Source organism: Paracoccus sp. NBH48, assembly GCF_015390265.1.
GTDB lineage: Bacteria > Pseudomonadota > Alphaproteobacteria > Rhodobacterales > Rhodobacteraceae > Paracoccus > Paracoccus marcusii.
In genome coordinates this window covers 1-54,756 of sequence record NZ_VUOJ01000008.1, presented here as the reverse complement: position 1 = coordinate 54,756, position 54,756 = coordinate 1, and the positions used below count along the sequence as shown (strand labels likewise).

Here is a 54,756-nt window from a genome sequence, read left to right as displayed (position 1 = left end):
CGGCCGGCTGGAGGGGGTGCGGGTTGCGGTCTTCGGGGGGCGGTCGCATTACTATGAATCCGGGCGGGCGGACGCGATGCGTCTGCCGCTGGAGGTGTTGGCCGCCTTGGGATGCGACAAGCTGATCCTGACCAACGCCGCCGGGTCGCTGCGCCCCGACATCCCGACCGGCGGGCTGATGCTGCTGAACGACCACATCGCGTTTGCCGGCACCAACCCACTGATCGGAGAGGCGACCGACGCGCGCTTCGTGCCCATGACCGACGCGCATGACGCTGCGATGCGTGCGGCCCTGCTGGCCGCGGCCGAGGCCGAGGGGGTGGAGATGCCCCAGGGTGTCTACTGCTGGTTCTCGGGGCCAAGCTTCGAGACCCCGGCCGAGATCCGCGCCGCCCGCGTGCTGGGCGCCGATGCGGTGGGCATGTCGACGGTGCCCGAGATCATCCTGGCACGGTTCTTGGGCCTCAGGACGGCGGCAATCTCGGTCGTCACCAACATGGGGGCGGGGCTGTCCGACGAATCGATCAGCCACGACCACACCAAGGCGATGGCCCCCCTGGGCGCCGCCAAGCTTGAAACCGTGCTGCGCCGTTTCCTGAAGGATCAGGCCAGGTAGCGGGCGAACCAGTCCAGCGTCCGCTGCCACGCCAGTTCCGCGGCCTCGGGGTCGTATCGCGGCGTCGAATCGTTGTGAAAGCCGTGGTTGGTGCCCGGATAGACATGCGCCTCATAGGTCTTGCCGGCCTCTTTCAGCGCGGCCTCGTAGGCGGGCCAGGTGGCGTTGATGTTCTCGTCGATCTCGGCGAACTGGAACAGCAGCGGCACCTCGATCTTGGGAACGTCCGCCACGGGGGCCTGCCGGCCATAGAACGGCACCGACGCGCCCAGTTCCGGATAGGCCACCGCCAGCGCGTTGCACACGCCCCCGCCATAGCAGAAGCCCACCGCGCCGACCTTGCCGGTCGACTGCTCATGCGCCATCAGATGTTCGGCCCCCGCAAAAAAATCGTTCATCAGCAGGGTCGGATCGACCTCGGCCTGCAGGGCGCGCCCCTCCTCGTCATTGCCGGGATAGCCGCCCTTGGAGGTCAGCCCGTCCGGCGCCAGCGCCAGATAGCCCGCCTTGGCCAGGCGCCGCGCGACGTCCTCGATATAGGGGTTCAGGCCGCGGTTCTCGTGGATCACCAGCACCGCGGGCCAGGGCCCCTCGCCCGCCGGGGCCACCTGATAGGCACGAACCTCGCCATGCCCCTCGGGCGACGGATAGGTCACGTATTCGGGCAGGATGTCGGGGTCGGTAAAGCTGACCTGCTGGGCCAGCGCATAGTTCGGCCGCAGCATGTTCAACAGCGCCAGCGCGGTGACGCCGCCGACCGCGAACTTGCCAGCCCGATCCAGGAACTGCCGCTTGGTGATGCGGCCGTGGGCATAGAAGTCGTACAGCTCCAGCAGTTCCTGCGGGAAATCCTTGGCACTCATCCGGGTCATCGCGCTCTCCTGACATGGGGTCGCGGTCAGACTAGGCCAGCCCGCCCCCCTGCCCGATCACAAATCGGCGACCGCCCTGCGCGCGGGGCCCGCATCCGCCGTCCGCGACGAACCGCCCGCGGTCATCCGGGCCAGCCCCGCCTCGACCAAGCCGGTGGCGGCGTCCAGGTCGGACAGGTCGTCCAGTGCGACGATCTGTCCGCGCCCGTCGTCATGACGCGACCGGTGCTTGTCATAGCGCGGGTCGTAATGATCGCGCAGCAACCCCTCGGACAGATGCTGCCACCGGCCCTGGGCCAGCGCCTGCCGCCAGCCCTCGACACGCTCGGCGGGGTGCAGGGGGGCCATCAGGTCCAAAATCGCGGCGACGCGCGCGGGATCGTCGACCATGTCGCGATAGGTCGCGGCGGTGAACGCCGCGCGCGCGGCGACCGGCACCTGCATCTGCAGGCGGGGCGCGGCGCAGATCGCCTGCCACATCGCCTTGGGGACAGTGATCTGGCCGATGCGGCTGCTCTCGGCCTCGACCAGCAGGGGGCGGGCGGGGTCCAGACGCTCCAGCGCGACGGCCAGGCGTCCTTCGAACATCTTCTGGCTGGGCTGGCCCTCGGGGTGGCCGCCGAACAGGCTGCCGCGATGGTTGGCCAGCCCCTCCAGGTCGATCACCTGATGGCCGCGCTGCGCCAGCCGCTGCAGGATCGCGGTCTTTGCGCTGCCCGTGTTGCCGTCCAGCACGATCACCGGAGCCGCGATCGGACCGTTCTGCACCCGGTCCACGACCAGCGACCGCCATGCCTTGTAGCCGCCCTGAACCCGCGCCACGCGCCAGCCGATCTGGCTCAGGATCGTGCCGAAGCTGCCCGAGCGCTGCCCACCGCGCCAGCAATAGACCAGCGGCTGCCACGCGCCGCCCCGATCGGCCAGCGGCCCCTGCAGGTGCCGCGCCGCATTGGCCGCGACCAGCGCCGCGCCCAGCTTGCGGGCGTCAAAGGGTGACACCTGCTTGTAGATCGTGCCCACGCGGGCGCGTTCCGCATCCGACAGGACCGGCAGGTTGATCGCTCCGGGCAGGTGATCCTCGGCGTATTCCGCCGGGGCGCGGACATCGATGATGTCGTCGAACCCGGCCAGAACCGGGTCCGCCGCGCTGGCAAGCGTCAGATCCAAGATCAGAAGACGTAGACGGGCGTGCCGATGCGCACCTGGTCGAACAGGCTCATCACGGCCTCGTTGCGCATGCGCAGACAGCCGTTGGAGACCGCCCGCCCGATCGATCCGGGATCGGTCGTGCCATGGATGCGGATGGCGGTGTCGTTGCCCCGGTCGTCATACAGGTACAGCGCCCGCGCCCCCAGGGGGTTCTGCGGACCGCCGGGCATGCCGTCGGCGTATTTCGCATAGGCGCCGGGGTTGCGTTCGATCATGTCGTCGGTCGGGCGCCAGCTGGGCCATTCGACCTTGCGGCCGATCGTGGCCTTGCCCTTCCAGACCAGTTCGGCCGTGCCGACGGCGACGCCGTAGCGGACCGCCTTGCCCGGTGCGACAACGTGATACAGGAAGAAATCGCGGCTGACGACGACGATGCTGCCGGTCTCGAAATCGTCCCGGATCTCGACCTCGATGGGGGCGTAGGGATCGACCGCCGCCTCCTGGGCGCCGGCCAGCGTCGGGGCCAGGGCGGGTGCGGCCAGCAGCAGGGCGGCCAGAGAGATCATCTGACGACGGTTCATGGCGCAGTTCCAATCGGTTTGCTTTTCCCCCGGATACAGTGAAACGCCCCCGGCCCGCAACTCACGAGGGCGTTCGGCCGCCTCGCGGCCTTGACCGCGCGTCCCCCGCGCCACATCTGTCACCCATGACCCAAGCCGCAGCCCCGATCCCCGCCGATGGCCTGCCCGTCACCCGCCTGGCCATCCGGGGCATGAGCTGCGCGGCCTGTTCGGGACGCGTGGGCCGCGTGCTGTCGGCCCGCCCCGACGTGGCGGATGCGCAGGTGAACCTGGCCACGCACCGCGCCCAGGTCAGCCACGATCCCGCCCTGACCCCGCAGGCCTTGGCGCAAATCGTGACGGATCTGGGCTATCCCGCGACCGTCATCGCCGACCGCGCCCCCCCACCCCCGGACGAGGCCCCGGCCCTGCGCCGTGCGGCCCTGACCGCCGCCGCCCTGACCCTGCCCGTCGCGGTGGTCGAGATGGGTGGCCATCTGGTCCCGGCCTTCCACCACTGGCTGCATACGCTGGTTCCCATGCGCGCGTTGTGGGTCGTGCAGATGATCCTGACGCTGGCGGTGCTGGCCGGACCGGGGCGGCGGTTCTTCGGCACGGGGCTTGCCGCCCTGCGCCGCGGCGCCCCCGAGATGAACAGCCTCGTGGCGCTTGGCGCGGGCACGGCCTTTGCCTTTTCCGCCGTCGTGACCCTGGCCCCCGGCCTGGTCCCCGCCGCCTCGCGCCAGGTATGGTTCGAGGCCGCGGCGGTGATCGTCACACTGATCCTGACCGGCCGCTGGCTGGAGGCGCGCGCCAAGGGCCAGGCCGGCGCCGCGATCCGCGCGCTGCTGGCCCTGACGCCCGATCACGCGACCGCGCTGCGCGACGGGCATCCGGTGCGTGTCGCGGTGGCCGACCTGCAGCCGGGCGATCTGGTGCAGCTGGCACCCGGCGAACGCATTGCGCTGGACGGCGTGTTGACCGAAGGCGCGGGCCATGTCGACGAATCCATGCTGACGGGCGAACCCGTCCCGGTGCTGCGCGCGCCCGGCGACACGGTGACCGGCGGCACGGTCAACGGCGCGGCCGCGTTGACCTATCGCGTCACGGCCACGGGGCCGGACACCGTGCTGTCGCGGATCGTGGCCCTGGTCGAAGAGGCGCAAGCCGCCCGCCTGCCGGTGCAGGCGCTGGTCGATCGGGTCACGCGGATCTTCGTTCCGGTGGTGATGGGCCTGGCGGTGCTGGCCTTTGCGCTGTGGCTGATCTTTGGCCCCGACCTTGCGCATGCGGTCGTGGCGGCGGTGTCGGTGCTGATCATCGCCTGCCCATGCGCGATGGGCCTGGCGGTGCCGATGTCGATCATGGTGGGCAGCGGGCGCGGCGCGGGGCTTGGCATCCTGTTCCGCCAGGGCGATGCCCTGCAGAAACTGGCGGGCGCGCGGGTGGTGGCCTTTGACAAGACCGGGACGCTGACGCAAGGCCGCCCCCGCGTGACGCAGATCTGGACCCACGGCATCGACCGCGACGCCGCCCTGCGCCTGACCGCCGCGGCCGAGGCCCGATCCGAACACCCCCTGGGCCGCGCGATCCTGGCCGAGGCAGGCGGCATGACGCTGCCCCCGGCGCAATCGGTGACCGCCCTGCCCGGACGCGGCCTGACCGCCACGGTCGAGGGGCGGTCGCTGCTGATCGGCAACGCCGCCGCGCTGCAGGCGGCGGGCATCGTGCCGGACGCCGCCCTGATCCGCCATGCCGATGCCGCATCGGCCGATGGCGCGACCCCGGTGCATCTGGCCGCCGACGGCCGCCACGTGGCGACATTCGCGCTGGCCGATCCCGAACGCCCCGAATCCGCCGCGGCCATCGCCGCCCTGCGCGAAATGGGCCTGCGGACCCAGATGCTGTCGGGCGACCTGCCCGCCACCGCGCAGGCCATGGGCGCGCGGCTTGGCATCGACCGGGCGCAAGGCGGGCTGACCCCCGACGACAAGCTGACGGCGATCCGCGCGATGGGACCGGGCAGCGTCTTCGTGGGCGACGGCATCAACGATGCGCCGGCGCTGGCCGCCGCCGACACGGGCATCGCCATCGGCACCGGGACCGACATCGCCATCGAGGCCGCCGATGCGGTGCTGATGGCGGGCGATCCGCAGGGCGTCGCCCGCGCGATCCGCCTGTCGCGCGCCGTGATGCGCAACATCCGCCAGAACCTGTTCTGGGCATTCGCCTACAATGCCGCGCTGATCCCGGTTGCCATGGGCGCGCTGGTGCCCTTTGGTGGGCCGCAACTGTCGCCCATGCTGGGGGCGGGCGCGATGGCGCTGTCCTCGGTCTTCGTGGTGACCAATGCCCTGCGCCTGAGGACTGCCGCATGACCTTGACCCGCCGCCACCTGCTGACCACCGCCGCCGCCGCCACAATGGTCCGCCCCGCCCAGGCACAGGCGCTGCCGCGCATCCTGTGCTTTGGCGACAGCCTGACCGCCGGTTTCGGCCTGGGCCCGACCGAGGGGCTGGTCCCGCAGCTGTCGGCCTGGCTGGCCGATGCGGGGCGCCCGGCGGACCTGATCGATGCGGGGCTGTCGGGGGACACCACCTATGGCGGCCGCGTGCGGATCGAGCTGTCGATGCGCCGCCACCGCCCCGATGCCGTCATGGTCGAGCTGGGCGGCAACGACATGCTGCGCCGCTGGCAGCCCGCAGATGCCGAGGCGAACCTGGACGCGATCCTGCAGACCGCGGGCAGCGGCGGGCGGCCTTTGCTGCTGGTCGGCATCCACGCCCCGGCGGGCCAGCCCGACTGGCGCCGTGCCTGGAGCGGGATCTGGCCGCGTTTGGCCGAACGCCACGGCGCCCTGCTGCTGCAGGATCTGTATGCGCCGCTGGCACAGGTGCCCGCGACCGACAGGGCGCCGCTGCTGCTGCGGGACGGGGTTCACCCGTCGGCGCAGGGGGTGGCGCTGATCGTCCGGCACCTGGGTCCGGTGGCCGCCCAGCTGGTCGAACGGGCGGCCTGAGGGGCCTCAGTGGCCCTGATGGTCGCCGTGGTCGTGATCGGCGGGGGCGGCATCCTCGCGCTGGTTGTCGACGACGACCTGCACCTCCTCGGTGCCGCAATCGCCGAAATCCATCGACAGGGTCAGCGTGTCGCCATCGGCCAGCGGTTCGGCCAGGCCCAGCATCATGATGTGGTCGCCGCCGCGGTTCAGGGCGTGGGTCTGACCGGCGGCGACGGCGATCCCGTCCTCGATCCGGGTCATCTTCATGACGCCGCCTTCCTCGACATGGGTGTGCAGCTCGACCCGCTCGGCCGCGTCGGACGACACGCCCTGCAGGGTGCAGGCGACCTGACGGTGGTTTTCCAGCTGCATGAAGACCGCGCCCACCTTGGGGTTGGTGCTGCGCGCATAGGCGTCGTTGGCGTGCATGCCGTCATGGGCAAGGGCGGCCACCGGGGACAGCACCGCGACGGCGGCTAGGATCGACAGTTTCATTCGGCAAGGTCCTTGGATGGGGCCGGGGCGCGAACAGGCCGCACCGCACGGGCCGGGGTTCCGGACATGCAAAAGCCCCGCCGGAACGGCAGGGCCATGCATCATCCGACGATCATCGGATCAGGCGGTCGCGGCAGCCGATTCGGCCTTGACCAGGTCGCGCTTGATCTTCTGGGCGCGGTCCGACAGCTCGGTGTCCTTGGCTTTGGCCAGGAAGGCGTCCAGGCCGCCACGGTGATCGACCGAACGCAGCGCCGCAGCCGAGATGCGCAGCGAGTAGCCGCGGCCCAGCTTTTCGGACAGCAGCGTGACCTCGTTCAGGTTCGGCAGGAACCGGCGACGGGTCTTGTTGTTGGCATGGCTGACATTGTTACCGCTCATCGGGCCTTTGCCGGTCAGTTCGCAGACGCGCGACATGGTGTGTTCCTTCGTCTCAGCTGTGCGGGCGGGGGGTCCGTCCCAATGTGAAAAGGCGCCGCGAGGCAGCGCCCGGAATTCCGTTCGCGGGTGGCTACCGCATGAGGGGCGCGTCGTCAAGCCTTGTCAGGTGATTCCATAGCCGCGCTCCAGCGCGATCAGGCGCTCCTTGCGCCACAGGCCGCCCGCATATCCGGTCATGGTGCCATCTGTGCCGATGACCCGGTGACAGGGCACGACCAGCGCCAGCCGGTTCGCCCCATTGGCCGCCGCGACAGCGCGGACGGCGGCGGGATGGCCGATGGCCGCGGCAAGCTGGGCATAGCTGCGCGTCCGGCCGGCGGGAATCGCCTGCAGTTCCTGCCAGACGCGGGTCTGGAACGGCGTGCCGCGCAGGCGCACCGGCAGATCCAGCCGCCCGTCGCTGCCCGCGAAGAACCGGGCCAGGGCGGCCTCGGCACGGTCGGTCACCGCGGTGCGGCCCAACCCGATCCGCCCCCCCGCCATCACCGACAGCCGCCGCAGCCCCTGGGGCAGCGCCTTGCGGTCGGTGAATTCCAGCAGGTGCAGGGCGTCGTCATCGGCGATGGCGATCATCCCGCCCAGGGGTGTATCGATCCAGTCCGCGCGCAGGTCCGCGGCCCCCCGCATCTGGTGCGGCGCATGCCCGAACAGGCGTGCAAAGGCCTGCCGGAACCCCGATGCCGAATCGAATCCCGCGTCCAGCTGTGCGTCGATCATCCTGCCTCCTTGCGTCAATGTGGTCAGACCCGCGCGCAGTCGTGCCGCGCGCGCCAGCTGCAGAAAGCTGGTGCCCAGATGCTGGCGGAACAGCCGCCGCACGGTCGAGGGGTCATGCCCCAGGGCGGTCAGGTCCGCCTCGGACCAGCGGCGGGCGGGGTCGGCGGCCAGCGCCGCGCCCAACGTGGCGACCAGCGGCGGCACCTGCCCTTCGGGACGGCAGCGCAGGCAGGGGCGGAACCCCGCGGCCCGCGCGGCGGCGGCATCCGCGAACCAGCGGCAGTTGTCGCGCCGCGGCTTGCGCGCCGGGCAGCTCAGCCGGCAAAAGATCCCGGTCGAGGTGACGCCGACCAGCGCACGCCCGTCATATCCCGGATCGCGCGCCAGCAGCGCGGCATACAGATCGTCATGGTCCGGCATCGCCCCCTCCTGTGCGGACCGGTCTAGCCGATTCGCGGACAGGGCGGGGCGCGTTTTCGGGCATTTCATCGCGGCTGCCGCAACCAGTCCAGCATCTGGCGCGCGGCCTCGACCGGGGGCAGCGCGCCTTGGGTGACACGGGCGCCCAGATCACTGATGCGCGCGCGGGCGTCCGGGGCGTCCAGCTGCGCCAGCAGCCCACCCTGCAGTTCGGCCATGAACCAGTCGCGCGCCTGTTCGGCCCGGATGCGGTCGAAATGACCGGCATCGCGGCGCCAGTCGGCCAGATGGCGCATGCAGGACCACGCCTCGGGCAGGCCCGCGCCGGTGGTCGCGCTGACCGGCATGGCCTTGGGAAAGCCGTCGGGATCCTGCGGCCGCTTGCGCAGCAGGCGCAGCGCGCCCGCGTAATCGGCCACCGTCCGGCGCGCGGGCGACAGCAGGTCGCCATCGGCCTTGTTCACCAGGATCAGGTCGGCCATCTCCATGATGCCGCGCTTGACCCCCTGCAATTCGTCGCCGCCCGCAGGCGCCAGCAGCAGGATGAACAGGTCCGACATCTGTGCGACCAGGGTTTCGGATTGGCCGACGCCCACCGTCTCGATCAGGACGACGTCATGGCCCGCGGCCTCGCACAGGCGGATCGCCTCGCGCGTGCGGCGGGCGACGCCGCCCAGATGGGCGCTGGACGGGCTGGGCCGGACATAGGCGCGCGGGTTGCGCGACAGAAGCTCCATCCGCGTCTTGTCCCCCAGGATCGAACCGCCCGACCGGGTCGAGGACGGATCGACCGCCAGCACCGCGACGCGCAGCCCCTGTTCGGTCAGCATCGTGCCGAACGCCTCGATGAAGGTCGACTTGCCCACCCCCGGCGTGCCTGACAGGCCGATCCGCAAGGCCGTGCTGTCGGGCAGCGCCGCGATCAGGCGGCCTGCGCGGTCGCGATGGTCGGGGCGGGTCGATTCCACCAGCGTGATCGCGCGCGACAGCGCCCGCCGATCGCCCCGCAGCAAGGGTGTCAGAAGATCGTCCGTCGTCATCGCCGCCTTGTCCCGCTTTGCGCGAGACACTGGACCAGCCACCGCCGGGGGGCAACCCCGTCGACCTTGTGCCATGGGCCGGCAGGGCGTAATCTGGCGCCATCCCGCGTGGAGGTCCCGTCATGCCCATCCTGTCCCGCCGCACCGTCCTGATGGGCGCCGCGGCCGTGATGCTGCCCCTGGGGGTGCGGGCCGCGCCGCCGTCGGGCTGGCGGCTGATGATGGTCGAATCGCCCGCCTGCCACCATTGCCGCGCCTGGCATGCGCAGATCGGGCCCGGCTATGCGGCCTCGGCCGCGGGGCGCGCCGCGCCGATCCTGCATGTGGACGTGGATGGCCCCTATCCTGACGGGCTGGCACTGGCGCGGCGACCCTGGATCACGCCCACCTTCGTGCTGCTGTCGGATGGATCCGAGGCAGGCCGGATCGAGGGTTATGTCGGCCAGCGCTATTTCTATCCCGTGCTGGAGGAGATGATGCGCGGTGCGGGACTGACACTGGGCGCGTGATATTCCCGCGGTGGCGGCGGGCCGGGCTTTCTGTCGCGGTCGGCATGCGCTAGTCAGGCACCCAGACAATTTGCGAAGGTGCCGCCATGCATGACATCCGTGCGATCCGTGACAATCCCGATGCCTTCGAGGCGGCGCTGAACCGCCGCGGGCTGACCGGCCTGACCGCGCAGATCCTGTCGCTGGACGAGGCCCGCCGCGGTCGCATCGCCGCCGCCGAGACCGCGCAGGCGGACCAGAACAAGGCCAGCAAGGACGTGGGCGCCGCCAAGGCGCGGGGCGACGACGCCGAGTTCGAGCGTCTGCGCGCGCTGGTCGCCACGACCAAGGCCGACATCGCCCGCATGCAGGCAGAGGCCGCCGATCTGGACGCGCAGCTGCGCGACCTGCTGCTGGGCATTCCGAACCTGCCGCTGGACCGTGTCCCCGAGGGCCGGGACGAGGACGACAATGTCGAGCTGCGCCGGTGTGGCACGCCTGCGGCCCTGGACTTTGCCCCGGTCGAGCATTTCCAGATCCCCGGCGTCGTGCCGGGCATGGATTTTCAGACCGGCGCCAAGCTGTCCGGCAGCCGCTTCGTCGTGCTGAAGGGGGCGGTCGCGCGCATCCATCGCGCGCTGGCACAGTTCATGGTCGACCTGCATGTCGACCAGCACGGGCTGGAGGAGACCTGGACCCCCGTCCTGGTGCTGGAACAGATGATGCTGGGCACCGGCCAGCTGCCCAAGTTCGGAGAGGACAGCTATCTGACCCGCGAAGGGTACTGGCTGATCCCCACATCCGAGGTGACGCTGACCAACACGGTCAACGGCGACCTGCTGGACCAGGCCGCCCTGCCCCGCCGCATGGTCGCCCACAGCCAGTGCTTCCGATCCGAGGCAGGCAGCGCGGGCCGCGACACCACCGGCATGCTGCGCCAGCACCAGTTCGAGAAGGTCGAGATGGTGTCGATCACCGATGCCGAAACGGGTCTGGCCGAACATGACCGCATGACCCGCTGCGCCGAGGCCGTGCTGGAGGCGCTGGAACTGCCCTATCGCACGATGATCCTGTGCACCGGCGACATGGGCGCGGGCGCGCGCATCACCCACGACCTGGAGGTCTGGCTGCCGGGCCAGGACCGCTATCGCGAGATCAGCAGCGTCAGCTATTGCGGCGACTATCAGGGACGGCGGATGAACGCGCGCTATCGCCCGGCGGGCGGGGGCAAGCCGGAATTCGTGCACACCCTGAACGGGTCCGGCCTGGCCGTCGGGCGCGCGCTGATCGCGGTGCTGGAAAACGGCCAGCAGGCCGACGGATCGGTCCGCCTGCCTGCGGTCCTGCACCCCTATCTGAAGGGCGCGACCACGCTGACCGCCCAGGGATCGCTGGCCTGACACCCCGATTGCGGACGGCGCGAAACTGCCGCAGGCCGGCGCGCGTTGGCCTGCATGACACGGATCGGTTCAGTCTTGCATCTGGTGGTCGCCGCGATCTTCGTGATCTGCGGCGTGATCTTCGCGATGCAGCCCGATGCGCGCATCATCACGGACGCGGCGCGTCTGGCGGCGCCGCTGCTGCCGCCCGTCGCGCCGACCAGCATCGCCATTCCCCACCTGTACCTGAACCCCGACAACCTGTTGATGTGGATGCTGCTGATCGCCGTCTGGATGATGGTGATGCTGGATGCGGTCGGGCAGTGGATCGACCCGTCTGATGACGAGCCGATCCGTGCGGGCCGACCGCGCGTGTGGCCGATGCTGCTGGGGGCGCTGATCCTGGCATCGGTCTGGCCGCTGCTGATCGACAATCCGGGAGTGCTGACCCTAGCCTCTGTTGCCGGGGCCATCGCCGCGACGGTGGGCGCCCGGCGCGCGGCGGGTCGGCACCGCCCCGCGATCGGCTTTCTGGCCGGATGGGCCACCGCCCTGGCCTCGGCCGCGCTGGCGGAACTGACCGCCGTGCAGTTCGGCCTGTCCGCGCAGATCGTGTCGGCCGTGGCGATCCTGCCCGCCGCGGCCCTCGGCATGGCCGCGCAGATGTGGATCGGCCCAAGCGTGGGCTATTCCGTGGCGCTGATCTGGGCATTCTGCGGGCTGGCCATCTCGACCATGGGCAGTGATCCGATGATCGCGCTGGCCGCGATCATCGGGATCAGCGCGATGGCCACGGTGCTGATCCGCGCGGCCAGCTGAGCCGGGTCAGCTGCCCTTGGGTTTCTGGCGGTGCTTGTGCTTGGACAGCGCGCCAGACTGCACGATCTTGGTGGCCTTGGCCTTGTAGGGGTTCTCGCCGCCCTGATCGCGGAAGAACAGGCGGATCGGCGTGCCGGGCATGTCGAAATCGGTCCGCAGTCCGTTGATCAGATACCGCTGATAGCTGGTGGGGATCTGGTCGGTATGGGTCGATTTCACGATGAACGCAGGCGGACGCGTCTTGACCTGCGTCATGTAGCGCAGGCGGATGCGGCGACCGCCGGGGGCCGGGGGCGGATGGCTTTCGGTCATCGCGCCCAGCCACTGGTTCAGGCGGGCGGTCGGCACGCGGCGGTTCCAGACCTCGTGCGCCTTGATGACGGCGTTGTGCAGGCGGTCCAGCCCCTTGCCGGTCTTGGCCGACACGGTGATCAGCGGCGCGCCACGCAACTGCGGCAGCAGCTTTTCGAAACTGGCGCGCATCTCGTTCAGCTTGTGGGACTTGTCGTCCTCGGTGTCCCACTTGTTGACGGCAATGACGACGGCGCGACCCTCGGTCTCGGCGAAATCGGCGATGCGCAGATCCTGGGTCTCGAAGGGGATCTCGACGTCCAGCAGGACGACGACGACCTCGGCGAAACGCACGGCCCGCAGGCCGTCGGCCACCGACAGCTTCTCCAGCTTCTCGGTCACGCGGGCGCGCTTGCGCATGCCGGCCGTGTCGAAGATGCGCATGGGCGTGCCCATGAAGTTCGTGGTCACGCTGATCGAATCGCGGGTGATCCCGGCCTCGGGGCCGGTCAGCAGGCGGTCCTGTCCCAGGATCTTGTTGATCAGCGTCGACTTGCCCGCATTGGGGCGGCCGATCACGGCAATCTGCAGGGGACGGGCCTCGGACGGGCGCCAGTCCTCGGAACCCTCGCCCGATTCGGCGTCCTCCTCGGACAGGTCCAGGTCGGTCACGGCCTCGATCGGGGCGGGACGCTCGGCCTCGATCCGGTCGGCCAGGGGCATCAGCACGCCGTAAAGGTCGTCCATCCCCTCGCCATGCTCGGCCGAGATGCGCAGGGGCTCGCCCAGGCCCAGGGCATAGGCCTCCATGGCCCCCGCCTCTCCGGCGCGGCCCTCGGACTTGTTGGCGGCGACGATGACGTGCTTGGCGCGGCGGCGCAGGATCTCGGCGAAATACTCGTCGGCCGCGGTGATGCCGATGCGCGCGTCGACGACGAACAGGCAGATGTCGGCCTCGTCAACGGCGCGTTCGGTCAGGCGGCGCATTCGCCCCTGCAGGCTGTCATCCTCGGCCATCTCCAGGCCCGCGCTGTCGATCACGACAAAGCGCAGGTCGCCAAGGCGGCCCGCGCCCTCGCGGATGTCGCGGGTCACGCCGGGCTGGTCATCGACCAGCGCAAGTTTCTTGCCAACCAGACGGTTGAACAGGGTGGACTTGCCCACATTGGGCCGCCCGACGATCGCAAGGGTGAATGTCATCTGAACGCATGCAACTGGCCGTTGCGCGCAACGACGTAAAGGGTTTGACCGGCGACCACCGGGGCCGATGCCGCCCCACCGGGGATCGCCACCTGACCGACCAGCGCGCCGGAGGCGGGATCGAAGCTGCGCAACATGCCATCGCTGGAGGCGATATGCAACCGCCCCCCGGCCAGCACTGGACCGTAATGCGCGTGGACCGCATCCTGACGCCGCACGCGCTGCGTGGTGTAATACGGCAGGGGCTGGCGCCAGACGACGCCGCCCGTCGCCGCATCCAGCCGGACCAGCTGGGCCTGGTCGTTCACGGCAAAGACCGACCCGCCCGCGACGACGACCGGGCTGTTGGCGCCCTCGTCCGCGGTCCAGTCGTTCAGGCCGGTCGACAGTTCGACCGCGCTGATGCGCCCGGAAGAGGTGCCCGAATAGACGCGCCCGCCCGCGATCACCGGATCTCCGGTCACGTCACGGACCACCGCGATGGCGCGTCCGGGACGGGTGCCCGCGATCTGCGACGTCCAGTTGGTCAGGCCCGACTGGCGGTCCACCGCCACGATCTGCCCCGACGAGAACGGGAACACCACCGTGTCGCCCTGTACGGCCGGGACCGACACGCCCATGACGCCCGACCCCGACGGCGTGCCTGCCGCCTGCCACAGCACGCGCCCATCGCTGGCGCGCACGGCCCAGCCCACGGCGTTCCGGGCCGCGACATAGACCACGCCGTCCTGCACGGCCGGGCCGCCGCCGATCGAGGCCTCGACCCGCTGGCGCCACAGCACGGCGCCGCTGGCCGCGTCCAGCGCGACCAGTTCGCCGAAACCGGTGGTGACGAAGACTCGCCCGCCCTCATAGGCCAGACCGCCGCCCGAGGCGCTGTCGACATTCTCCAGCGCGGGCGTCACGTCGGTGGACCAGGCGCGCCCGCCGTTCAGCGCGGTCGCAGTGACGCGGGCGCGGCTGTCCAGGGTAAAGACCCGGCCCGCCGCCACGACGGGGTCGGCGGTGATGCGGTGACGACGGGTTTCACCCTGGCCGATGGATGCGGACCACAGGGCCGTGCCGCCCGCGCCCAGGGCCAGATGGCCCGGCGCATGGGCGGCGTTGCCGCCGCGATGGGTCCATTCGCCGTTGGTGACCGGGGCGGACAGGGACAGCGCGGTGCCGGTGATGCCCGCCGCACCCTCGACCGCGGGACCGTCGGCCGAGATGACGGCCAGGGGGTCCAGGCGCTCTCCGGGCAGGATGATTTCGCGGTCGCCGCAGCCGGCAAGTCCCAGTCCGGCGGCCATCGCCAAGGTCAGTCGCAGCATGGCGGTCATCCCTGTCTCTCAGTCCGTTATTCGGTCGGTTCGGGCGTCTCGCCCAGGGCGATCATCATCTCGGACAGGCGACGACGCAAGGCCTCGGTCAGGCCGTCCTTGTCCTGGATCTGGCGGATCAGGGTGATCGCATCCTCGGGGCGCCCGGCACCGATCAGGGCCACGGCCTTCTGTTCCAGTGCCAGCAGCTCGAACGGCGCACCGGCGCGCGACAGGCGGGTCAGGATGGCGTCGCGTTCGGCCGCATCCATCTGCGCGCCCTGTGCCATCACCAGCTTCAGCTGCGCCAGCTCTCCCAGCACGCTGTCGGGCTGGGCATCGGCCACGCCCTGCAGCGCCTGTGCGCGGGCATCGGGATCGGTCTGCGCGCCCGCGGCCAGCAGCCCGGTCAGCGCCTGCCGCCCGGCCGAACCGCGCGGATCGACGGCCAGAACGGCGGCGGGGTCGTTCTCGGCCTCGGCCGCCAGGATCGCATCGCCCCAGGCCTGCGCCGCGGCGCGGTCCTGGGCGGCGCTGTATTCGCGCCACGCGGTGAAGCCGACCACCGCCACGATCACCAGTACCACGATCCAGCCGTAACGGCGCATCGCCCCGTACAGGCGGTCGCGCCGCAGCTCTTCGGTGACTTCGTCGATGAAGGTGTCGCTCTGGTTGGCCATGCCCGCCCTGCCGATCTGTCCTGTGTTCCCGTGGTCTTATACCGCGATGGGCGGAAATGCCAATGCCGGCGCGGGCGCCACGCAAAAGGCCCGCCACAAGGGGCGGGCCTTTCGATCGATGCGTCCGACCTCACATGCGCGAGGCGACGTTCTCCCAGTTCACCAGCTTGTCCAGGAAGTTTTCCAGGTACTTGGGGCGCGCGTTGCGGAAGTCGATGTAGTAGCTGTGCTCCCACACGTCGCAACCCAGCAGCGCCGTCTGACCGGTGCACAGCGGGTTCACACCGTTTTCGGTCTTGGTGATCTCCAGCTTGCCGTCGGCATTCTTGACCAGCCAGACCCAGCCCGACCCGAACTGGCCGACGCCGGCCTCGGCGAACTTCTTCTTGAACTCCTCGACCGAACCGAAGCTGTCCTTGATCGCGGCTTCCAGGTTGGCGGGCATCGGGCCGGGGTTCGGGCCCATCATCTCCCAGAACTGGGCGTGGTTCCAATGCTGGCTGGCATTGTTGAAGATGCCGTTCTGCGCCACGGCGCCCTTCTGGTAGGTGCCCTTGACGATATCCTCCAGCGACTTGCCTTCCCACTCGGTCCCCGCCACCAGCTCGTTCAGCTTGGTGACATAGGCGTTGTGGTGCTTGTCGTGGTGATACTCCAGCGTCTCGCGCGACATGCCGCCGGCTTCCAGGGCATCATGCGAATAGGGAAGATCGGGAAGGGTGAAGGCCATTTTGCGGTCCTTTCGAAAGGGTTGGTTCGGCTCGGCGCGAACGGTCGCGCATTCGGGGGACCAACGCAAGGGGTGGACCGGGGTTCCGATCCCCCCTTGCGCCAAGGTGGTCAGCGCGGCGCCAGCTGGCTGCCCGGCATGGCCGCATTGGTCAGGATCAGCGACAGGTAATCCGCCGTCGAGCGAAAGCCGATCACGCGGAACCCGCCGTCCACCCGCCAGAAGGCCGCGGCGGTCTGCGCCATGCGCGTGCGGCGCAAGACGCCCGACGGCAGGGCCGCGGCATCGACCGGGGCCAATTTTGCGATCACGTCCGCGGCATGGGGGCCCGTCACGTCAAAGACCGCACGGGCATCCGACACGTCGGCCACCAGCCCGTGTTCACCCGTCAGCGCCTGCGTCAGGTCCGACAGCGCGCCGGAAAGGTCCGATGCGGGCAGGATCAGCAACAGCTCGTCCGGCGACATCCACGCCAGGGTGCGGCTGCCGTCGGTCACGGTGCCGGTCGCGTCGGGGATCGCCAGGCCCGCGGCCTCGGCCAGGGCGTCGCCCGCGCGGTCCAGATCGGCCCGGATGGTGATCATGCCCAAACCCGCGACGGGGGTGATGGTAGCCAGCGCTTCAGCCATTCTGACGGCTTCCTTCCTTGTCGTAGAAGACCGGATCGACGATCCGCGCCTGCATCACCGCACCGTCCGGCATCGGAAAATCCAGGACCTGCCCCATGCGGGCCGGACCGTGGCGGACCAGGCCCATCGCGATGGGCTTGTCCAGCGTCGGCGAGTGATAGCTGGAGGTGACGCGCCCCTGGGTCTTGCGCTGGCCGTTGCCGTTCGTGCCGTCCGCCACCGCATAGGCGCCGTCGGGTATGACCTTGCCGGACAGGCTCTCCAGCCCCACCAGCTTCCAGCGGGTGCCGTCGGTCATGTGGCTGCGGCGTTGGGCGCGCTTGCCGATATAGTCGGCCTTCTTTTTGGATATCGCCCAGTCCAGCCCCAGATCCTGCGGGATGATGGTGCCGTCGGTCTCGTCCCCGATCATGATGAAGCCCTTTTCGGCGCGCATCACATGCATGGCCTCGGTCCCGTAGGGGGTGATGCCAAGGTCGCGGCCGACCTCGTGCAGCCGCTCCCACAGCTCCAGACCGCGATTGGCAGGCACCGCGATCTCATAGCTGAGCTCACCCGAGAAGCTGATGCGGAAGATGCGGGCGGGGATGCCGGCGATGTCGCCTTCGGCCCATTGCATGAAGGGCAGCGCCTCGGCCGACAGATCGATGCTGCCCGGCAGGCGTTCCAGCAGGGCGCGGGCCTTGGGTCCGGCCACGGCGATCTGGGCAAACTGTTCGGTCAGGTTGGCGGTATAGACCTTCCAGTCCCACCATTCGCATTGCAGCCAGTCCTCCATGTGCCCATGGATGCGGTCCGCGCCGCCGGTGGTCGTATGGCACAGCCAGCTGTCGTCGGACAGGCGCGCAACGACCCCGTCATCCATCAGGAAGCCGTTCTCGTTGCACATCAGGCCATAGCGGCATTTGCCGACCGGCAGGGTGGACATCATGTTGGTGTACAGCATGTCCAGGAACCGCCCCGCATCGGGCCCCTTGACGATGATCTTGCCCAGGGTCGAGGCGTCCAGCGTGCCGACGCCCGCCCGCACCGCCAGGATCTCGCGGTTGACGGCGGCGTGGCGATCCTCGGTCGCGCGGGGATAGGCATAGGGGCGACGCCAGTGGCCCACCGGCTCCCAGCTGGCGCCGTTGCGGTCGTGCCAGGCGTGGATCGGCGTCTTGCGCAGCGGCTGGAAGGCCTCGTCCTTGGCCTCGGCCGCGATGGTGGCCAGGGTCAGCGGCGTGTAGGGCGGGCGGAACGTGGTGGTGCCGGTCGCCTGGATGGGCTGGTTCAGCGCGTTGGACAGCACCGCCAGGCCGTTGATGTTGGACAGCTTGCCTTGGTCGGTCGCCATGCCAAGCGTGGTATAGCGTTTGGTGTGCTCGACGCTGGCATAGCCCTCCTGGGCGGCCAGTTCAACATCGGTGACCTTCACGTCGTTCTGGAAATCCAGCCACATCTTGGCGCGCAGCTTGTAGGGCGCGCGGGCGGGCATGACCCAGACGGGCATGGTCGCACCCGCAGGGCTTTCCAAGTCGCCGGCGCAGTGCAGATCGCCATTGGCGGCCCCCGCGACGGTCACGTTGCCCTGCCCGTCCGCACCCAGGGGCGGGCGGTCGGGGTCGGGGCGGAACATCGATTGCGCCTCGTCCCAGGTCAGCTTGCCGCCGCAATGCGAATAGAGATGCACGACCGGCGACCAGCCGCCCGACATGGCCACCACGTCACAATCGACAGTCTGGCGCGGCGCGCCGTCGCCTTGGTGGTCACACAGCACCACTCCCTCGACATGCTTGCCCCCCTTGACCTTGGCGACGGCCGTGCCGGTCAGGACAGTGATGCCCGCAGCCCGCGCGGCTTGGGGCAGCGCCCCGTCGGCGGTGGGTCGGGCATCGACGATGGCCGGCACCTCCAGCCCCGCGGCATGGGCCGTCAGGGCGGTGCGATAGGCGTCGTCGTTGTTCGTGACCACGACGATGCGCCGCCCCGGTGCCACGGCGTAATCGGTGATGAAATCGCGGACGGCGCTGGCCAGCATCACGCCCGGCACGTCGTTGCAGGCAAAGGACAAGGGACGCTCCAGCGCGCCGGTCGCGGCGATCACCCGGCCCGCCCGGATACGCCACAGGCGCTGGCGGGGGATGCCCTGGTTCGGGTCGTGATCGGCCAGCGATTCCCGCGCGATCAGATAGCCGTGGTCGTAAAGGCCGGTGGCCATGGTGTTGCGGCGCAGCGTGACGGTGTCACGGCCTTGCAGGTCGGCCAGCAGCGCGTCGATGGCGGCCTGTCCGCCGTCGTGGTCGGTGGGCGTGCGCCCGCCCCAATGGGCGCCCTGTTCCAGAACCAGCACCGTGCCGCCCGCCTCGGCCGCATCGCGTGCGGCGGTCAGGCCTGCGATGCCGCCGCCGACCACGACCGTGTCGGCAAAGCCGTAGGCCTGTTCATAGCGGTCGGGATCGGGATCGGTCGGCGCCCGGCCCAGGCCCGCGCTGCGGCGGATGATCGGTTCGAACAGGTGCTTCCAGAAGGGGCGCGGATGGATGAAGGTCTTGTAGTAGAAGCCCGCCGGAAAGACAGGCGACAGCCAGTTGTTCACCGCGCCCACATCGGCATCCAGGCTGGGCCAGCAGTTCTGGCTGCGCGTGACCATGCCGTGCGTCAGGGGCGTGGTGGTGGCGCGCTGGTTCGGTTCGAACCGGCCACCCTGGCCCAGGCCCAGCAGCGCGTTCGGCTCCTCGGCGCCCGAGGCCAGGGGACCGCGTGGGCGGTGATACTTGAAGGACCGGCCCATCAGCATCTGGCCGTTGGCCAGAAGCGCCGAGGCGATGGTGTCGCCGGTCAGCCCGCGCAGGTGGCGGCCGTCAAAGCGGAACGGCACCTGCCAGGCACGGTCGATGCGGCGGCCACCGGCGGGCAGTCGGAAGGGGGGCGTGTGGGTCATTCGGCGATGCCTTCGGCGGGGGTCCAGTCGGGTGTCCAGTCGGGGCGGACCTTGCGGATCGCCTCCACAATCTGGGCAGGGGGATGGGGCGTCTGCGCCCTATAGGTTCCGAACACCTGCAGCGTGGCGGTGCAGCGCGCGGCCAGGAACCACTTGCCGCAGCCATAGGCGTGGCGCCAGCGTTCGAAATGCACGCCCTTGGCGTTCTTGCGCGCGAACAGGTAGCTTTCGAACTCCTCGTCGGTGCCGTTCGGGCCGATGCGGGCCAGGTGCGCCTCTCCGCCGGGATGCAGTTCGGTTTCCTCGGCGTTCACACCGCAATAGGGACAGGTCAGGATCAGCATCGGGCTTCCTTGGGGTGCGAGAGTTGCGGATGCGAAAAGGCACCGCAGCGGCGCAGGCCGGCGGTGCCGTCTGTCCGACATGCCGTCGGACGCAGGCCGGGGGCTGACCGCCCCCGGACCCCCGTGGTCGCGCAGGACGGCCGGGCCGTCCCGCGCGTCAGGGCATCAGTTGGCCGGAGCCGGGGTTGCCGGTTCGGCAGGGGCGTCGACGGCCGCGGGGCTGTCGGTTTCGACAGAGACGGCAGGGGCGTCGGCCGCAGGTTCGGCCGCTGGCGTGTCGACGCTGATGTTGGTCGTGTCGCCTTCGACCGGGTCGGTCGTGGCAACGCCGGTCGGTTCGCCTGACATGAAGAAGAACAGCAGTGCAACGACGACGACGATGCCGCCGACGATGAAGTAGAGGCCATTGTTGTTGCGGTCAGCCATGATGAACCCTTTCGGTCGGACCTGTCATGGCAAGGCAATTCGCGGATGGCGTCCGGGGTTCCGTCGCGGGAAAACATCGGCGCGCCCTCGCCTAATGCGCGACGCCGGCGGCGACCGATTCGTCGATGAACCGGCCCTCGCGGAACCGGTTCAGCCCGAAATCGGCGGCCAGCGGACCCGGCGTTCCCTTGGCGACCAGCTCGGCCATCGCCCAGCCGGAACCGGGGATCGCCTTGAACCCGCCGGTGCCCCACCCGCAGTTCACGAAGATGCCGCCCACCGGGGTCGACGACAGGATCGGGGACCGGTCGCCGGTCATGTCGACGATGCCGCCCCATTGGCGCAGCATCTTCAGGCGGCTGATCATGGGGAAGGTCTCGATCAGGGCGCGGACGGTTTCCTCGACATGCTGCCAAGAGCCGCGCTGGGTAAAGTTGTTGAACCCGTCGGTGCCGCCGCCGATCACCATCTCTCCCTTGTCGGATTGCGACATGTAGCCGTGGACGGTGTTGGCCATCACGACCACGTCCATGCAGGGCTTGATCGGTTCGCTGACCAGCGCCTGCAGCGCGACGCTTTCGATGGGCAGGCGGAACCCGGCCATGGCCGCCAGCTGGCTGGAATGGCCCGCGACCACGATCGCCAGCTTGTCGCAGCCGATGCGCCCCTTGGAGGTGTTGACGGCGCGGACCTGGCCGCCCTCGGTCTCGACCCCGGTCACCTCGCAGTTCTGGATGATGTGCATGCCCATGTCGGAACAGGCCCGCGCATAGCCCCAGGCCACCGCGTCATGGCGCGCAGTTCCGCCGCGGGCCTGATAGAGGCCGCCCAGCACCGGATAGCGCGGCCCGTCCAGGTTGATGATCGGCACCTTGGCCTTCAGCTGCTGGGGGTCCAGCCATTCGGTCTGAACGCCCTGCAGGTTGTTGGCATAGACGGTGCGCTTGTAGCCGCGGATCTCGTGCTCGGTCTGGGCCAGCATGATCAGCCCGCGCGGGCTGAACATGATGTTGTAGTTCAGGTCCTGGGACAGGGTTTCGTACAGGCTGCGCGACTTCTCATAGATCGCCGCCGATGGGTCCTGCAGATAGTTTGATCGGATGATGGTCGTGTTGCGACCCGTGTTGCCGCCGCCCAGCCAGCCCTTCTCGATCACCGCGACGTCGGTGATGCCGAAGTTCTTGCCCAAGTAATAGGCCGTCGCCAGCCCGTGCCCGCCCGCACCGACCACGATCACCTTGTAGCGCGATTTCGGTTCCGGGCTGGCCCAGGCCCGCGTCCAGCCCTTGTGCTGACGCAGCGCCTCGCGGGCGATGGCAAAGACGGAATAGCGTCGGGCGCGGGGGGCTTCGGGCATGGTGCCTCTCAGGAAACGGGTTGCCTGCACCATGGCTGCGGCGGGCCCGACCCTCAAGGCGGCTTGCGGCAGATCGCGGCGAAATGCGACATGCGACATTCGGACAGCCCTGTCGCAGCGCGCTTTCGGTCCGCCGCCATCCGCGCTAGGAACGGGGCCAACCGGAGGTGACGCATGTTCTGGATCCTGGCTGCCGCCCTGACGGCCATCACGGCCCTTGCCATCCTGTCGCCCCTGCGGCGGGGCCGCGGGGGCGCCGCCCCTGCCGCGGCCTACGACCTGCGCGTCTATCGCGACCAACTGGCCGAGGTCGAACGCGACCTGGACCGCGGCGTAATCGGCCCCGACGACGCGCAGCGCCTGCGCGCCGAGATCGGGCGCAAGGTGCTGGACGCCGACCGTCGCGCCGCGCTGTCGGCCCCTGCCACGCGCGGCGGCCGCGCGCTCTGGCCCGCGGTCGCGCTGGTCGCGATGCTGGCCGGTGCCGTGGCGCTGTATCTGCGCGAGGGGGTGCCGGGCGCCCCCGACATGCCGCTGGCCGAACGCTTTGCCGCCGCCGACGCCGCCTATCGCGACCGCCCCACCCAGGCCGAGGCCGAGGCGGCGGCCCCCGCCCGTCCCGCGCCCGACCTGTCGCAGGCCGATCCCGAATACCTGGCGATGATCGACCAGCTGCGCGACGCCGTCGGGCGCAACCCGGACGACCAGCAGGGTCTTGCGCTGCTGGCCAGCAACGAGATGCGCCTCGGCAACCTGGCCGCCGCCCGCGCGGCCCAGCAGCGGCTGGTCGACCTGCGCGGCGATCAGGCCGATGCCGTCCAGCTGATGCAGCTGGCCACGCTGATGGTCGATGCCGCAGGCGGCGTCGTCACCCCCGAGGCCGAGGCCGTCCTGCGGCGCGCCCTGACGCTGGACCCCACGCAGCCGCAGGCCCGCTATCTGCAGGGGGTCCTGCTGATCCAGAACGGCCGCCCCGATCGGGCCTTTCCGCTGTGGCGCGGCCTGCTGGACGAGGGCCCCGAGGGTGCGCCCTGGATCGCCCCGATCCGCGCCGCGATCCAGGATCTGGCCTGGCTGGCTGGCGATGACGAATACCGCGCGCCGGCACCCCCCGCCGCGGACCTGCCCGGCCCCGATGCCGACGCCCTGGCCGCGGCCGAGGACCTGTCCCCCGAGGATCGTGCCCGCATGATCCAGGACATGGTCGACCGCCTGCAGCAGCGCTTGGCGACGGAGGGCGGCTCTCCCGAGGAATGGGCGCGGCTGATCGCGGCGCTGGCGATGCTGGACCAGCGCGACCAGGCGACCGCGATCCTGACCGAGGCCCGCCAGCGTTTCGGCAGCGCCCCCGACGCCCTGGCCCCGATCGAACGGGCCGCGACCGATGCGGGGCTGGACGGATGATCCACGAGGACATGACCGATTTCGCCGCCGCCCTGCCCCGCTTCGGCGCGCTGGCCGGGCTGGACCTGGGCACCAAGACCATCGGCGTCGCCGTCAGCGACGGCATGCGGGGCGTGGCGTCCCCCATCACCACGATCCGCCGGACCAAGTTCACCCAGGATGCGCAGGCGCTGCTGACGCTGATCGCGGACCGGGGGCTGGCCGGGCTGGTCTTGGGCCTGCCGCGCAACATGGACGGCTCCGAAGGGCCGCGCGCCCAGGCCACCCGCGCCTTCGCGCGCAACATGACCCGGCTGACCGACCTGCCCATCGCCTACTGGGACGAACGCCTGTCCACGGTCGCCGCCGAACGCGCCCTCCTTGAGGGCGACACCTCGCGCAAGCGCCGGGCCGAAGTCATCGACCAGGTCGCCGCGGGCTACATCCTGCAGGGTGCCTTGGACCGCCTGCGCCACATCGCGACCCATGGATAAGGGCGCGACCGCCGCGCGGCAGCGCGGCCATGGGCCAAGCGGCAGCGTCCGGGCCGGGCTTCGCACGGCCCGTCCCCCGCGACCCGAACCCTGCTCCGCGCATCAGAAAGACAGCCGCCGATGATCGAAAGCCCCTGCATCAAGCTGTGCCGCATCGACGCGGACCGCAACCTGTGTCTCGGCTGCCACCGAACCCTGGCCGAGATCGCGGCCTGGGGCCGCATGACCCCCGATGCCCGCGCCCGCATAATGGCCGTTCTGCCCGCGCGTCAGGACGCCTCGGACATGCCCCGCCGCGGGTCATAGGCGTTCTCGCGCCGCCATTCCTCGAAGAACGCCGCCAGCTTGGCGTCCACCTTGGCCGGCATGGCGATGCGCAGCTCGACATGCTGGTCGCCGCCGTTCACGCCGCGCCCCCGCAGCCGCAGCCGCTGCCCCGAGGTCGCGCCCCGCGGGATGGTCAGGTTGACGGGCCCGTCGATGGTCGGCGCCGCGACCTTGCCGCCCAGCACCGCCTCGTCCAGGCTGATCGGCAGGATCAGGTGGATGTCGTCTCCGTCGCGCGTGAACTGGGGATGCTCCGCGACCCGAACCTCAAGATAGGCGTCGCCGGGCTCTCCGCGGCCGATGCCGGGTTCGCCCTTGCCGCGCAGGCGGATCACCTGGCCATCGCGCACGCCCTTGGGGATGGTGACCTCTAGCGTGCCGCCCTGCGGCAGGGTGATGCGGTTGCGCCCGCCGCGGACCGCGGTCAGGAAATCCACCTGCAGCGCCAGCCGCAGGTCCTGGCCGCGCATGTCGGACGCGCGCCCGCCGCCGAACCCGCCAAAGCCCCCGAAGCCGCCAAAACCGCCGCCGCCCCGCGGAGAGGCGCGCTGTCCGAACAGGTCCGCGAAGACATCCGACAGGTCCGGATCGCCGCCATGGCCGGGCGCGTCGCCAAACGGGTTGCCGCCCGCCCCCGGACGACCCTGCCAGCGGGGTGCCTGTTCCTGGCCCTGGGCATTGATCTCGCCCGCGTCAAAGCGGCGGCGCTGGTCGGCATCCTTCAGCAGGTCATAAGCCGCCGAGGCCGCCGCGAACCGCTTGGCGGCAGCCGGATCCTGGTTCAGGTCCGGGTGATCGGTCTTCGCGATGCGCCGATAGGCCTTCTTGATCTCATCGGCACTGGCGCTTCGCGACACGCCGAGTGCTGCATAGGGATCGCCTGCCATGCCTGGTCCTTCGTGTTCATCCGTCCTGTCGGTAAGATAGAGACGGTCGGGTTCACATCAATAGGGCAGCGGGTGGGCGCGGTGCAGGCGCTCGATCCCGCGACGCAGCTCGTCAGGCAGATCGCGGTCCAGTCCCGCGATCAGATGGCGCAGCTGATCCATCGTCGTGGCACCGATGATCGGCACCACCTTGAAGGGGCGCGTCAGTTGCCACGCGATGACCATGTGCACCACGTCCCAGCCATGCTCCGCAGCCAGGCGGCCATAGGCCTCGGCCGCGGCCACGCCGCGGTCGGTCTTGCGCCCACCCAGGTTGCCCTGCCCGCCGGTGGCCTTGTCGACCGCCGCGCGGCTGCCCTCGGGCATCGCGCCCGAGGCGTATTTCCCGGTCAGCAGACCCGCCGCCAGCGGCGAATAGGACAGCAGCGTGACGTCCTCGTTCACCGCGACCTCGGCCAGATCGGTGTCGTAGAGACGATAAAGCGGCGAATACTCGTTCTGGATCGCGGCCATCCGCGGCCCGCCGATCTCATCGGCCACGTCGCACCACCGCGTCAGGCCCCAGGCCGATTCGTTCGACAGGCCCACGGCGCGGATCTTGCCCGCATCGACCGCATCCGACAGCGCGCCCAGCACGTCGCGCATATGCGCCAGCGTCTGCGCCTTGTCCTGGCCCGACGGATCAAAGGCCCAGTTCTGCCGGAACCCATAGGATCCGCGCACCGGCCAGTGCAGCTGATAAAGGTCGATCCGGTCCGTCTGCAGCCGGCGCAGCGAGGCGTCGATGCAGGCCGTGACCGTCGCCCCGTCGAACGGCGCCCCGTCGCGGACCATCTGGCTGGGTCCGGTGATCTTGGTCGCGATCTCGACCCGGTCGCGGTTGCCGGTCCGCGCCAGCCAACGCCCGATGATCTCCTCGGACAGGCCGACCGTCTCGCGGCGGACGGGGTTCACGGGATACATCTCGGCGCAGTCAATGAAGGTCATCGCGACCTCCAGGGCGGCATCCATCTGCGCATGGGCCTCCGCCTCGGCGGTCTGGTTGCCGAAGGTCATCGTCCCCAGGCAGATCCGGCTGACCTCGACCGCGCTGCCGCCCAGTTTCACACGTTCCATCGGACCACTTCCCTGTTTGCGATTTCGGGCGCAGGCTAGCGATCCCCCCGCCGGGCGCAAGCCCGCGTCGGACATGAAAAAAAGGACACCCCCGAAGGGGCATCCTGACATGACTGAAATGAGGGCATAGCGCCCGCTAACCGTCCCGACAGGCACGACGTGCGCAAGACATCGCATAAGGGCAAATGACCCCGCGGGACTATAGCCCCGTAAGGCTATGTTGCCCCGCTGCAACGACAGTCAGGAAAGCCCCCCTTGCCGTACCCGCCGGCTGCTCTTAAATGGGCGAACAAATCTGTTCACCCCGTGTCGTTTTCGCTGTTCCAGGTGTCTTCCGGATGTCCGTGCACGCCCTTGCCCAGATCGACGATGCCCTGTCGGTGCTGGCACCCCGCGGCTTCACCCTGGGGTTGCATATCCGCTATTCGCGCCCGGTCAGGCGCGTGTCGACCTATCCCTCGCAGTGGATCCAGACCTATACCCGCTGCAATCTGGGCGTCGGCGACCCGATGGTCATGTGGTGCGTCCTGAACGAGGGCCAGATCCGGTGGAGCGCCCTGACCCGCCTGCTGCCCGATCCGCTGAACGTGATGGGCCAGGCGCGCGATCACGGCCTGACCTATGGCGCGGCGCTGTCCTACGGCCCGGCCGAATCGCGGTCCTATATCGGGGCGTCCCATGGCGAGCGCGAGTTCACGGATGCCGAGATCGCCAGCATGGCCGACCTGCTGAAACGCGCGCATGACATGGTCGATCGCACCGCCTCGCTCCGCCCGATCCTGGTCGACGCGCTGGAGGCGATCGCCTGCGGCATGACCTATGACCAGGCCTGCGAAGCGCTTGGCATCTCGCGCACCGCGCTGCGCTATCGGCTGCGCATGGCGCGCACCGCCCTGGGGGTCGAGGACAACCCCCATGCGATCCGCAAGGCCATCGATGCGGGGCTGCTGAACGGGATCAGCGTGTCCGGGCTCAGCAAGGGGCTGCCCACCGGGCCCGACCAGGACTAGGCCGACTTGCGCCGGCGCCATTTCAGCCGCTTTGGCCAGTGCCAGCGACGGATCAGGCCCTTGCGCTTGCCCAAAGGCTCAAAGATCTTGTCGGGCCCTTCCGGGTCCAGGATCTCGTTCTCGGCCAGCCAGGCCTCGAAGCCGCTCAGTTCGGGGATCTCGTAGGGGATCAGGGTGCGGCCCTGCCCCTGCGTGCCGCGATTGGCATCGATCATCGCGATCAGGCTGCCATGTTCCTTGATGCCCTGCGTGACCTGATCGGGCGTCATCGCCAGATGTTCCGCCAGCAGGTCGTCGCGCAGCGCGGTGATCGTGGCGCGCGTCGCCTCGGCACCCGGACGTTCGGCGGCCAGCATCACGTCGCATTCCGTGTCCAGCCGCATCGAGCGGTTGTTGAAGTTCGACGACCCGACCCGCAGATAGGTGTCGTCGACGATCGTCACCTTGGCATGGACATAGATCTCGGCACCCGCATCCGTCACCGGGTGATAAATGCGCAGCCGGTCGCGATGGTCCAGCTTGCGCAGCGCCTCGACCAGCTGGGCGCGGGCGGTGTCCATAGCCATCGGCTCCAGCCAGCCTTGGGCGCTGACCGGGTTGATGATGACGATCTCGGGGGGATCGTCCTCGGCTAGGCGCTTGGCGATGGCCTGGGCGATGCGGCGGGATGCGAAATACTGGCTTTCGGCATAGATGACCCGTTTCGCCCGCGCGATCAGGTCCAGATACATCTGCTCGACCTCGTAGGCCGGCTGGACGTCGGGAATGTCCGGACGGGTCCGCGCGATGGCCAGCGCCACGTCGCGGAACGTGGGCTTGATCGCGTCGGGCCAGCATCCCGACGCGTCGCTGACCGCCGACAGCTCCTCGCCGCAGGCGATGCGCCAGCGGTCGCGGGCCAGATCGCCCATCGCCCGCGCGGCGGGTCCGTCAAAGGCGCTGGTCGCGTCGTGCCAAGGCTTCATCAGCTTGCCGCTGGCGCTGGTGCGGCGCGGATCGTCGTCCTTGTGTTCGCGCGTGTCCCACCGGCCCTCGGTCATGTCGATGCCGCCGCAGAAGGCCAGGCAGTCGTCGATGACGACGATCTTGTGGTGATGCGAACTGGCCAGCGGGTGCTTGCCGTCCAGGCGCAGCGTGATGCGCGGATGCATCTTCCAGCGCAGGATCGTCAACAGCGTGCTGCCCCGGAACATCGCCTTGAAGGCACCGGTGTCCCACCGCAGCAGGCGCACGTGCAGCGTGGGGCGGCGGCGGGCCAGCCACATCACGAAATCGCCCAAGGCCGGGGGGCCGCCGTCCGCGGCGTCGCCCAGGTGGATGCGGGCGTCGAAGTCCCAACCGATCATCAGGATCGAGTGGCGCGCCTGCAGCATGGCCTGGCGCACGGCACGGAAATATTCGTCGGCGTCGGCGATGAACGCGAACCGCCCCGATTGTTCGACCCGCCAGCAGTTCCATCCCGGACGGGCCAGCCGATCACTCGAAGCATCCATGTTGTCCCGCCGTCCCTTTTGCTGCTGCCCCGCCATGCGGCGCGTCAGCGCAACACGAAGGGCGACCTTCGGTTCCATTAAGGAAGTGTTTGCCGCACGATCAAGGTCGACCGTGCGGCAGCGATCCGACCCTAGCCGAACAGCGCGTTGCAGATCAACAGAATGGCCAGCGACGATCCCCAGGCCAGCGTGGTCGGCACCGACCACAGCAGCATCTGGTGCTTGGCCTGCTTGACGCCCAGCATCCGGTTGATGACCCAGAAGTAGCTGTCGTTGAAATAGCCGAAGACCATCGACCCGATGGCCGCGGCCTGGGCGGCAAAGACCATGTTCACGTCCGGCATGTTCATCAGGATCGGCGCCGAGATCGACGCGCCCGTGATCATCGCGACCGTACCCGAACCCTGGATCAGGCGCACCAGAGAGCTGATCACGAATGGGATCAGCACCGCCGGGATGGCAAGACCGGCCACCGCCTGGCCGATCACGTCGCCCGCGCCCGAATCGCGCAGGACCGAACCCAGGGCCCCGCCCGCACCGGTCACCAGCAGGATGATGCCCGCGCTTTCGACGCCCTGCTCCATGTAGCCCAGCACCTCGTCGCGCGGACGGCCGGGCAGCAGGGTATAGATCGACACCAGAAGGCCGATGGCCACCGCGATCACCGGGTTGCCGAAGAAGGACATCGCCTGCACCAGCAGGTTCGTCTCCAGCGCCGGGTCGCCCGAGGTGCGCACGACCGCCGTGGCGATGGTGTTCAGGAAGATCAGCACGATCGGCAGCAGCAGCGGCAGCACCGACAGGCCCAGGGACGGCAGGACCTTCTGGCGGTCGTCCACGGCCTCCTCGAACTGACGATAGGCGGCCGAGAGGTCCTCGCCGGTGTCGGTCTGGATCATCCGCTCGATCCGGGGGCCCATGGCGCGGGCATAGAAGACGATGACCGCCATGCCGGGGATCGTGAAGACGATGCCCCACAGGATCATCAGCCCCAGATCGACGCCATAGATGCCCGCGACGCCCAGGGGGCCGGGGGTCGGCGGCACGGCATGGTGGGTCAGCATCAGCCCGCCCGCCAGCGCGATGCCAAGCGTCAGCACCGACTTGCCCGAGGACCGCGCCAGCGCCTTGACCAGCGGCGACAGGATCACGAAGGCGCTGTCGCAGAAGATCGGGATCGACACGATATAGCCCGTCAGGACCATCGCCCAGTCCTCGCGCTTCTTCCCGACCCACCGGATCAGCGAATAGGCCATCTGCTCGGCCGCGCCCGACACCTCCAGGATGCGGCCCATCATCACGCCGAAGCCGATGACCAGGCCGATGGTGGACAGCGTGCGGCCGAAACCGGTGGTGATCGAATTGATCACCTCGGCGGGCATCATGCCGCCGATCAGGCCCGACACGGACGCGGCGATGACCAGCGCGATGATCGCGTGGACCTTGGTCTTCACGACCAGGAAGATCAGCAGGAAGATGGCAAAGCCAAGTCCTGCGATCAGCTGGAACTCCATTCCGGGTTCAGCCATGGGTTACTCCTCCACTGCGCCCGGCATGGGGCGCCTCCAGTTGAAAACGCTCAGCGATCGGCCAGGAACTGGCGCAGGATCGCGTCGAAATCGGTATCCGCGCCAAAGCCCAGTCCGCGCGCGCGGGTCACGTCGAAGGCGCCGGGCCAGCTGCAGACGATGGCCTCGACGCGCGGATCGCGGGTCAGGGCCACGCGGGCGCGGGCCTCGACGCCCACCAGCCGCTCAAGGCTGTCCAGCATCTGGGCCGGGGTCGCGGTGATGCCCGGCAGGTCCATGACGCGGTTGATGCCCAGATCGGCGGCGGGAATGCGGCCCGCGCGGACCAGGTTCGTGACCGCCACGCCGGGCGAACTGATCCACAGCCGCGTGTCCAGCGGCACCGGGCATTCCGACGCCTGCCCCGCAACCGGTTCGCGGATGATCCCCGACACAAAGCTGGAGGCCGCCGAATTGGGCGCGCCGGGGCGCACGCAGATCGTGGGCAGGCGCACGGTCAGCCCGTCGACGAAGCCCTTGCGGCTGTATTCGCTGACCAGCAGTTCGCCGATGGCCTTGCCGCAGCCGTATGAGGATTGCGGCATCAGGGCCATGGTCGGCGGCACGATCTGCGGCATCTCTCCGCCAAAGACGGCCAGCGAGCTGGTGAAGACGAAGCGCGGCGCGCGGTCCAGCTTGCGGCAGGCCTCCAGCAGCAGGCGCGTGGCGTCGACATTGATGTGCAGGCCGGTGTCGAAATCCTCCTCGGACTGGCCCGACAGCACGGCGGCCAGGTGATAGACCGTGTTGGCCCCACCTGACAGCGCGCGGGCTACGGCATCCGCGTCGTCGATGGAGCCGACCAGGCTCTCCACCCGCGCGTCATCGACCGGGCAGGCCACGCGGTCCAGCGACACGATGCGGTCCGCGCCGTCCTCCAGTAGGGCCGCGATCAGGCGCGCGCCCAGAAAACCGGCGCCGCCGGTCACGATGATGGTCATAGGCTCTCTCCCTTCAGGTCGGGGGCCAGGATCACCTGCACCCCCATCTCGCGCAGGGCGTCCGCCGCGCCTGCGTCGATGCCCGCATCGGTCACGACCGTGTCGAAAACCGAGACGGGCAGGATGTTCATCGCCGCCACCGCGCCGTATTTTGTCGAATCCGACACCAGCACGGCGCGCCGCGCGCGATCGACCGCGACGCGCTTGACCGGGCCCTTGGCCTCGGAGGGCGAACTCAGCCCCGCCACTGTCCAGGACGAGGTCGAGATGAAGGCGATGTCATAGTTGAACCGCGCCAGCGCCTCGGAGGCCGCCCCGCCCACGCAGGACTGGTTCGCGCGTTCGACCAGCCCGCCGCTGTGATAAAGCGTGCAGTCCGAATGCGTGGACAGCCAGGCGCAGATGACGAAGTCGTTCGTGACCACCGTCAGCCCCCGCCGCCCGGCGATCTGGCGCGCCAGTTCCAACAGCGTCGTGCCCGCGTCCAGATAGATCACCATGCCGTCGCGGACCAGATCGGCCGCCGCCTGCCCCACCGCGCGCTTGGCCCCGGTGTTCATCGCGGCCTTCTGCAGATGCGGCAGCTCCTGCGCCAACCTCCGCGACAGGCGCACGCCGCCGGTGACCGAGGACACGCGCCCCGCCTCCTCCAGCGCCTGGATGTCGCGGCGCACGGTCATGTGCGACACGCCCAGGCGGTCCACCAGGTCGGCGATGCTGACGATGTCGCGTTCGGCCAGGCAGGACAGGATGAACTGCTGGCGTTCGGCCGGGATCATGGCACCGCGCGCAGATAGGGCGCGGCCCAGCCCAGACCGTCCTCGGTCCGGCCGCGCGGGTTGTATTCGCAACCCAAGGGCCCCTCGAACCCGGTCCGGTCGAAGGCCGCGAAGATCTCGGCATAGTTCAGCTCGCCCGTGTCGGGTTCGTGCCGGTCGGGAACGCCCGCGATCTGGACATGGCCATAGGCGCCCTTCAACCGCTCGATCCGGCGGATGATGTCGCCGTCCATGATCTGGGTGTGATAGACGTCGAACTGCAGCAGCACGTTGCGACGGCCCAGGCGTTCGATCAGGGCCAGCGTCGGGTCCTGATGGGCGATGAAGTATCCCGGCACGTCGCGGCTGTTCAACGGCTCGATGCTGATGAACAGGCCGGCCGCCGCGGCCATGTCGGCGGCCTCGCGCAGGTTTTCGGTCCAGACCGCCTCGCAGGCGGCGCGGTCGGGTTCATCGGCGGTGATCCCGGACATCACGTGGATGCGCGGACAACCCAGGCCCGTGGCATAGGTGATCGCCTGCTCCACGCTGGCGCGGAACTCGGTTCGCTTTCCTGGACGCGCGGCAAAGCCCCTCTCTCCCGCCGCCCAATCGCCCGCGGGCGCGTTGATCAGCGACAGACGCAACCCGTTGCGGTCCAGCCGGGTCTTCACCACCTCGATGGGGTGGTCATAGGGAAACAGGAACTCGACCGTGTCGAAGCCCGCGGCGCCTGCCCGGTCGAACCGGTCCAGAAAGGGCGCGTCGGTGAACAGCATCGAAAGGTTCGCGGCAATGCGGGTCATGTCAGTATCCTCCGCCCAGTTCGGCGATCTCGGCCTCAGTCAGGTAATGCAGCTTTTCGCCGCGCAGGATGAACTGCAGCTTGGCGGTCTCCTCCAGCTCCTCGGCGTTGTTCACGGCATCGTCGATGTCGCGGCCCAGCACGACGACCCCATGGGAGGCCAGCAGGAAGGCCTGCGCGCTGCTGCCATGCGCGGCGGCGGCCAGATCCAGCCCGATCTGCGGCGATCCGGGGCGGGAATAGGGGATCACCGGCATGTGGCCGATGCGCATGACGTAATAGGGGGTGAAGGGCCGAATCGCATTGTCGCGGGGCAGCCCCTCCAGGCAGGACAGCGCCGTCAGATAGGTCGAATGCAGATGCACGATCGCCCCCGCCTGCGGCCGCACATCGTACAGCGCGCGGTGGAACGCGAATTCCTTGGAGGGCTTCGGGCCCGGCAGCGGTTCGCCATCCGCGCCGATCACCGACAGCGCATCGGCCGACAGGCGGCCCAGGCTGCTGCCCGTGGGGGTCACGGTAAAGCCGCCATCGGGATTGCGGACCGACACGTTCCCCGCCCCGCCCACGGAATAGCCGCGCTCGAACAGGCTGCGGCACAGCATCACCATGCGGTCGGCGGCGCTCATGCGGGGACCTCCTGCGCGTCGGTGAAGAAGGTCTCGGCCCCGAAATTGCCCGACTTCAGCGCCAGCGACAGCGGCTTGTCCACGGCGCGGACCCAAGGCACGCCGGGCGCGATCTGCGGCCCGATGGCAAAGCCCGTGACCTTCAGCGCCTGCGTGACTGACCCCGAGGTCTCTCCTCCCGCGACGATGAAGCGGGTGATGCCGCCCTGCGCCAGACGCGCGGCGGCGGCGGCGAAGGTGCGTTCGACCGCCTCGGAGGCGGCGGCGCCGTGCTGTCCCTGGATCTCGCGCAGGCGGGCCGGGTCGGCGGTCGCGGTGATCATCGGGGCGCGGCCCTGCGGCTGCACCAGCACCCATTCGGCCAGTTCGGCGCCATAGGCCTCGGCATCCGCCAGGCAGCGGTCCACATCCACGTCCAGCGTCGGGGCCAGCGCGCGATAGGCCGCGACCTGCCGGTTCGTCATCACCGAGCACGACCCCGAGATTACCACCGCAGGCCCCGCCAGCGGCGCGCCCGCGTCCTGCGCCTGCGCATCGGCCCCGCCGGACACCGCCCGCGCGATGCCGTATCCCAGCCCCGACCCGCCGGTGACCAGCGCCATGTCCGCCACGGCCTGCCCAAGGGTCGCCAGATGCGCGTCGCTGATCGTGTCCAGCACGACGTAGCGGACCCCATCGGCCCGCAGCGCGGCGATGCGGTCGCGCACGGCCTGCGGCCCCTGATCGACGGTCGCCGCATCGACCAGCCCGCAGCGGCCCTGCGCCTGCCCCTCCATCAGCCGGATCAGGCTGCTGTCGCGCATGGGCGTGATCGGGTGATCGCGCATGCCTGAATCTTGCAGCAGGTCCTGCCCCACGAACAGATGGCCCAGATAGACCGAGCGCCCGTTCACCGGCAGCGCCGGGCAGATCACCGTGATGTCGGTGCTCAGGGCCGCCATCAGCGCATCGGCCACCGGGCCGATATTGCCCTCGGCCGTCGAATCGAAGGTCGAGCAGTATTTCTGATAGATCTGCGCGCAGCCCCGCGCCCTGAGCCAGTCCAGCGCGGCCAGGCTGTCGGCCACGGCCTCCGCCGCCGGGTTCGACCGGCTTTTGAGCGAGATCACCACCGCATCGGCATCGACCTGCGCATCGGCATCGGGCACGCCGATCATCTGCGTGGTGGTCAGCCCGCCCGCGACCAGGAAACCGGCGATATCGGTCGCGCCGGTGAAATCATCCGCGATGACGCCGATCTTCATGCCTTCCCCTCCGGCAGGGTGATGCCCGAGAAGGTCTTGATCACCGCGCTGTCATCCTCGCGCCCGTGGCCCATGTTGGAGGCCTGCTGGAACATCGCGAAGGCAGTCGAGGCCAGGGGCAGCGGAAAGCCCAGGGCGCGCCCGGTTTTCCGTGACCAGCCCCAGATCCTTGACGAAGATGTCCACGGCCGAGGTCGGGGTGTAGTCGCCATCGACCACATGCTTCATCCGGTTCTCGAACATCCAGGAATTGCCGGCGGCGTTGGTCACAACGTCATACATCGTGTCCAGCGGGATGCCCGCGCGGGCGGCCAGGGCCATCGCCTCGGCGCCAACGGCGATGTGCACGCCTGCCAGCAGCTGATGAATGACCTTGACCGTGGCACCCTGCCCGATATCCGGACCGATGCGATAGGTCTTGGCGGCCACCGCCTCCAGCACCGGGGCCAGCGCGTCGAAAGCCGCATCCGGCCCCGAGGCCATCACGGTCATCGCCCCCTGCGCGGCCTTGGCGGCCCCGCCCGACACCGGCGCGTCCAGCATCAGGATGCCGCGCGCTGCCAGATCGGCGCCCAGGGCGCGTGCATCATCGGCCGATTGGGTGCAGCTGACCATGATCGCGCCGCCGGGTGCGATGCGGTCGGCCACGCCCCCCTGCCCCAAGATCACCTGACGCGCCTGCGCACCGTTCACGACCAGCACGATCACCGCGTCGAAATCGCCGCCGAGGCCCGCGACGCCATCCGCCACGCCCTCGGCCCCCTGGGCCGCAAAGGCGTCACGGCGCCCCGCATCCAGGTCGATGCCGCTGGTGGCCAGTCCGGCACGCAGGCAGGACAGCGCCGCCCCCATGCCCATGGACCCAAGGCCTACGACGCATACTCGATAGCGGGACGGGACGGACATCTGTGCTTCTCCCTGATCAGATTGGGATGCACTCAGTCACAAACATGCGCGCAATGCAACAATTTATCTCAATAAATCACGTTTTTTAACATCCCTGCTCGTCGTTGCGGTGATAGTTTTTTTCCGTTCCCACAGATTTCACGGCCGAACGGCCACCGGACGGATTTACACCGCCGCGCGCCCGGCGTTCTGTCGGCAGCGGATCGCAACACCGGAGGGGACGACATGGCGACATCACTGGTACTGGAACGCAAGGGTCAGCTGGCGCTGCGCGACATCGCGCTGGATCAGGACCTGTCGCCCACCGACGTGCGCATCGCGGTCCATACGGTCGGCATCTGCGGGTCGGACGTGCATTACTATACCCACGGCAAGATCGGCCCCTTCGTGGTCGAGCAGCCGATGGTCCTGGGCCACGAGGCATCGGGCACCGTGGTCGAGGTCGGCGCCCAGGTCACGCACCTGAAGCCCGGCGACAGGGTCTGCATGGAGCCCGGCATTCCCAATGCGACCTCGCGCGCGGCCAAGCTGGGCATCTACAACGTCGATCCGGCGGTGCGGTTCTGGGCCACCCCGCCCGTGCATGGCTGCCTGACGCCGCAGGTCGTGCATCCGGCGGCCTATACCTACCGGCTGCCCGATCAGGTCTCCTTCGCGCAGGGCGCGATGGTCGAGCCCTTTGCCATCGGCATGCAGGCCGCGTTGCGGGCGCGTATCCAGCCGGGCGACATCGGCCTGGTCACCGGCGCCGGGCCCATCGGCATGATGACCGCGCTGGCGGCGCTGGCCGGCGGCTGCGCCAAGGTGCTGGTCGCGGACCTGGCCCAGCCCAAGCTGGACATCATCGGCGCCTATCCGGGCATCGAGACCGTCAACATCCGCACCACCCCCGCAGCCCAGGCGATCGCCGAGGCCACCGATGGATGGGGCGCGGACGTCGTCTTCGAATGTTCCGGGGCGGCCCCCGCGATCCTGGGCCTGCCGGCGCTGGCGCGTCCGGGCGGCACGGTCGTGCTGGTCGGCATGCCGGTCGATCCGGTGCCGATCGACATCGTCGGCCTGCAGGCCAAGGAGCTGCGCATCGAGACGGTGTTCCGCTATGCCAACGTCTATGACCGCGCGATATCGCTGATCGCGGCGGGCAAGGTCGACCTGTCGCCGCTGATCTCGGCCACGATCCCGTTCGCGGACAGCATCGCCGCCTTCGACCGCGCGGTCGAGGCGCGCGACACCGACGTCAAGATCCAGATCCGCATGCCGGACTGAAACGCGCCTGAAAAGTATGACCGCCGCCCCGGCGTTTTGGAATGGCTGCAGCCTTGGGTTGCAGCCATTTCCCATCAGGCAAGGCGGCCCTGGCGCAGCCATGCTGCATGGCAGCATTTTCATACCGCGGTTCCTGTCCCGCTGACATGATGATTTTTCGGCGCCCGGTGTCAAAAAAGTATCTGAAGATTCGCCGTGCCGTCGTGGCCGCGTCCCGACCACCCGTGCTAGCAAAGGTCCAGCGCCTTGGAGGGCCGGCATCGCAGCAGCGGGCCGTGCTGGCGCGGAGAGGGGGAACGCGATGCAGCCAGATCTGGAACTGGTCCATATCCGCAAGGGTGAATCCTTTGCCGCGTGGCAGCACGGCTATCCCTTCCGCACGGTCCGCTGGCACTTCCATCCGGAATACGAGATCCATCTGGTCGTCGCGACCTCGGGCAAGTTCTATATCGGCGACCATGTCGGCGAATTCGGGCCGGGCCAGCTGATCATGACCGGACCGAACCTGCCCCAGAACTGGATCAGCGACATCCGCCCCGGACAGATCGTGCCCTGCCGCACCAAGGTCATCCAGTTCCCCGAAAGCTTCATCGAGGCCGCCCGCGGGGCATTCCCCGAGCTGGAATCCGCCCGGCACCTGCTGGAGCGCAGCCGCCGGGGCCTGCTGTTCGACGACGACACCTCGCGTGCGGTGATGCCGCTGATGGGCAAGCTGATCGACGCGCGCGGCGTGCGCCGGCTGGGGCTGTTCTTCCAGATCCTGGACCTGCTGGCGACGGCGCCCAAGGCGCAGACGCTGGCCAGCCTGAGCTTTGTCATGGACATGCAGCGGGCCGAGGAATCGGACATGAACCGCGCCTTGGGCCATCTGCGGGAAAACCTGCTGGACGCGGTCAGCGAAACGGAACTGGCCGACCTGACCGGACAGAGCCAAAGCGCGTTCTCGCGGTCGTTCAAGCGCCATACCGGGACCACGCTGGTCCGCTATCGCAACCAGATGCGGATCGACCTGGCCTGTCACATGCTGCTGTCGGACCCCGACGCCAAGGTCGCCGATATCTGCTTTGACGTGGGCTTTTCGAACCTGTCGAACTTCAACCGCCATTTCCTCAAGCTGAAGAAGATGTCGCCGTCGGAATTCCGCGCGACCTTCGCCGCCAACCAGACGATCCGCATGGCCAGCTGAACCCGCCACACCACCCCATACCCTGCGCGACGCGGTTCCCCATGCGGGCCGCGACCGGAGGGGGACTGCCGACTGCACATCGAAGGGAGGACTATGATGAACACCTTGCTCAAGACCGTATCCGCCGCCGCGCTGGGCTTTGTCGCCTCGGCCGGCCTTGCCGCCGCCCAGGACGACACGCTGAAGATCGGCATGACGTTCCAGGAGATGAACAACCCCTATTTCGTGTCCATGCAAGAGGCCCTGAACGAGGCCGCCGCCCAGATCGGCGCCGAGGTCATCGTGACCGACGCGGGCCATGACGTGGCCAAGCAGATCTCGGACGTCGAGGACATGCTGCAGCAGGGCATCGACATCCTGCTGCTGAACCCCACCGACAGCGCGGGCGTCGAATCGGCGGTGCGCATGGCCAAGGACCAGGGCGTGATCGTGGTCGCGGTCGACGCCAACGCCAACGGCCCGGTCGACACCTTCGTGGGCTCCAAGAACCGCGACGCGGGCTATCAGTCCTGCGCCTATCTGGCCGAGGCCCTGGGCGGCCAGGGAGAGGTCGCCATCCTAGACGGCATCCCGGTCGTGCCGATCCTGCAGCGCGTCGAGGGCTGCAAGGAGGCCCTGGCCGAGCACGAGGGCATCACCCTGGTCGACACCCAGAACGGCCGCCAGGACCGGTCCGTCGCCCTGGGCGTGGTCGAGAACATGATCCAGTCGCACCAGAATCTAGCCGGCATCTTCTCGGTCAACGACGGCGGTGCGATGGGTGCGCTGGCCGCGATCCAGGGGTCGGGCCGCGACATCAAGCTGACCTCGGTCGACGGCGCCCCCGAGGCGGTCAAGGCCATCGCCGACGGCGGCCCGTTCATCCAGACCACCGCGCAGTTCCCGCGCGACCAGGTCCGCGTGGGCCTGGGCATGGCGCTGGCCCAGTACTGGGGCGCGCGCGTGGTACCGACCGAGGTGCCGATCGACGTGCGCACGGTCGATGCCGAGAACGCGGCCGACTTCAGCTGGTGACGGACCCGGCCGCGCCCCCGACGGGGCGCGGCCGAACGAAAGGGGGCAAGATGCTGGAACTCAGGGGAATACGCAAAAGCTTTGGCCGGATCGAGGTCCTGCATGGCGTGGACCTGCATGTCCGCGCCGGAGAAGTGCACGCCCTTCTGGGCGAGAACGGCGCCGGGAAATCGACGCTGATGAAGATCGTCAGCGGCATCATCCAGCCCTCGGACGGCCAGATCCTGATCGATGGAGAGCCGCGCAGCTTTGCCACCTATGACGCGGCAATCGCGGCGGGCGTCGGCATCGTGTTCCAGGAATTCAGCCTGATCCCCGGCCCTGACCGCGGTCGAGAACATGTTCCTGGCCCGCGAGATGCGCGGCCCCCTGGGCCTTCTGGACCGCAAGGCGATGCGGGTCCGCGCGCAGGCGATCCTGCGGCGGCTTGAGGTCGACCTGCCGCTGGACGTGCCCATCGCGCGCCTGTCGGTCGCCGAACAGCAGTTTGTCGAGATCGCCAAGGCGCTGTCGCTGGACGCCCGCATCCTGGTCCTGGACGAACCCACCGCGACCCTGACCCCGTCCGAGACGGAACACCTGTTCAAGGTCATGCGCGAACTGCGCGCCGCCGGGGTGGCCATCGTCTTCATCTCTCACCACCTGGACGAAATATTCGAGATCTGCGACCGCATCACCGTGCTGCGCGACGGCGAATATGTCGGCAGCACCGATGTCGCCGACGTTACCATCGACCGCCTGGTCGAGATGATGGTCGGCCGCCGCATCGAGAACAGCTTTCCCCCCAAGCCCGCCCGCGACCCCGCGGCCCCCGTCGTGCTGGAGGCGGTCGAGGTGCAGCTGCGTCGCGGCGGCCCGGTGTCGTCCTTTCAGCTGCGCGCCGGAGAGATCCTGGGCTTTGCCGGGCTGGTCGGATCGGGGCGCACCGAGACCGTCCTGTCGATCCTGGGCGAATATCCCGCCGCGCGCTGCAAGATCCGCGTGGACGGCGCCGAGGCGCGCCTGCGCGACCCGGCCGACGGGCTGGCCCGCGGTATCGGCCTTCTGCCCGAAAGCCGCAAGGAACAGGGCTGATCACGGCCTTTTCCATCCTGCAGAACGTGTCGGTGAACAACTACGGCAAATATCGCCAGGCCCATTGGTTCATCGACTTCAAGAAGGAACTGGCCTCGACCCGGGCCGCGATGGAGCAGGTGCGCGTCAAGGCCCAGGGCCCCCGCGCCCGCGTCGACACCCTGTCGGGCGGCAACCAGCAGAAGGTCGTCATCGCCCGCTGGCTGAACCACCAGATGCGGGTGCTGATCTTCGACGAACCCACGCGCGGCATCGATGTCGGCGCAAAGGCCGAAATCTATCAGCTGATGCGCCGGTTCACGGCGCAGGGATACGCCATCATCATGATCTCGTCAGAATTGCCGGAAGTCATCGGCATGGCCGACCGGGTCTGCGTCTTCCGCTCTGGCGGGATCGTCGCGACGGTCGAGGGGGACGCGATCACCTCGGAAGGGATCATGACACATGCAACCACGGGAAAGGTCCACCATGTCGCATGACGCAAACACCGCCAGGCACCGCGCCTTTGACTGGCTGCTGCATTCGCCGCTGGCGCTGCCCCTGGTCGGGCTGATCGTGGTGTCGGTGCTGATGGCCTTCGCCAGCGACAACTTCTTCACCGTGAACAACATCCTGAACGTGCTGCGGCAGGTGTCGGTCGTGGGCATCCTGGCGGTGGGCATGACCTTCGTCATCCTGACCGGCGGGATCGACCTGTCGGTGGGCGCGGTCATGGCGTTGGCCGGCACGGTCGCGGCCGGGATCATGGTCAACATGGGCCTGCCCGGCGGGGGTGGGCATCGCCGCCGCCCTGCTGGTCGGGCTGGGGCTGGGGCTGTTCAACGGCGTGCTGGTGGCCTGGGGCAAGATGCCCGCAATCATCGTGACCCTGGCCACGATGGGCATCGCCCGCGGGCTGGGCCTGATCTATTCGGGCGGCTATCCGATCAGCGGGCTGCCGGGCTGGGTGTCCTGGTTCGGCGTGGGCCGGGTGGGCATCATGCCCGTGCCGGTGATCATCATGATCGTCGTCTATGCACTGGCCTGGCTGCTGCTGCAGCGCACGCCCTTCGGCCGCCACGTCTATGCCATCGGCGGCAACGAGACCGCCGCCCGCCTGTCCGGCGTGCGCACCCGGCTGGTCAAGCTGGCGGTCTATGCCATCTCGGGGCTGACCGCGTCGCTGGCCGCCATCGTGCTGACCGGCCGCCTGATGAGCGGCCAGCCCAACGCCGGGGTGGGATTCGAGCTGGACGCCATCGCCGCGGTCGTCCTGGGCGGCACGGCCATCGCCGGTGGGCGCGGGCTGATCCTGGGCACGCTGATCGGCGCGGTGCTGCTGGGCATCCTGAACAACGGCCTGAACCTGGTGGGCATCAACCCCTACATGCAGGACGTGATCAAGGGCCTGATCATCCTTCTGGCGATCTATATCGGGCGGGAATGGCGCTGATGGACCGGTACCTGATCGGCATCGACGTCGGCACCGGATCGGCGCGGGCGGGCGTGTTCGACGCCACGGGCGCCGCGCTTGGCACCGGGAAATGCGACATCGCCATGCACCGCCCCGACGGGGTGATCGCCGAACAGTCCAGCGCGCAGGTCTGGGACGCGGTCTGCGCCGCGACCCGCGCCGCGGTGGCCCAGGCCGGGATCGACGCGGCCCGCGTGGCAGGCATCGGGTTCGACGCCACCTGTTCGCTGGTGGTGGTGGGCGATATGCCCCTAGGCGTGGGCGACCCCGCCCATCCCGACCGCGACATCATCGTTTGGATGGACCACCGCGCGGTCGACCAGGCGGCGCGCATCAATGCGGGCGGGCACGATGTCCTGCGCTATGTCGGCGGGCGCATCTCTCCCGAGATGGAGACGCCAAAGCTGCTGTGGCTCCGCGAGAACCGGCCCCAGGTCTTTGACGCGGCGCGCCATTTCTTCGACCTGACCGATTTTTTGACCTGGAAGGCCACGGACAGCACCGCGCGGTCGACCTGCACGGTGACCTGCAAATGGACCTATCTGGCGCATGAGGACCGGTGGGACGCCGATTACTTCCGCGCCATCGGCCTGGGCGTGCTGGCCGACGAAGGCTTCGCCCGCATCGGCACGCAGGTCGTGCCGCCCGCCACGCCCCTTGGCGCGGGCCTGACCGCCGATGCGGCGCGCGCCATGGGCCTGCGGCCCGGCATCGCCGTCGGCGCAGGGCTGATCGACGCGCATGCGGGCGGGGTCGGCACCGTGGCCGCGATGGGCGATCCGGTCGACACGGTGGGCTATGTGTTCGGCACATCGTCCTGCACCATGACCACGACGCAGGACCCGGCCTTCGTGCCGGGTGTCTGGGGGCCCTATTTCTCGGCCATGGTGCCGGGCATGTGGCTGAACGAGGGCGGGCAGTCGGTCGCGGGCGCGGCCATCGACCACCTGCTGCGCCTGCATCCCGCCCACGACCAGGCGACCGATGCTGCCCGCGCGCAGGGCCGGTCCCTGCCCGAATGGTTGGCGGACCAGGCCGCGCCCGACGCCGTGCGGCAGGCGGCCCACCTGCATGTGGTGCCGGAATTCCTGGGCAACCGTGCGCCCTTTGCCGACCCCCATGCCCGCGCCATCGTCAGCGGCCAGGGGATGGACACGGACCTGGCATCCCTGATCTCGCTGTATGTCGCGGGGGTCTGCGGGCTGGGTTACGGCCTGCGCCAGATCATCGCGACCCAGGCCGCCCACGGGGCACCGGTCGCGCGCATCGCCATCAGCGGCGGCGCGGGACGCCATCCGCTGATCCGCCAGCTACTGGCCGATGCGACGGGCCTGCCCGTGGATGCCGCGGCGGCGGACGAGCCCGTGCTGCTGGGCGCGGCCATGCTGGGCGCGGTCGCGGGCGGGGTGTTCCCCGACCTGGCATCGGCCATGCCCGCCATGTCGCGCGTCCTGACCACCCATCATCCCGACCCCGACAGCCAGCGGCTGCACGCCGCGCGCCATCGGGCCTTCCTGACGCTTCAGGCCACCGCCCGCGACCTGCGCGGCGACATCGACGCTGCATTGAGAGGAGACCACGATGCCCTTCACGGATAGATCCGTCATCATCACCGGCGCAGGCAAGGGCATCGGCCGGGCCACTGCCATCCTGCTGGCCGAACGCGGCGCGCGGGTCACGGCCATCAGCCGCACGCAATCCGATCTGGACAGCCTGGACGCCCGGGCCATCGTGGCCGACCTGTCCGACCCCGCGGCGGCGCGCGATGCCATGGCCCAGGCCGGGACCTGCGATTTCCTGGTCAACTGCGCCGGCACCAACGTGCTGGAGGGGCTGCTGGATCTGACCGACGCGGGCTATGACACGGTGATGGACATCAACCTGCGCAGCGCGCTGATCTGCGCGCAGGAGTTCGCCCGCGCCCGGATCGCCGCGGGCGGCGGCGGGGCCATCGTCAACGTCACCAGCATCGCAGGCCATCGCGGCTTTCCCGACCACGTCGCCTATGCCGCGTCCAAGGCCGGGCTGGAGGGCGCGACCCGCGTCATGGCGCGCGAACTGGGTCTCCACGGCATCCGCGCCGTGGCCATCGCGCCCACCGTCACGCTGACCGAACTGGCCGCCGCCGCCTGGAGCGCGCCGGCCAAGCGCGACCCGATGATGGCCCGCCACCCGATGGGCCGATTTGCCGAGGCCGAGGACGTGGCCCGCGCCATCGCGCTGCTGCTGTCGGACGATGCGGGCCTGATCACCGGGGCGGTCCTGCCCCTCGACGGCGGCTTCCTGGCCGTCTGACCGAACACCATCCCAAGGAGAATACCATGTCCCAAGACCTGCACGGCAAGGTTGCCGCGATCACCGGGGCCGCATCGGGCATCGGGCTGGCCGCCACGCGCGCCCTGCTGGAGGCAGGCGCCCGCGTGGTGCTGGTCGACCGCAACGCCGATGCCCTGGACGCGCTGACGCGCGAGCTGGGCGCAGACGCGATCGCCCAGGTCACCGACCTGCTGGACGCGGACAGCTGCAACGCGATGGTGCCGCAGATCCTGGACAAGGTCGGCCAGATCGACATCATGCTGTGCAACGCGGGCAGCTATATCGGTGGCGATCTGGTCGATACCAACCCGGCCGCCATCGACCGCATGCTGAACCTGAACGTCAACGCGGTGATGAAGAACGTCCATGCGGTGGCCCCCCACATGATCGAACGCGGCACGGGCGACATCATCGTCACCAGCTCCATCGCCGGACACGCGCCGATCCACGTCGAGCCGGTCTATACCGCGTCGAAATGGGCCGTGACCTGTTTCGTCCAGACCATGCGCCGCCAGCTGATGGGCCACGGCGTGCGGGTGGGACAGGTCTCTCCGGGGCCGGTCATCTCGGCCCTGCTGGCGGATTGGGAACCCGAACGCCTGCAGCGCATGAAGGATGCCGGCGCCCTGATCGAACCGGTCGAGGTCGCGGACGCGCTGATGTACATGCTGACGCGCCCGCGCAACGTGACGATCCGCGACATGATCGTGCTGCCCAGCAACTTCGACGTCTAGGCGAACGCCCCGCTGGTGGCGCGCGACAGGTGCCCCCCGGTGGGATCGCCCACCGGGACGCCGTCCTGCGCGATGGTCCGGCCGCGCAGCAGGGTGCGGACCGGCCAGCCGGTGATCTCCATCCCCTCATAGGGCGTGTAGTCGCAGCCGTGGTTCAGCTGCGCCTGTCGGATCGGCCGGGTCAGGGTCGGGTCCCACAGCGCCAGGTCGGCATCCGCGCCGATGGCGATGCTGCCCTTCTGCGGATAAAGGCCATAGAGCCGCGCGGGGTTGGTCGCGGTCAGCGCCACGAACCGCTGCAGGCTGATGCGCCCCTTGCCGACACCTTCGGAAAACAGGATCGGCAGGCGGGTTTCAACCCCCGGAATGCCGTTCGGCACGTATTTGAAAGACGATCGCGCGCGGGGCGTGTCCTTGCCCGTGGCGTCGATGCGAAACGGGCAATGGTCGGACGAGAAGATGTCGAAGGTCCCGTCCCGCAGCCCCTGCCAGATCGCCGCCTGGCTGTCCGCATCGCGCGGCGGCGGGGAACAGACGTATTTCGCGCCGTCGAAATCCATGTTCAACCCGCGCAGGTCGTCGGCGGTCAGGGCGACATATTGGGGGCAGGTTTCGGCGTGAACTTTTAGGCCGCGGGCACGGGCCCACTGGATCTGCTCCATCGGGTCTCGGCCCGAGACATGGACGATCACCACCGGCACGTCGATCAGCTGGGCGTGGCTGATGGCGCGGTGCGTGGCCTCGCGTTCGGCGATCTGGGCGTGGGCCTGACCGTGGTAATAGGGCGCGGTGCGGCCCTCGGCCTCCAGGCGGCGGGTCAGGTGCCGGATCGCGTCATGCCCCTCGGCATGGACCATGACCAGGGCGCGTTCGCGGCGCGCCACCTCGAACACGTCCAGGATCTGGGCGTCGTTCAGGACCAGGTCGTCATAGGTCATGAAGACCTTGAAGGACGTGTACCCGTCGCGGACCAGCGCCGGCAATTCTTGCCCCAGCACCTGCGGGGTTGGGTCGCTGACGATCAGGTGGAACGACACGTCGGTGTGGCAATGCCCCTGCGCCTTCTGGTGGTACTCCTCGACGCAGGCGCGCAACGACCGGCCCTTGATCTGCAGCGCAAAGGGCAGCACGGTCGTGTTGCCCCCCGCCGCCGCCGACCGGGTGCCGCTGGCGAAGCCGTCCGCCATGGTGGTGCCGTCCGAGGTCGGCTGGTCCAGATGTACATGCGCGTCGATCCCGCCCGGCAGGACCAGCAGCCCCGTGGCGTCGATCAGCTCGGCCCCGGTCAGCCCCTGCCCGATCTGCGCGATGCGCCCGTCGCGGATGCCGATATCGGCGGCATAACTGTCGGCGGCGGTGACGACCGTGCCGCCCGCGATGATCAGGTCCAGCCCGCTCATGCGACGATCCGGGCCAGCGCGTCGGTCAGGCGGTCGACCTGATCCAGCGTGTTGTAATGCACCATCGACACGCGCAGCACGCCGCCGTCCTGATCCTCGCCCAGATGCTCGACCAGGCGGCGCGAATGGAAATCGCCGAAGCGCATGGCGATGCCGTGATCGTCCATCGCGCGGGCGACGGCGCCGGAATCGACACCGTCGAACTTGAAGGCGATGGTCGGCACGCGGGTGCTGTCGCGGTTGACCGATCCGCCGATGACGCGGCAGTCGTTGCGCGCCGACAGCCAGGCCAGCAGGCGGTCGGTCAGCGCATCCTCCTGCGCGGTGATCAGATCGAAGGCGGCCTCCAGCAGGGCGCGGTCGTCGCCCGTCGCGCCGTGGTGGCGGGCCAGCGTGGTCAGGTATTCAAGGATGCCGTCGGTGGCATAGGCGGCCTCATAGCTGGGATTGCCGGGCTCCAGCTTGGCCGAAACCTTATCCTTGCCATAGAAGTAGTGGTACAGCCCGTCCAGTTCGGCCAGCAGGTCGTATTTTCCGTACATCAGCGCCCCGTGCGGGCCATAGGCCTTGTAGAGGCTGAAGACATAGTAATCGACATCCCAGGCCTGCACGTCGATCAGCCGGTGCGGCGCATAGGCTACCGCATCGACGCAGATCCGTGCGCCGCGGTCATGGACGAAGCGCGCGAAATCCGCGACGGGATGCACCTGCCCCAGGATGTTGGACACATGCGTCACGCAAACCAGACGGGTGCGGTCGGTCATCAGCGGGGCCAGATCGGCCAGCTGCAGGTCCATCGTGTCCGCGTTCAGCGGCCAGACCTTGATGACGACGCCGAATTCCTCCAGCCGGGTCCAGGGGCCGATGTTGCTTTCGTGATCGGCCATGGTGACGATGACCTCGTCGCCCGGCACGAACTGACGGCGCATGGCCTGCATCAGATTGCCCATCAGCACCGTGGTCGAGGGGCCGAAGACGATCTCCTCGGGGCGGGCGGCATTGACCAGCGTCGCGGCGGCGCGACGGCCCGCCATCAGCGCCTCGGCCGCAGCCTGCGACACCGCATAGCTGCCCCCGATCTGGACGTTGCGATGGGTCAGGAACTCGACCATGCGGTCCAGCGCGGGCTGGGCGATCTGCGCGCCGCCGGCATTGTCGAAGAACACCCAGTCCTGCGTTAGGCCGGGAAATTGGGACTGCACATAGGCCATGTCCAGCTGTGTCATCGGGGTCGTCCTTCAGTGGTTCAGCACGGCGCCAAGAAAATTGCGCGTGCGTGGTTCTTGGGGGTCGGACAGCACCTGCGCGGGCGGTCCCTGTTCGACGATCTGGCCCGCATCCATGAAGATGACGCGGTCGGCCACCTGGGAGGCAAAGCCCATCTCGTGCGTGACGACGATCATGGTGGTGCCCGTTCGGGCCAGATCGCGCATGACGTCCAGCACCTCGCCCACCATTTCCGGGTCCAGCGCGCTGGTCGGTTCGTCGAACAGCATCACCTGCGGCTCCATCGCCAGTGCCCGTGCGATGGCGACGCGCTGCTGCTGGCCGCCGGACAGATTCTCGGGGTACTTGTCAGCCTGGCTGGAAATGCCCACGCGGGCCAGCAGGCGGTCGGCCTGGGCCGCGGCATCCGCCCGCGTGGTGCGGCGCACGCGGCGGGGCGCCAGCATGACGTTTTCACGCACCGTCAGATGCGGGAACAGGTTGAAGGACTGGAACACCATGCCCACCTCGGCCCGCACCTTGGCCAGCGCGCGGCCGGTGGTGACGGAGGTGCCGTCCACGCGGATCTCGCTTGCGGGGTCGAACCCCTCCAGGCGGTTGATGCAGCGGATCAGGGTTGATTTGCCGGACCCCGACGGGCCGATGATGCACACCACCTCGCCCTTGGCGACGTCCAGGTCGATGCCGCGCAGCGCCTCGAAGCTGCCATAGGATTTCCGCAGGTTGCGGATGCTGACGAAACCGGTCATCTCAGCGCCTCCGGGCCGCAAAGCGGCGTTCCATGCGCGACACCAGCGCCACCAGCGGCCACAGGAACGCGATATAGATCACCGCGGCCACGATCAGCGGCGTGGGATTGGCCGCCAGCGCCTGCGCCTGCGTCGCCTGCTTCAGCAGGTCGGGCATGGCCACGACGGATGCCAGGGCGGTGTCCTTGACCACGTTGATCGAATTGTTGGTCAGCGGCGGAATGACGATCCGCACCGCCTGCGGCAGGATCACGTCGGCCATGGTCTGGCGGCCGTTCAGGCCCAGGGCGGCGGAGGCTTCGAACTGGCCCTTGGGGATCGCCTCGATGCCCGCGCGAAAGATCTCGGCCGTATAGGCGCCCGACACCAGCGTCAGCGCGCTCATGGCGGATGCGAATGGCGACAGGCGCAGACCCACGAAGGGCAGCGCGTAATAGACGATGATCAGCAGCACCAGCAGCGGGATCGACCGGAAGATGTCGATATAGAGCCGTGTCACGAACCGGACCGGGCCGGGCCCGTACAGCCGCGCCATCGCCAGCCCCAGGCCCAGCACCAGCCCCGCGACGATGCTGGCCGCCCCCAGCTGCAGCGTGATCCACAGACCCTGCAGCAGCATGGGAAAGGTCCGCCGCATCACCTCGGCGTTCAGGAAGGTGTCGAAGATATCCATGTGCATCCCTTCGGGTCCGGGACGGGCCCGGACCCGGCTGTAGGATCAGTTGAGCGTCGGCATCGGCAGGACGGTGACGGTGGACGAATCCGCGTCGGGGGCGACGCCGAACCATTTCTCGTGCAGCTCGGCCACCACGCCCTCGGTCTTCAGCGCGTCCAGGATGGTGTTGACCTCGGTCGCCAGTTCGGCGTCCTTGGCGAACATCATCGAATACTTCTCTCCGGTCGGGATGCGTTCGACGACGGCCAGCTGCGGCTTGTCCTTGACGTAGTACTGCAGCGCCGGGATGTCCGACACGTACCCGTCGATCCGCCCCGCCTGCAGGTCCAGCATCGCGGGCGCCAGCCCCTCATAGCGGCGGATGTCGGCGAACCCGTATTCGGCCTGGTTCTCGGTCGCCCACATGTCGCCGGTCGATCCGGTGTCGACGCCGACGACCTTGTCCTTCATCTCGGCCAGCGATTTCGGCCCCTCGGCCAGGGCGGTCAGCGACTGGTCGCTGTCGTAATAGGGCTGGGCGAAGGTCACCGATTCCAGGCGTTCGTCGGTGATGGTGATGGAGCTGGTCGCGATGTCGATCCGGCCCGACTGCACGGCAGAGAACAGCCCGTTGAAGGGAATGTTCACCGTCTCGACCTCGGCGCCCATGCGGTCGGCCACGGCGGCGACCAGGTCGATCTCGAAGCCCACGAACTGGCCGGCATCGTCCTGGAACTCCCACGGGACGTTGCCGATGTTGGCGCCCACCGTCAGGGTCTCCTGTGCCGAGGCGGCAAGGGCCGAACCGGCAAGCAGCACCAGTGCCATGGCCGTGCGGCGCATCCTTTTTTCCGTGCATGATCATCTCCCCGTCTTTATGATTCTGGATTGACCGGCCAAACCGGTCTGACCAGTATCAAGCCACGGGCCGATCCGGTTTGCAATGGCCGTGGTTCCTGTGCAGATGGATGGCGGACACGATGCCGACGGAAAGGGCAATGCGCGGGTGATGTGGGACAAGGGACCGGTGACGCAGACCATCGCGCGTCGCCTGCAGGAGATGATCCGGTCGGGCGAACTCAAGGCCGGAGAGCGGCTGCCGTCGCAGCGGGTGCTGTCGGAACAGCTGAACGTGTCGCGCCCGTCGCTGCGCGAGGCGCTGCTGACGCTGGAGACCTTGGGCCTGGTCCAGACCCTGCCCGCGCGGGGGACCTTCGTGATGGACCCGGCAACGCGGCCCGCGCAGACGACATGGCGCTATGACGATGCCCACGATCTGCGCGAAGTGTTCCAGACCCGCCTGCTGATCGAGGGAGAGCTGGCGCGGCTGGCCGCATCCGCCATCACCCCCGATGCGCTGGCCGGCCTGCAATCGGCCGCCGCCCAGTTCGAGCAGGCTTGGGCGCAGGGCGACCTGGTCGCCCATGTGGACGCCGACCTGGCCCTGCATCAGGGCATCGCGCAGGCCTGCCCGAACCGGATGCTGGCCACGTTGTACAGTACCGTCAGCCAGTTGCTGACCGAGACGCAGCGCCAGCCGATCCCGAACACCGACCCCGATCGCATGGCGCAGTCCATCGCCGAACACCGCGCCATCCTAGCCGCGATGGAACGGCGCGATCCCGACGCGGCGCAGGCGCATATGCGCGACCACATCCGCAACACCGCGCGCTGCGCGGGCCTGCAGATCTAGCGCCCCGAACGCTCTGCGCGCGCTTTTTGGCAAAACCCGCTTGACGGCCCTGCGCCAGTCTTTTAGATCGCCGCTACTCGTGGCGGAGTAGCTCAGTTGGTTAGAGCAGCGGAATCATAATCCGCGTGTCGGGGGTTCGAGTCCCTCCTCCGCTACCAGTCATCCCCCCAAATGCAATCTTGTGAACCCTGCCCCAGGTGACCTGCGGGCATCTTGTCTTTTTGGGCTCACAAGGCCCCCTCGCTGCCGGAATACATCACGCCCAGGACGCGATGGGCGGCGTCGGTCCGACAGGTCCATGGCGCCTCGGCCCCGGTGACGGCGGCCTGGATGTCGGCGCCTGCCTGCGTTTCGGTCATGGTGACGACGGTGACGGCGGACAGGCCCCTGCCCACCTGGGCCGCGATGGCCGCGCGGCAGGCGGTGGCGGCGGGGCCGGTCAGGTCGTCACCGGCGCAGGCGGCCAGCGGCAGCGCCGCCAGCAGGGCAAGGATGGTCTTGGCGGTCATGCGGCGGCCTTCCGATCCAGCGGTGATTCGCGCAGACCAGTCAACCATGCCGGCCGCGACCCGGCTATCGGATCGGCGACATGCGAAAGGGCCCGCGGCGATGCCACGGGCCCCTGTCGTCACGCCGGATCGGCGATCATTCGGCGGGCATCGCCTCGACCGAGATGCGGACCTCGACCTCGTCCGACACGGCGGGGGCGAACATGCCGGCGTTGAAGTCGCTGCGCAGCAGGGTGGTGGTCGCGTCAAAGCCCAGCCAAGGCTTGTTCTCCATCGGGTGGGTGCCCTGCTGGTTCAGCGTGGTGTCCAGCACGACCTCCTTGGTGACGCCGTTCAGGGTCAGATCGCCGGTGATCAGCGCGGTGGTGTCGCCGGTGACCTCGATGCCGGTGGACTTGAAGGTCACCTCGGGGGCGGCACCCTCGGCGCCGAAGAAGTCGGGCGACAGGAAGTGCTCGTCACGGCCTGCAAAGCCGGTCATCAGCGAAGCGACGGGGAACGTCGCCTCGACCGAGGATGCGGCCGGATCCTCGGCGTCGAACATGATCGTGCCGGTGATGTCGCCGAACATGCCCGTCGTGGTCGAGAAGCCCAGGTGGCTGTAGTCGAACACGATCTGGCTGTGCGAGGTGTCCAGGCTGTAGGCCTGCGGCTCGGCCAGGGCGGCACCGGCGACAAGGGCGAAAGCGGCGGTCAGGGCGGTCGTTTTCAGCATCGGAATCTCCGTTTGTTGTGGGGGCACCATCCTTGGAAGCGGCCCGTGGGGCAACTAGCGATGCGCGAACAGGGGCTGTCAGCCAGCGCACATCACCGTGTGGCGGTCAGCGCGACGGTCAGGTCCACCTGGAACCCCACCGTGCGTTCGTCGGCATATCCCGCCCCCACCTGCCAGTCGCGGCGGTCCATCACGGCCTGCCCCTGCATCACGGCGACGCCGTCCGTGATGGTCAGATCGAAGGGCAGCGTGACGGGCATCTGCTGGTCGCGCAGGCGCAGCGGTCCTTCGGCGACATAGCCCGCGCCCTCGGGTCGGATCGTGCCCTCGAAGACCGCGGTAGGATGGGCGGCGACGTCGAAGAACTCGGCCCCCTTGGCCTGGTCGGTGACGGTGCCGATGGTGACGCTGTCCATGTTGATGGTCACCGTCACGGCGCCCGTGCCGCTGTCCGGGTCGAACGTGATCGCCGCCGTCCAGTCGGCAAAGCTGCCGGTCACGGTCGATCCCATCTGGCGCACGGCAAAGCCGAGTTCACCGTCGGTGACCTGCCATTCGGACGCCGCCTGTTCCAGCGTCGCCACCGGGGCCGCGTCGCGCGGCGCGGTGGCCAGCGCATAGGCCGCCCCCGCCCCGAAGACCGCCACCGCGACCAGCGCCGGCAGCGCGTGGCGGGCGGCGATGCCCCGGCCCGCGGGCACGCCCCGCGTCATGCGGCCCAGCACCCCGTCGCGGTCGATCACCGCATGCTTGATGGCGCCCGCCACATGCAGGACCACCGACCCGATCAGCAGGAAGGCAAAGACGTGATGCACCTGGGCCATGACCATCGCCAGGGCGGGCGATTTCGGCACCAGCGGCAGCCCCTGCCCCAGGGGCCACAGGATCGGCGCGAACCCGTCGGTCGCGGCATGTTCGATCCAGCCCGTCACCGGCACCAGCACCATCGACCCGTAAAGCGTCCAATGCACCGCCTCGGCCAGCAGGGTCTCCAGCCGGCGTTCGGGGTGGACGGGGGCGGGGTGCGTCTGGGTCAGCGCCCAGCCGATGCGCACCAGCGCCACGACCAGCGCCGCAAGACCCAGCGTCTTGTGGAACGAGAACACCTGCACCTTGAGCGCCATCTGCTCCAGCGGGATGCGTTCGGCCCACAGGCCCAGGGCAATGTTGGACAGGATGATCAGGGCGGTCAGCCAGTGCAGGCTGCGGGCGACGCTGCCATAGCTGGCTTTGGTGTTCTGGCGCATGGGGGGCCTTCGATGCGGATTTTTCCCCTGATAGCGCGTTTCGCGGATGCGCGGCACTGCCCTGACCGCACATCCGCTGTGCGGGGCGTCACAATTCGACGACGCGCCGCTCGATCATCGCGGTCTGCGCCGCCAGCCCCATGCGCACGGCCCAAATGCCGTCCTGGACGCTGACGTCGGGGCGGTCGCGCTGGCCGCGGACAAGTTCCAAGAACCCCCGGTGCTGATAGAAGGTCGAGCCGTTGTGATCCCCCGCATCCAGCAGCGTCGGGTCCACGGGGATCACGTGGACCTGCGGCCCGCGGGGTTCGCGGGGCGACACGACGACCTGCGCCACGGGCGGATCGCCCAGATGCGCGGGCCAGAAGCGCGTGGGACCGGGCACGAAGGCCTCGATCTTGCCGCGGGGGCCCACGGCGCTGATCTCCTCCTGCCAGCGCGATCCTTCGGCGAACATGCACAGCTCCAGCATGGCGCGGGTGCCGTCGGCAAAGTCCACCGCGACATAGCCGTGGTCGAAGATGTCGGGCGTCCGGCCGTCATGCACCTCGTCCAGGTGGTTCAGCGCCTGCCCGCCGGTCGCCATGACGCGGACCGGGTCCGACCCCAGTGCCAGCCGCATCAGGTCGAAGAAGTGACAGCACTTCTCGACGAACGTCCCGCCGCTGTAGCGGTTTGAAGCGGTTCCACTGCCCGACCTTGGACAGGAACGGATAGCGGTGTTCGCGGATGCTCAGCATGCGGATGCCGCCGGTGGCCTCCTGGGCCATCTCCAGCAGCCGGGCGACGGGGGGCATGTAGCGGTACTCCATCGCGACCCAGACCGGCGCCGCGTGCCGTGCGGCCAGTTCCGCCACCGCCGCCGCGTCCGACGCCTGGGTGAACAGCGGCTTTTCCACCAGCACCGGCAGCGGCCTGTGCGCGGCCACGGCCTGCAGCTGTTCGACATGGCGGTGGTTCGGGCTGGCGATCAGCAGGCAGTCCAGCCCCGGATGCGCCAGCAGGTCGGCCACGCTGTCGACCATGCGCGCACCGGGGGCCAGCGCCGCGGCGCGGGCGCGCATGGCGGCGTCGGGTTCGAAGATGGCACCGATGGCGGTACCGGGCAGCAGGGCAATGTTGCGCAGGTGTTCCTGGCCCATCATCCCGCAGCCGATCACGCCATAGGTGATCACGCGGCTGTCATGCATGGTCATGGGATCTCCTTAGACGAGGCGCTGGACGTAGAGCGCGCGGGTCGGTGTCGTACCAGGTGCGCGAGAATTCGACCGCGTCCTGGGTCTGCGCCCAGGACAGGCGCTGGATGAAGGCGGTCGTGCTGCCGGGGCGGGGCGCGAAATCGGGCGGCGCCCAGTCGGGCACGGTGCCCAAGCCGACGCGATCCTCGGCCCGGGTGATCCACAGCTTCAGCGCCCGCTTGTAGGTCAGGTACAGCGAATCCTGGACCATCTCGGGGGGAATGGCCCCGGCCCCGCCGTCCAGCCAGATCTCCTCGACCGCGATGGGGGTGTCGTCCAGAAACCGCAGGCGCCGGAACCGGGTGCCGTGATTGGCGCTGCCATAGGCGGGCTGGTCGGCATCCTTGGGATGCGATCCGACCGACAGCAGCCGCGCGCGCGGCAGGCCGCCCCCGCCCTGCGCATGTTCCAGCCGGAACATCGAATAGACCGCCCGCGTCGGTTCGCCCGCCCGGATGTAGTTCCCCGATCCCTGCCGACGGTCCCAGCAGGCCCTGCGCCTCCAGTTCGGCCAGCGCCTTGCGCAGGGTCCGCACGGTGGTGTCATGCGCCTGGGCCATCTGGCGTTCGGGCGGCAGCTTCTGGCCATTGACCAGACGACCCGCGGCGATGTCGCGAATCATCATCTCGGTGATCTGCAGGTGGATCGGCAACGCGTCCGACCGATGTTCGCCTGCCCCTGCCACGACCGTCCCCCGGTAAATTGATACACCATTGATTTACACGATGGGGGGCGCTATGCAAAGGGAAATCCGACGCCGTCCCGGGAGGAAACCATGACCGTCGTCCCCGTCACCTCAGCCGATCTGGATGCCGTCGAGGTCGCCTGGTTCGCGGCGCT

54 protein-coding genes, 1 tRNA gene and 4 pseudogenes (1 of these 59 only partly in view) are annotated in these 54,756 nt (G+C 69.1%); 22 read left to right on the top strand and 37 right to left on the bottom strand.

The features are described from left to right. Positions 1–616, top strand: partial view of a purine-nucleoside phosphorylase gene (locus F1642_RS13140; protein WP_194886433.1) — the 3' portion only. The gene continues 191 nt to the left of window position 1, outside the view; the window shows 616 of its 807 coding nt (coding positions 192–807); the start codon falls outside the window, past its left edge; it ends in the stop codon at positions 614–616. On the opposite strand, the gene yghX is transcribed toward F1642_RS13140, so the two are convergent. The 3 genes from yghX to F1642_RS13125 are packed head-to-tail and all read right to left on the bottom strand — an operon-like array spanning position 604 to position 3,218. After that, a complete protein-coding gene (gene yghX / locus F1642_RS13135) occupies positions 604–1,488 on the bottom strand; it encodes a YghX family hydrolase (RefSeq protein ID WP_194886432.1) in 885 nt (294 codons plus the stop codon). The genes F1642_RS13140 and yghX overlap by 13 nt on opposite strands. Positions 1,489–1,545: 57 nt before the next feature. Next, positions 1,546–2,655, bottom strand: a complete 1,110-nt coding sequence (gene mnmH, locus F1642_RS13130) for a tRNA 2-selenouridine(34) synthase MnmH (RefSeq protein ID WP_194886431.1) — start codon at positions 2,653–2,655, stop codon at positions 1,546–1,548. A gap of 2 nt (positions 2,656–2,657) precedes the next feature. Then, positions 2,658–3,218, bottom strand: coding sequence for a L,D-transpeptidase (locus tag F1642_RS13125; RefSeq protein ID WP_194886430.1), 561 nt, complete (start codon positions 3,216–3,218; stop codon positions 2,658–2,660). A 125-nt stretch (positions 3,219–3,343) separates the two neighbouring features. Between F1642_RS13125 and F1642_RS13120 the strand changes: the two genes are divergently transcribed. Beyond that, positions 3,344–5,575: a cation-translocating P-type ATPase gene (locus F1642_RS13120; RefSeq protein WP_194886429.1), complete on the top strand. Its 2,232-nt coding sequence runs from the start codon at positions 3,344–3,346 to the stop codon at positions 5,573–5,575. Beyond that, on the top strand, positions 5,572–6,216 hold the full coding sequence (locus tag F1642_RS13115) for an arylesterase (protein WP_255522444.1): 645 nt from the start codon (positions 5,572–5,574) through the stop codon (positions 6,214–6,216). Before F1642_RS13120 ends, F1642_RS13115 begins: the two co-directional genes overlap by 4 nt. A gap of 6 nt (positions 6,217–6,222) precedes the next feature. Here the strand turns inward: F1642_RS13115 and F1642_RS13110 are convergent, their stop codons facing one another. The 4 genes from F1642_RS13110 to meaB all read right to left on the bottom strand — a co-directional run bounded on the left by F1642_RS13110 (position 6,223) and on the right by meaB (position 9,311). Next, on the bottom strand, positions 6,223–6,693 hold the full coding sequence (locus tag F1642_RS13110; protein WP_045984182.1) for a copper chaperone PCu(A)C: 471 nt from the start codon (positions 6,691–6,693) through the stop codon (positions 6,223–6,225). Positions 6,694–6,813: 120 nt separating this feature from the next. Next, positions 6,814–7,110 carry a 50S ribosomal protein L28 gene (gene rpmB / locus F1642_RS13105; protein WP_046001306.1) on the bottom strand — a complete coding sequence of 99 codons (297 nt, stop codon included), beginning with the start codon at positions 7,108–7,110 and terminating at the stop codon, positions 6,814–6,816. Between the two features lie 126 nt (positions 7,111–7,236). Further along, positions 7,237–8,271, bottom strand: a complete 1,035-nt coding sequence (locus tag F1642_RS13100; protein ID WP_194886428.1) for a bifunctional transcriptional activator/DNA repair enzyme AdaA — start codon at positions 8,269–8,271, stop codon at positions 7,237–7,239. 65 nt (positions 8,272–8,336) lie between these two features. Further along, positions 8,337–9,311 (bottom strand): methylmalonyl Co-A mutase-associated GTPase MeaB, encoded by a 975-nt coding sequence (gene meaB, locus F1642_RS13095; RefSeq protein ID WP_194886427.1) that lies wholly within the window; start codon positions 9,309–9,311, stop codon positions 8,337–8,339. Positions 9,312–9,433: 122 nt separating this feature from the next. Here meaB and F1642_RS13090 point away from each other — a divergent pair, with 122 nt between their 5' ends. The 3 genes from F1642_RS13090 (at position 9,434) to F1642_RS13080 (ending at position 11,997) form a co-directional block, all read left to right on the top strand. After that, on the top strand, positions 9,434–9,820 hold the full coding sequence (locus F1642_RS13090) for a hypothetical protein (protein ID WP_052715326.1): 387 nt from the start codon (positions 9,434–9,436) through the stop codon (positions 9,818–9,820). Between the two features lie 86 nt (positions 9,821–9,906). Continuing rightward, entirely contained in the window at positions 9,907–11,199 is a 1,293-nt protein-coding gene (gene serS / locus F1642_RS13085) for a serine--tRNA ligase (protein WP_194886426.1), read from the top strand. 54 nt (positions 11,200–11,253) lie between these two features. Next, positions 11,254–11,997: a hypothetical protein gene (locus F1642_RS13080; RefSeq protein ID WP_194886425.1), complete on the top strand. Its 744-nt coding sequence runs from the start codon at positions 11,254–11,256 to the stop codon at positions 11,995–11,997. Positions 11,998–12,003: 6 nt separating this feature from the next. Here F1642_RS13080 and der read toward each other — a convergent pair whose 3' ends face one another. The 9 genes from der to F1642_RS13035 form a co-directional block, all read right to left on the bottom strand. Then, positions 12,004–13,488, bottom strand: coding sequence for a ribosome biogenesis GTPase Der (gene der, locus F1642_RS13075; protein WP_046001301.1), 1,485 nt, complete (start codon positions 13,486–13,488; stop codon positions 12,004–12,006). Next, positions 13,485–14,801 carry a PQQ-binding-like beta-propeller repeat protein gene (locus F1642_RS13070; RefSeq protein WP_045983618.1) on the bottom strand — a complete coding sequence of 439 codons (1,317 nt, stop codon included), beginning with the start codon at positions 14,799–14,801 and terminating at the stop codon, positions 13,485–13,487. Before F1642_RS13070 ends, der begins: the two co-directional genes overlap by 4 nt. Positions 14,802–14,827: 26 nt before the next feature. Next, complete coding sequence (locus F1642_RS13065) at positions 14,828–15,469, bottom strand: tetratricopeptide repeat protein (protein ID WP_045983615.1); 642 nt, start codon at positions 15,467–15,469, stop codon at positions 14,828–14,830. A gap of 130 nt (positions 15,470–15,599) precedes the next feature. Next, complete coding sequence (locus F1642_RS13060; RefSeq protein WP_045983614.1) at positions 15,600–16,199, bottom strand: superoxide dismutase; 600 nt, start codon at positions 16,197–16,199, stop codon at positions 15,600–15,602. 110 nt (positions 16,200–16,309) lie between these two features. Then, positions 16,310–16,828, bottom strand: coding sequence for a sarcosine oxidase subunit gamma (locus tag F1642_RS13055; protein WP_194886424.1), 519 nt, complete (start codon positions 16,826–16,828; stop codon positions 16,310–16,312). Then, a complete protein-coding gene (locus F1642_RS13050; RefSeq protein WP_194886423.1) occupies positions 16,821–19,751 on the bottom strand; it encodes a sarcosine oxidase subunit alpha family protein in 2,931 nt (976 codons plus the stop codon). The genes F1642_RS13055 and F1642_RS13050 overlap by 8 nt, the downstream gene beginning before the upstream one ends. Then, positions 19,748–20,095, bottom strand: a complete 348-nt coding sequence (locus F1642_RS13045) for a sarcosine oxidase subunit delta (protein WP_046001297.1) — start codon at positions 20,093–20,095, stop codon at positions 19,748–19,750. Before F1642_RS13045 ends, F1642_RS13050 begins: the two co-directional genes overlap by 4 nt. Before the next feature lie 165 nt (positions 20,096–20,260). Next, positions 20,261–20,521: a hypothetical protein gene (locus F1642_RS13040; RefSeq protein WP_046001296.1), complete on the bottom strand. Its 261-nt coding sequence runs from the start codon at positions 20,519–20,521 to the stop codon at positions 20,261–20,263. 91 nt (positions 20,522–20,612) lie between these two features. Then, entirely contained in the window at positions 20,613–21,878 is a 1,266-nt protein-coding gene (locus F1642_RS13035; RefSeq protein ID WP_084693896.1) for a sarcosine oxidase subunit beta family protein, read from the bottom strand. 174 nt (positions 21,879–22,052) lie between these two features. Here F1642_RS13035 and ccmI point away from each other — a divergent pair, with 174 nt between their 5' ends. From ccmI to F1642_RS13020, 3 genes are all read left to right on the top strand, one after another. After that, the gene (gene ccmI / locus F1642_RS13030; RefSeq protein ID WP_194886422.1) at positions 22,053–23,282 is read left to right on the top strand and encodes a c-type cytochrome biogenesis protein CcmI; all 1,230 of its coding nucleotides are present in this window, start codon (positions 22,053–22,055) and stop codon (positions 23,280–23,282) included. Continuing rightward, positions 23,279–23,755 carry a Holliday junction resolvase RuvX gene (gene ruvX / locus F1642_RS13025; RefSeq protein WP_045983362.1) on the top strand — a complete coding sequence of 159 codons (477 nt, stop codon included), beginning with the start codon at positions 23,279–23,281 and terminating at the stop codon, positions 23,753–23,755. Before ccmI ends, ruvX begins: the two co-directional genes overlap by 4 nt. A gap of 120 nt (positions 23,756–23,875) precedes the next feature. Further along, positions 23,876–24,061, top strand: a complete 186-nt coding sequence (locus F1642_RS13020) for a DUF1289 domain-containing protein (RefSeq protein WP_194886421.1) — start codon at positions 23,876–23,878, stop codon at positions 24,059–24,061. On the opposite strand, the gene F1642_RS13015 is transcribed toward F1642_RS13020, so the two are convergent. Next, positions 24,025–24,969: a DnaJ C-terminal domain-containing protein gene (locus F1642_RS13015; RefSeq protein ID WP_139599191.1), complete on the bottom strand. Its 945-nt coding sequence runs from the start codon at positions 24,967–24,969 to the stop codon at positions 24,025–24,027. The two genes, F1642_RS13020 and F1642_RS13015, sit on opposite strands and share 37 nt — an antisense overlap. A gap of 57 nt (positions 24,970–25,026) precedes the next feature. After that, entirely contained in the window at positions 25,027–26,085 is a 1,059-nt protein-coding gene (locus F1642_RS13010; protein ID WP_194886420.1) for an aldo/keto reductase, read from the bottom strand. 338 nt (positions 26,086–26,423) lie between these two features. On the opposite strand from F1642_RS13010, the gene F1642_RS13005 reads away from it, so the two are divergent. Then, positions 26,424–27,095 carry an autoinducer binding domain-containing protein gene (locus tag F1642_RS13005; protein ID WP_045983358.1) on the top strand — a complete coding sequence of 224 codons (672 nt, stop codon included), beginning with the start codon at positions 26,424–26,426 and terminating at the stop codon, positions 27,093–27,095. Here F1642_RS13005 and F1642_RS13000 read toward each other — a convergent pair. The 8 genes and pseudogenes from F1642_RS13000 to ltnD all read right to left on the bottom strand — a co-directional run bounded on the left by F1642_RS13000 (position 27,092) and on the right by ltnD (position 35,439). Next, positions 27,092–28,588: a phospholipase D-like domain-containing protein gene (locus F1642_RS13000; protein WP_045983364.1), complete on the bottom strand. Its 1,497-nt coding sequence runs from the start codon at positions 28,586–28,588 to the stop codon at positions 27,092–27,094. The two genes, F1642_RS13005 and F1642_RS13000, sit on opposite strands and share 4 nt — an antisense overlap. 131 nt (positions 28,589–28,719) lie before the next feature. Further along, complete coding sequence (locus tag F1642_RS12995; RefSeq protein ID WP_206692768.1) at positions 28,720–30,117, bottom strand: GntP family permease; 1,398 nt, start codon at positions 30,115–30,117, stop codon at positions 28,720–28,722. 50 nt (positions 30,118–30,167) lie between these two features. Then, positions 30,168–31,097, bottom strand: coding sequence for a D-erythronate dehydrogenase (gene denD / locus F1642_RS12990; protein WP_194886419.1), 930 nt, complete (start codon positions 31,095–31,097; stop codon positions 30,168–30,170). Next, entirely contained in the window at positions 31,094–31,876 is a 783-nt protein-coding gene (locus F1642_RS12985) for a DeoR/GlpR family DNA-binding transcription regulator (protein ID WP_046001288.1), read from the bottom strand. The genes denD and F1642_RS12985 overlap by 4 nt, the downstream gene beginning before the upstream one ends. Further along, positions 31,873–32,661: a 2-oxo-tetronate isomerase gene (otnI, locus tag F1642_RS12980; protein WP_046001287.1), complete on the bottom strand. Its 789-nt coding sequence runs from the start codon at positions 32,659–32,661 to the stop codon at positions 31,873–31,875. The genes F1642_RS12985 and otnI overlap by 4 nt, the downstream gene beginning before the upstream one ends. A 1-nt stretch (position 32,662) precedes the next feature. Continuing rightward, positions 32,663–33,289 (bottom strand): aldolase, encoded by a 627-nt coding sequence (locus tag F1642_RS12975; RefSeq protein ID WP_194886418.1) that lies wholly within the window; start codon positions 33,287–33,289, stop codon positions 32,663–32,665. Beyond that, a complete protein-coding gene (gene otnK, locus F1642_RS12970) occupies positions 33,286–34,533 on the bottom strand; it encodes a 3-oxo-tetronate kinase (RefSeq protein ID WP_194886417.1) in 1,248 nt (415 codons plus the stop codon). Before otnK ends, F1642_RS12975 begins: the two co-directional genes overlap by 4 nt. After that, positions 34,530–35,439 (bottom strand): annotated as a pseudogene (gene ltnD, locus F1642_RS12965) (L-threonate dehydrogenase). Before ltnD ends, otnK begins: the two are co-directional and overlap by 4 nt. A 225-nt stretch (positions 35,440–35,664) precedes the next feature. On the opposite strand from ltnD, the gene F1642_RS12960 reads away from it, so the two are divergent. From F1642_RS12960 to F1642_RS12925, 10 genes and pseudogenes are all read left to right on the top strand, one after another. Further along, positions 35,665–36,705 (top strand): NAD(P)-dependent alcohol dehydrogenase, encoded by a 1,041-nt coding sequence (locus tag F1642_RS12960; protein WP_194886416.1) that lies wholly within the window; start codon positions 35,665–35,667, stop codon positions 36,703–36,705. A gap of 301 nt (positions 36,706–37,006) precedes the next feature. Continuing rightward, the gene (locus F1642_RS12955) at positions 37,007–37,891 is read left to right on the top strand and encodes an AraC family transcriptional regulator (protein WP_045983349.1); all 885 of its coding nucleotides are present in this window, start codon (positions 37,007–37,009) and stop codon (positions 37,889–37,891) included. A 96-nt stretch (positions 37,892–37,987) separates the two neighbouring features. Next, a complete protein-coding gene (locus F1642_RS12950; protein WP_046001452.1) occupies positions 37,988–38,905 on the top strand; it encodes an ABC transporter substrate-binding protein in 918 nt (305 codons plus the stop codon). Positions 38,906–38,955: 50 nt separating this feature from the next. Continuing rightward, positions 38,956–39,336, top strand: a complete 381-nt coding sequence (locus tag F1642_RS16010; RefSeq protein WP_255522442.1) for an ATP-binding cassette domain-containing protein — start codon at positions 38,956–38,958, stop codon at positions 39,334–39,336. Continuing rightward, positions 39,245–39,979 (top strand): ATP-binding cassette domain-containing protein, encoded by a 735-nt coding sequence (locus tag F1642_RS16005; RefSeq protein ID WP_255522441.1) that lies wholly within the window; start codon positions 39,245–39,247, stop codon positions 39,977–39,979. The genes F1642_RS16010 and F1642_RS16005 overlap by 92 nt, the downstream gene beginning before the upstream one ends. A gap of 26 nt (positions 39,980–40,005) precedes the next feature. Continuing rightward, positions 40,006–40,458, top strand: coding sequence for an ATP-binding cassette domain-containing protein (locus F1642_RS16000; protein ID WP_370582877.1), 453 nt, complete (start codon positions 40,006–40,008; stop codon positions 40,456–40,458). Continuing rightward, a pseudogene (locus tag F1642_RS16585) lies at positions 40,448–41,411 on the top strand (ABC transporter permease). Before F1642_RS16000 ends, F1642_RS16585 begins: the two are co-directional and overlap by 11 nt. Further along, a complete protein-coding gene (locus tag F1642_RS12935; RefSeq protein WP_194886415.1) occupies positions 41,411–43,030 on the top strand; it encodes an FGGY-family carbohydrate kinase in 1,620 nt (539 codons plus the stop codon). The pseudogene F1642_RS16585 and the gene F1642_RS12935 overlap by 1 nt, the downstream one beginning before the upstream one ends. Next, positions 43,014–43,727: an SDR family oxidoreductase gene (locus tag F1642_RS12930; RefSeq protein ID WP_194886414.1), complete on the top strand. Its 714-nt coding sequence runs from the start codon at positions 43,014–43,016 to the stop codon at positions 43,725–43,727. The genes F1642_RS12935 and F1642_RS12930 overlap by 17 nt, the downstream gene beginning before the upstream one ends. A 26-nt stretch (positions 43,728–43,753) precedes the next feature. Beyond that, positions 43,754–44,482 carry an SDR family oxidoreductase gene (locus F1642_RS12925; RefSeq protein WP_046001279.1) on the top strand — a complete coding sequence of 243 codons (729 nt, stop codon included), beginning with the start codon at positions 43,754–43,756 and terminating at the stop codon, positions 44,480–44,482. On the opposite strand, the gene hydA is transcribed toward F1642_RS12925, so the two are convergent. The 5 genes from hydA to F1642_RS12900 are packed head-to-tail and all read right to left on the bottom strand — an operon-like array spanning position 44,479 to position 49,356. Then, complete coding sequence (gene hydA / locus F1642_RS12920; RefSeq protein WP_194886413.1) at positions 44,479–45,882, bottom strand: dihydropyrimidinase; 1,404 nt, start codon at positions 45,880–45,882, stop codon at positions 44,479–44,481. The genes F1642_RS12925 and hydA overlap by 4 nt on opposite strands. Continuing rightward, positions 45,879–47,108, bottom strand: a complete 1,230-nt coding sequence (locus F1642_RS12915) for a cysteine desulfurase-like protein (protein WP_046001277.1) — start codon at positions 47,106–47,108, stop codon at positions 45,879–45,881. The genes hydA and F1642_RS12915 overlap by 4 nt, the downstream gene beginning before the upstream one ends. Positions 47,109–47,120: 12 nt before the next feature. Continuing rightward, a complete protein-coding gene (locus F1642_RS12910; protein ID WP_046001276.1) occupies positions 47,121–47,858 on the bottom strand; it encodes an amino acid ABC transporter ATP-binding protein in 738 nt (245 codons plus the stop codon). Between the two features lies 1 nt (position 47,859). Further along, positions 47,860–48,531, bottom strand: a complete 672-nt coding sequence (locus F1642_RS12905) for an amino acid ABC transporter permease (RefSeq protein ID WP_045982421.1) — start codon at positions 48,529–48,531, stop codon at positions 47,860–47,862. Between the two features lie 45 nt (positions 48,532–48,576). After that, the gene (locus F1642_RS12900) at positions 48,577–49,356 is read right to left on the bottom strand and encodes an ABC transporter substrate-binding protein (protein ID WP_194886412.1); all 780 of its coding nucleotides are present in this window, start codon (positions 49,354–49,356) and stop codon (positions 48,577–48,579) included. Positions 49,357–49,477: 121 nt separating this feature from the next. Between F1642_RS12900 and F1642_RS12895 the strand changes: the two genes are divergently transcribed. Together F1642_RS12895 and F1642_RS12890 are read left to right on the top strand one after the other, a co-directional pair. Further along, positions 49,478–50,206, top strand: coding sequence for a FadR/GntR family transcriptional regulator (locus F1642_RS12895; RefSeq protein WP_255522440.1), 729 nt, complete (start codon positions 49,478–49,480; stop codon positions 50,204–50,206). Positions 50,207–50,287: 81 nt separating this feature from the next. Next, a tRNA-Met gene (locus F1642_RS12890) sits at positions 50,288–50,364 on the top strand. A gap of 69 nt (positions 50,365–50,433) precedes the next feature. On the opposite strand, the gene F1642_RS12885 is transcribed toward F1642_RS12890, so the two are convergent. The 6 genes and pseudogenes from F1642_RS12885 to F1642_RS16580 all read right to left on the bottom strand — a co-directional run. Beyond that, positions 50,434–50,715, bottom strand: coding sequence for a hypothetical protein (locus F1642_RS12885; RefSeq protein WP_139599204.1), 282 nt, complete (start codon positions 50,713–50,715; stop codon positions 50,434–50,436). A gap of 136 nt (positions 50,716–50,851) precedes the next feature. Continuing rightward, positions 50,852–51,427 (bottom strand): YceI family protein, encoded by a 576-nt coding sequence (locus F1642_RS12880; RefSeq protein WP_045982427.1) that lies wholly within the window; start codon positions 51,425–51,427, stop codon positions 50,852–50,854. Positions 51,428–51,522: 95 nt separating this feature from the next. After that, the gene (locus F1642_RS12875; RefSeq protein ID WP_194886411.1) at positions 51,523–52,677 is read right to left on the bottom strand and encodes a cytochrome b/b6 domain-containing protein; all 1,155 of its coding nucleotides are present in this window, start codon (positions 52,675–52,677) and stop codon (positions 51,523–51,525) included. Between the two features lie 88 nt (positions 52,678–52,765). After that, positions 52,766–53,867: pseudogene (locus tag F1642_RS12870) on the bottom strand (Gfo/Idh/MocA family protein). Then, positions 53,860–54,336, bottom strand: coding sequence for a UTRA domain-containing protein (locus F1642_RS12865; RefSeq protein ID WP_370582876.1), 477 nt, complete (start codon positions 54,334–54,336; stop codon positions 53,860–53,862). Before F1642_RS12865 ends, F1642_RS12870 begins: the two are co-directional and overlap by 8 nt. Positions 54,337–54,457: 121 nt before the next feature. Further along, positions 54,458–54,538 (bottom strand): annotated as a pseudogene (locus F1642_RS16580) (GntR family transcriptional regulator); the annotation flags it as partial. Positions 54,539–54,756 lie beyond the last annotated feature (218 nt).

What these genes read in the sequence shown, in the direction of transcription:
- yghX (WP_194886432.1), bottom strand. Translation starts at nt 1,488, where the DNA reads ATGACCCGGATGAGTGCCAAGGATTTCCCGCAGGAACTGCTGGAGCTG.
- F1642_RS13125 (WP_194886430.1), bottom strand. Translation starts at nt 3,218, where the DNA reads ATGAACCGTCGTCAGATGATCTCTCTGGCCGCCCTGCTGCTGGCCGCA.
- F1642_RS13120 (WP_194886429.1), top strand. Translation starts at nt 3,344, where the DNA reads ATGACCCAAGCCGCAGCCCCGATCCCCGCCGATGGCCTGCCCGTCACC.
- F1642_RS13115 (WP_255522444.1), top strand. Translation starts at nt 5,572, where the DNA reads ATGACCTTGACCCGCCGCCACCTGCTGACCACCGCCGCCGCCGCCACA.
- F1642_RS13110 (WP_045984182.1), bottom strand. Translation starts at nt 6,693, where the DNA reads ATGAAACTGTCGATCCTAGCCGCCGTCGCGGTGCTGTCCCCGGTGGCC.
- rpmB (WP_046001306.1), bottom strand. Translation starts at nt 7,110, where the DNA reads ATGTCGCGCGTCTGCGAACTGACCGGCAAAGGCCCGATGAGCGGTAAC.
- F1642_RS13100 (WP_194886428.1), bottom strand. Translation starts at nt 8,271, where the DNA reads ATGCCGGACCATGACGATCTGTATGCCGCGCTGCTGGCGCGCGATCCG.
- meaB (WP_194886427.1), bottom strand. Translation starts at nt 9,311, where the DNA reads ATGACGACGGACGATCTTCTGACACCCTTGCTGCGGGGCGATCGGCGG.
- F1642_RS13090 (WP_052715326.1), top strand. Translation starts at nt 9,434, where the DNA reads ATGCCCATCCTGTCCCGCCGCACCGTCCTGATGGGCGCCGCGGCCGTG.
- serS (WP_194886426.1), top strand. Translation starts at nt 9,907, where the DNA reads ATGCATGACATCCGTGCGATCCGTGACAATCCCGATGCCTTCGAGGCG.
- F1642_RS13080 (WP_194886425.1), top strand. Translation starts at nt 11,254, where the DNA reads ATGACACGGATCGGTTCAGTCTTGCATCTGGTGGTCGCCGCGATCTTC.
- der (WP_046001301.1), bottom strand. Translation starts at nt 13,488, where the DNA reads ATGACATTCACCCTTGCGATCGTCGGGCGGCCCAATGTGGGCAAGTCC.
- F1642_RS13070 (WP_045983618.1), bottom strand. Translation starts at nt 14,801, where the DNA reads ATGCTGCGACTGACCTTGGCGATGGCCGCCGGACTGGGACTTGCCGGC.
- F1642_RS13065 (WP_045983615.1), bottom strand. Translation starts at nt 15,469, where the DNA reads ATGGCCAACCAGAGCGACACCTTCATCGACGAAGTCACCGAAGAGCTG.
- F1642_RS13060 (WP_045983614.1), bottom strand. Translation starts at nt 16,199, where the DNA reads ATGGCCTTCACCCTTCCCGATCTTCCCTATTCGCATGATGCCCTGGAA.
- F1642_RS13055 (WP_194886424.1), bottom strand. Translation starts at nt 16,828, where the DNA reads ATGGCTGAAGCGCTGGCTACCATCACCCCCGTCGCGGGTTTGGGCATG.
- F1642_RS13050 (WP_194886423.1), bottom strand. Translation starts at nt 19,751, where the DNA reads ATGACCCACACGCCCCCCTTCCGACTGCCCGCCGGTGGCCGCCGCATC.
- F1642_RS13045 (WP_046001297.1), bottom strand. Translation starts at nt 20,095, where the DNA reads ATGCTGATCCTGACCTGTCCCTATTGCGGTGTGAACGCCGAGGAAACC.
- F1642_RS13040 (WP_046001296.1), bottom strand. Translation starts at nt 20,521, where the DNA reads ATGGCTGACCGCAACAACAATGGCCTCTACTTCATCGTCGGCGGCATC.
- F1642_RS13035 (WP_084693896.1), bottom strand. Translation starts at nt 21,878, where the DNA reads ATGCCCGAAGCCCCCCGCGCCCGACGCTATTCCGTCTTTGCCATCGCC.
- ccmI (WP_194886422.1), top strand. Translation starts at nt 22,053, where the DNA reads ATGTTCTGGATCCTGGCTGCCGCCCTGACGGCCATCACGGCCCTTGCC.
- ruvX (WP_045983362.1), top strand. Translation starts at nt 23,279, where the DNA reads ATGATCCACGAGGACATGACCGATTTCGCCGCCGCCCTGCCCCGCTTC.
- F1642_RS13020 (WP_194886421.1), top strand. Translation starts at nt 23,876, where the DNA reads ATGATCGAAAGCCCCTGCATCAAGCTGTGCCGCATCGACGCGGACCGC.
- F1642_RS13015 (WP_139599191.1), bottom strand. Translation starts at nt 24,969, where the DNA reads ATGGCAGGCGATCCCTATGCAGCACTCGGCGTGTCGCGAAGCGCCAGT.
- F1642_RS13010 (WP_194886420.1), bottom strand. Translation starts at nt 26,085, where the DNA reads ATGGAACGTGTGAAACTGGGCGGCAGCGCGGTCGAGGTCAGCCGGATC.
- F1642_RS13005 (WP_045983358.1), top strand. Translation starts at nt 26,424, where the DNA reads ATGTCCGTGCACGCCCTTGCCCAGATCGACGATGCCCTGTCGGTGCTG.
- F1642_RS13000 (WP_045983364.1), bottom strand. Translation starts at nt 28,588, where the DNA reads ATGGATGCTTCGAGTGATCGGCTGGCCCGTCCGGGATGGAACTGCTGG.
- F1642_RS12995 (WP_206692768.1), bottom strand. Translation starts at nt 30,117, where the DNA reads ATGGCTGAACCCGGAATGGAGTTCCAGCTGATCGCAGGACTTGGCTTT.
- denD (WP_194886419.1), bottom strand. Translation starts at nt 31,097, where the DNA reads ATGACCATCATCGTGACCGGCGGCGCCGGTTTTCTGGGCGCGCGCCTG.
- F1642_RS12985 (WP_046001288.1), bottom strand. Translation starts at nt 31,876, where the DNA reads ATGATCCCGGCCGAACGCCAGCAGTTCATCCTGTCCTGCCTGGCCGAA.
- otnI (WP_046001287.1), bottom strand. Translation starts at nt 32,661, where the DNA reads ATGACCCGCATTGCCGCGAACCTTTCGATGCTGTTCACCGACGCGCCC.
- F1642_RS12975 (WP_194886418.1), bottom strand. Translation starts at nt 33,289, where the DNA reads ATGAGCGCCGCCGACCGCATGGTGATGCTGTGCCGCAGCCTGTTCGAG.
- otnK (WP_194886417.1), bottom strand. Translation starts at nt 34,533, where the DNA reads ATGAAGATCGGCGTCATCGCGGATGATTTCACCGGCGCGACCGATATC.
- F1642_RS12960 (WP_194886416.1), top strand. Translation starts at nt 35,665, where the DNA reads ATGGCGACATCACTGGTACTGGAACGCAAGGGTCAGCTGGCGCTGCGC.
- F1642_RS12955 (WP_045983349.1), top strand. Translation starts at nt 37,007, where the DNA reads ATGCAGCCAGATCTGGAACTGGTCCATATCCGCAAGGGTGAATCCTTT.
- F1642_RS12950 (WP_046001452.1), top strand. Translation starts at nt 37,988, where the DNA reads ATGAACACCTTGCTCAAGACCGTATCCGCCGCCGCGCTGGGCTTTGTC.
- F1642_RS16010 (WP_255522442.1), top strand. Translation starts at nt 38,956, where the DNA reads ATGCTGGAACTCAGGGGAATACGCAAAAGCTTTGGCCGGATCGAGGTC.
- F1642_RS16005 (WP_255522441.1), top strand. Translation starts at nt 39,245, where the DNA reads ATGTTCCTGGCCCGCGAGATGCGCGGCCCCCTGGGCCTTCTGGACCGC.
- F1642_RS12935 (WP_194886415.1), top strand. Translation starts at nt 41,411, where the DNA reads ATGGACCGGTACCTGATCGGCATCGACGTCGGCACCGGATCGGCGCGG.
- F1642_RS12930 (WP_194886414.1), top strand. Translation starts at nt 43,014, where the DNA reads ATGCCCTTCACGGATAGATCCGTCATCATCACCGGCGCAGGCAAGGGC.
- F1642_RS12925 (WP_046001279.1), top strand. Translation starts at nt 43,754, where the DNA reads ATGTCCCAAGACCTGCACGGCAAGGTTGCCGCGATCACCGGGGCCGCA.
- hydA (WP_194886413.1), bottom strand. Translation starts at nt 45,882, where the DNA reads ATGAGCGGGCTGGACCTGATCATCGCGGGCGGCACGGTCGTCACCGCC.
- F1642_RS12915 (WP_046001277.1), bottom strand. Translation starts at nt 47,108, where the DNA reads ATGACACAGCTGGACATGGCCTATGTGCAGTCCCAATTTCCCGGCCTA.
- F1642_RS12910 (WP_046001276.1), bottom strand. Translation starts at nt 47,858, where the DNA reads ATGACCGGTTTCGTCAGCATCCGCAACCTGCGGAAATCCTATGGCAGC.
- F1642_RS12905 (WP_045982421.1), bottom strand. Translation starts at nt 48,531, where the DNA reads ATGGATATCTTCGACACCTTCCTGAACGCCGAGGTGATGCGGCGGACC.
- F1642_RS12900 (WP_194886412.1), bottom strand. Translation starts at nt 49,356, where the DNA reads ATGCGCCGCACGGCCATGGCACTGGTGCTGCTTGCCGGTTCGGCCCTT.
- F1642_RS12895 (WP_255522440.1), top strand. Translation starts at nt 49,478, where the DNA reads ATGGATGGCGGACACGATGCCGACGGAAAGGGCAATGCGCGGGTGATG.
- F1642_RS12885 (WP_139599204.1), bottom strand. Translation starts at nt 50,715, where the DNA reads ATGACCGCCAAGACCATCCTTGCCCTGCTGGCGGCGCTGCCGCTGGCC.
- F1642_RS12875 (WP_194886411.1), bottom strand. Translation starts at nt 52,677, where the DNA reads ATGCGCCAGAACACCAAAGCCAGCTATGGCAGCGTCGCCCGCAGCCTG.
- F1642_RS12865 (WP_370582876.1), bottom strand. Translation starts at nt 54,336, where the DNA reads ATGTTCCGGCTGGAACATGCGCAGGGCGGGGGCGGCCTGCCGCGCGCG.